Annotated in this window: 45 protein-coding genes, 1 pseudogene and 1 riboswitch (1 of these 47 only partly in view); of the genes and pseudogenes, 28 read left to right on the top strand and 18 right to left on the bottom strand. The window is 70.3% G+C overall.

All coding sequences use genetic code 11. From position 1 onward, the window contains the following. Positions 1-830, top strand: an 830-nt coding sequence (gene efeO / locus ACTIMO_RS03300) for an iron uptake system protein EfeO (RefSeq protein ID WP_448181473.1), incomplete at its 5' end; no start/stop codon positions are given. A gap of 5 nt (positions 831-835) precedes the next feature. Next, positions 836-2110: an iron uptake transporter deferrochelatase/peroxidase subunit gene (gene efeB, locus ACTIMO_RS03295; RefSeq protein ID WP_055766239.1), complete on the top strand. Its 1275-nt coding sequence runs from the start codon at positions 836-838 to the stop codon at positions 2108-2110. A 58-nt stretch (positions 2111-2168) separates the two neighbouring features. On the opposite strand, the gene ACTIMO_RS03290 is transcribed toward efeB, so the two are convergent. Next, positions 2169-2729, bottom strand: coding sequence for a TetR family transcriptional regulator (locus tag ACTIMO_RS03290; RefSeq protein ID WP_422390925.1), 561 nt, complete (start codon positions 2727-2729; stop codon positions 2169-2171). 88 nt (positions 2730-2817) lie between these two features. Here ACTIMO_RS03290 and ACTIMO_RS03285 point away from each other — a divergent pair, with 88 nt between their 5' ends. Next, entirely contained in the window at positions 2818-4302 is a 1485-nt protein-coding gene (locus ACTIMO_RS03285) for an MFS transporter (protein ID WP_448181472.1), read from the top strand. Between the two features lie 15 nt (positions 4303-4317). Here the strand turns inward: ACTIMO_RS03285 and ACTIMO_RS03280 are convergent, their stop codons facing one another. Beyond that, the gene (locus tag ACTIMO_RS03280) at positions 4318-4719 is read right to left on the bottom strand and encodes a DUF7793 family protein (protein WP_448181471.1); all 402 of its coding nucleotides are present in this window, start codon (positions 4717-4719) and stop codon (positions 4318-4320) included. 71 nt (positions 4720-4790) lie between these two features. Then, positions 4791-5576 (bottom strand): class I SAM-dependent methyltransferase, encoded by a 786-nt coding sequence (locus ACTIMO_RS03275; protein WP_448181470.1) that lies wholly within the window; start codon positions 5574-5576, stop codon positions 4791-4793. A 219-nt stretch (positions 5577-5795) separates the two neighbouring features. Between ACTIMO_RS03275 and ACTIMO_RS03270 the strand changes: the two genes are divergently transcribed. Continuing rightward, a complete protein-coding gene (locus tag ACTIMO_RS03270) occupies positions 5796-7976 on the top strand; it encodes a putative bifunctional diguanylate cyclase/phosphodiesterase (protein WP_448181469.1) in 2181 nt (726 codons plus the stop codon). A 100-nt stretch (positions 7977-8076) separates the two neighbouring features. Then, a complete protein-coding gene (locus ACTIMO_RS03265) occupies positions 8077-8892 on the top strand; it encodes a response regulator transcription factor (RefSeq protein WP_448181468.1) in 816 nt (271 codons plus the stop codon). Between the two features lie 86 nt (positions 8893-8978). Here ACTIMO_RS03265 and ACTIMO_RS03260 read toward each other — a convergent pair whose 3' ends face one another. The 5 genes and pseudogenes from ACTIMO_RS03260 to ACTIMO_RS03240 all read right to left on the bottom strand — a co-directional run bounded on the left by ACTIMO_RS03260 (position 8979) and on the right by ACTIMO_RS03240 (position 14924). Next, positions 8979-10067, bottom strand: coding sequence for a signal peptidase I (locus ACTIMO_RS03260; RefSeq protein ID WP_448181467.1), 1089 nt, complete (start codon positions 10065-10067; stop codon positions 8979-8981). Positions 10068-10271: 204 nt separating this feature from the next. Beyond that, a complete protein-coding gene (locus ACTIMO_RS03255) occupies positions 10272-10814 on the bottom strand; it encodes an HPP family protein (RefSeq protein ID WP_448181466.1) in 543 nt (180 codons plus the stop codon). Continuing rightward, on the bottom strand, positions 10811-11272 hold the full coding sequence (locus ACTIMO_RS03250) for a hypothetical protein (RefSeq protein ID WP_422390917.1): 462 nt from the start codon (positions 11270-11272) through the stop codon (positions 10811-10813). The genes ACTIMO_RS03255 and ACTIMO_RS03250 overlap by 4 nt, the downstream gene beginning before the upstream one ends. Beyond that, positions 11269-13797 (bottom strand): annotated as a pseudogene (locus tag ACTIMO_RS03245) (molybdopterin oxidoreductase family protein). The gene ACTIMO_RS03250 and the pseudogene ACTIMO_RS03245 overlap by 4 nt, the downstream one beginning before the upstream one ends. A gap of 95 nt (positions 13798-13892) precedes the next feature. Next, positions 13893-14924: an LLM class flavin-dependent oxidoreductase gene (locus ACTIMO_RS03240; protein WP_055766264.1), complete on the bottom strand. Its 1032-nt coding sequence runs from the start codon at positions 14922-14924 to the stop codon at positions 13893-13895. Between the two features lie 265 nt (positions 14925-15189). Here ACTIMO_RS03240 and ACTIMO_RS03235 point away from each other — a divergent pair, with 265 nt between their 5' ends. From ACTIMO_RS03235 to ACTIMO_RS03220, 4 genes are all read left to right on the top strand, one after another. Continuing rightward, complete coding sequence (locus tag ACTIMO_RS03235; protein WP_448181465.1) at positions 15190-15534, top strand: ArsR/SmtB family transcription factor; 345 nt, start codon at positions 15190-15192, stop codon at positions 15532-15534. Continuing rightward, entirely contained in the window at positions 15534-16313 is a 780-nt protein-coding gene (locus tag ACTIMO_RS03230; protein ID WP_448181464.1) for a cation transporter, read from the top strand. Before ACTIMO_RS03235 ends, ACTIMO_RS03230 begins: the two co-directional genes overlap by 1 nt. Positions 16314-16403: 90 nt before the next feature. After that, positions 16404-17099 (top strand): DsbA family protein, encoded by a 696-nt coding sequence (locus ACTIMO_RS03225; RefSeq protein WP_448181463.1) that lies wholly within the window; start codon positions 16404-16406, stop codon positions 17097-17099. A 9-nt stretch (positions 17100-17108) separates the two neighbouring features. Then, positions 17109-17753, top strand: coding sequence for a vitamin K epoxide reductase family protein (locus ACTIMO_RS03220; RefSeq protein WP_448181462.1), 645 nt, complete (start codon positions 17109-17111; stop codon positions 17751-17753). 12 nt (positions 17754-17765) lie between these two features. On the opposite strand, the gene ACTIMO_RS03215 is transcribed toward ACTIMO_RS03220, so the two are convergent. Together ACTIMO_RS03215 and ACTIMO_RS03210 are read right to left on the bottom strand one after the other, a co-directional pair. Next, positions 17766-18203 (bottom strand): YybH family protein, encoded by a 438-nt coding sequence (locus tag ACTIMO_RS03215; protein WP_448181461.1) that lies wholly within the window; start codon positions 18201-18203, stop codon positions 17766-17768. Further along, positions 18200-19168 (bottom strand): EamA family transporter, encoded by a 969-nt coding sequence (locus ACTIMO_RS03210; protein ID WP_055766275.1) that lies wholly within the window; start codon positions 19166-19168, stop codon positions 18200-18202. The genes ACTIMO_RS03215 and ACTIMO_RS03210 overlap by 4 nt, the downstream gene beginning before the upstream one ends. A gap of 72 nt (positions 19169-19240) precedes the next feature. On the opposite strand from ACTIMO_RS03210, the gene ACTIMO_RS03205 reads away from it, so the two are divergent. Then, positions 19241-20158 (top strand): LysR family transcriptional regulator, encoded by a 918-nt coding sequence (locus ACTIMO_RS03205; RefSeq protein ID WP_448181460.1) that lies wholly within the window; start codon positions 19241-19243, stop codon positions 20156-20158. A gap of 50 nt (positions 20159-20208) precedes the next feature. Here the strand turns inward: ACTIMO_RS03205 and ACTIMO_RS03200 are convergent, their stop codons facing one another. Next, positions 20209-21270: an SGNH/GDSL hydrolase family protein gene (locus ACTIMO_RS03200; RefSeq protein ID WP_448181459.1), complete on the bottom strand. Its 1062-nt coding sequence runs from the start codon at positions 21268-21270 to the stop codon at positions 20209-20211. A 226-nt stretch (positions 21271-21496) separates the two neighbouring features. Then, positions 21497-21597, top strand: a riboswitch (glycine riboswitch). Between the two features lie 152 nt (positions 21598-21749). Here ACTIMO_RS03200 and gcvP point away from each other — a divergent pair. From gcvP to ACTIMO_RS03180, 4 genes are read left to right on the top strand one after another with little or no spacing between them, the layout of a single operon-like run. Then, on the top strand, positions 21750-24626 hold the full coding sequence (gene gcvP, locus ACTIMO_RS03195) for an aminomethyl-transferring glycine dehydrogenase (RefSeq protein WP_448181458.1): 2877 nt from the start codon (positions 21750-21752) through the stop codon (positions 24624-24626). A gap of 14 nt (positions 24627-24640) precedes the next feature. Continuing rightward, complete coding sequence (gcvT, locus tag ACTIMO_RS03190; RefSeq protein WP_448181457.1) at positions 24641-25774, top strand: glycine cleavage system aminomethyltransferase GcvT; 1134 nt, start codon at positions 24641-24643, stop codon at positions 25772-25774. Further along, entirely contained in the window at positions 25771-27144 is a 1374-nt protein-coding gene (locus ACTIMO_RS03185) for an L-serine ammonia-lyase (protein ID WP_422390908.1), read from the top strand. Before gcvT ends, ACTIMO_RS03185 begins: the two co-directional genes overlap by 4 nt. Positions 27145-27160: 16 nt before the next feature. Beyond that, positions 27161-27985, top strand: a complete 825-nt coding sequence (locus ACTIMO_RS03180; protein ID WP_448181456.1) for a methylenetetrahydrofolate reductase — start codon at positions 27161-27163, stop codon at positions 27983-27985. Between the two features lie 193 nt (positions 27986-28178). Here ACTIMO_RS03180 and ACTIMO_RS03175 read toward each other — a convergent pair whose 3' ends face one another. Beyond that, the gene (locus ACTIMO_RS03175; RefSeq protein WP_448181455.1) at positions 28179-29036 is read right to left on the bottom strand and encodes a helix-turn-helix domain-containing protein; all 858 of its coding nucleotides are present in this window, start codon (positions 29034-29036) and stop codon (positions 28179-28181) included. A 106-nt stretch (positions 29037-29142) separates the two neighbouring features. Here ACTIMO_RS03175 and ACTIMO_RS03170 point away from each other — a divergent pair, with 106 nt between their 5' ends. Further along, entirely contained in the window at positions 29143-29823 is a 681-nt protein-coding gene (locus ACTIMO_RS03170) for an SDR family NAD(P)-dependent oxidoreductase (protein WP_448181454.1), read from the top strand. Between the two features lie 73 nt (positions 29824-29896). Here ACTIMO_RS03170 and ACTIMO_RS03165 read toward each other — a convergent pair whose 3' ends face one another. Then, on the bottom strand, positions 29897-30364 hold the full coding sequence (locus ACTIMO_RS03165; RefSeq protein ID WP_448181453.1) for a VOC family protein: 468 nt from the start codon (positions 30362-30364) through the stop codon (positions 29897-29899). 102 nt (positions 30365-30466) lie between these two features. Here ACTIMO_RS03165 and ACTIMO_RS03160 point away from each other — a divergent pair, with 102 nt between their 5' ends. After that, positions 30467-31444, top strand: a complete 978-nt coding sequence (locus ACTIMO_RS03160) for a helix-turn-helix transcriptional regulator (protein WP_448181452.1) — start codon at positions 30467-30469, stop codon at positions 31442-31444. Between the two features lie 188 nt (positions 31445-31632). On the opposite strand, the gene ACTIMO_RS03155 is transcribed toward ACTIMO_RS03160, so the two are convergent. The 3 genes from ACTIMO_RS03155 to ACTIMO_RS03145 all read right to left on the bottom strand — a co-directional run bounded on the left by ACTIMO_RS03155 (position 31633) and on the right by ACTIMO_RS03145 (position 33951). Continuing rightward, a complete protein-coding gene (locus ACTIMO_RS03155; RefSeq protein WP_448181451.1) occupies positions 31633-32370 on the bottom strand; it encodes a GAF and ANTAR domain-containing protein in 738 nt (245 codons plus the stop codon). Between the two features lie 185 nt (positions 32371-32555). Further along, a complete protein-coding gene (locus tag ACTIMO_RS03150; protein ID WP_055766305.1) occupies positions 32556-32999 on the bottom strand; it encodes a MarR family winged helix-turn-helix transcriptional regulator in 444 nt (147 codons plus the stop codon). A gap of 118 nt (positions 33000-33117) precedes the next feature. Next, complete coding sequence (locus ACTIMO_RS03145) at positions 33118-33951, bottom strand: alpha/beta fold hydrolase (protein ID WP_448181450.1); 834 nt, start codon at positions 33949-33951, stop codon at positions 33118-33120. A 110-nt stretch (positions 33952-34061) separates the two neighbouring features. Between ACTIMO_RS03145 and ACTIMO_RS03140 the strand changes: the two genes are divergently transcribed. The 10 genes from ACTIMO_RS03140 (at position 34062) to ACTIMO_RS03095 (ending at position 45111) form a co-directional block, all read left to right on the top strand. After that, positions 34062-34811 carry a response regulator gene (locus tag ACTIMO_RS03140; protein WP_448181449.1) on the top strand — a complete coding sequence of 250 codons (750 nt, stop codon included), beginning with the start codon at positions 34062-34064 and terminating at the stop codon, positions 34809-34811. Positions 34812-34870: 59 nt separating this feature from the next. Beyond that, the gene (locus ACTIMO_RS03135; protein WP_448181448.1) at positions 34871-36553 is read left to right on the top strand and encodes an ABC-F family ATP-binding cassette domain-containing protein; all 1683 of its coding nucleotides are present in this window, start codon (positions 34871-34873) and stop codon (positions 36551-36553) included. A 224-nt stretch (positions 36554-36777) separates the two neighbouring features. Then, positions 36778-37914 carry a hypothetical protein gene (locus tag ACTIMO_RS03130; protein ID WP_448181447.1) on the top strand — a complete coding sequence of 379 codons (1137 nt, stop codon included), beginning with the start codon at positions 36778-36780 and terminating at the stop codon, positions 37912-37914. Positions 37915-38012: 98 nt separating this feature from the next. Further along, positions 38013-39218 (top strand): MFS transporter, encoded by a 1206-nt coding sequence (locus tag ACTIMO_RS03125; protein WP_055768980.1) that lies wholly within the window; start codon positions 38013-38015, stop codon positions 39216-39218. Between the two features lie 32 nt (positions 39219-39250). Then, on the top strand, positions 39251-40246 hold the full coding sequence (locus ACTIMO_RS03120) for an ATP-binding cassette domain-containing protein (RefSeq protein ID WP_448181446.1): 996 nt from the start codon (positions 39251-39253) through the stop codon (positions 40244-40246). Positions 40247-40332: 86 nt separating this feature from the next. Beyond that, positions 40333-41118 carry an ABC transporter permease gene (locus ACTIMO_RS03115; RefSeq protein ID WP_055768982.1) on the top strand — a complete coding sequence of 262 codons (786 nt, stop codon included), beginning with the start codon at positions 40333-40335 and terminating at the stop codon, positions 41116-41118. 147 nt (positions 41119-41265) lie between these two features. Further along, on the top strand, positions 41266-42231 hold the full coding sequence (locus ACTIMO_RS03110; RefSeq protein ID WP_448181445.1) for an ABC transporter ATP-binding protein: 966 nt from the start codon (positions 41266-41268) through the stop codon (positions 42229-42231). Positions 42232-42233: 2 nt separating this feature from the next. Beyond that, the gene (locus ACTIMO_RS03105) at positions 42234-43109 is read left to right on the top strand and encodes an ABC transporter permease (RefSeq protein WP_448181444.1); all 876 of its coding nucleotides are present in this window, start codon (positions 42234-42236) and stop codon (positions 43107-43109) included. Positions 43110-43142: 33 nt separating this feature from the next. Next, a complete protein-coding gene (locus ACTIMO_RS03100; RefSeq protein WP_448181443.1) occupies positions 43143-44465 on the top strand; it encodes a sensor histidine kinase in 1323 nt (440 codons plus the stop codon). Beyond that, a complete protein-coding gene (locus tag ACTIMO_RS03095) occupies positions 44413-45111 on the top strand; it encodes a response regulator (protein WP_448181442.1) in 699 nt (232 codons plus the stop codon). Before ACTIMO_RS03100 ends, ACTIMO_RS03095 begins: the two co-directional genes overlap by 53 nt. Positions 45112-45126: 15 nt before the next feature. On the opposite strand, the gene ACTIMO_RS03090 is transcribed toward ACTIMO_RS03095, so the two are convergent. Together ACTIMO_RS03090 and ACTIMO_RS03085 are read right to left on the bottom strand one after the other, a co-directional pair. Then, positions 45127-45558: a hypothetical protein gene (locus ACTIMO_RS03090; RefSeq protein ID WP_055766333.1), complete on the bottom strand. Its 432-nt coding sequence runs from the start codon at positions 45556-45558 to the stop codon at positions 45127-45129. A gap of 142 nt (positions 45559-45700) precedes the next feature. Beyond that, positions 45701-46345: a TasA family protein gene (locus ACTIMO_RS03085; RefSeq protein ID WP_448181441.1), complete on the bottom strand. Its 645-nt coding sequence runs from the start codon at positions 46343-46345 to the stop codon at positions 45701-45703. A gap of 219 nt (positions 46346-46564) precedes the next feature. Between ACTIMO_RS03085 and ACTIMO_RS03080 the strand changes: the two genes are divergently transcribed. Further along, positions 46565-47848, top strand: a complete 1284-nt coding sequence (locus ACTIMO_RS03080) for a M18 family aminopeptidase (RefSeq protein WP_448181440.1) — start codon at positions 46565-46567, stop codon at positions 47846-47848. A 167-nt stretch (positions 47849-48015) separates the two neighbouring features. After that, on the top strand, positions 48016-48275 hold the 5' portion of the coding sequence (gene rpsF / locus ACTIMO_RS03075) for a 30S ribosomal protein S6 (RefSeq protein ID WP_055766343.1). The gene runs 46 nt beyond the window's last position; the window shows 260 of its 306 coding nt (coding positions 1-260); it begins with the start codon at positions 48016-48018; the stop codon falls past the right edge of the window.

Genomic DNA, 48275 nt, shown 5'->3' with positions numbered 1-48275 from the left:
CCGGATTCACGGTCACGGACTCGGGCACGGCGGTCGAGCCCTCCGGTGACGAGCAGGCGCAGATCGATGCCGCGGTCACCAACTACAGGGCGTACGTGAAGGACCAGGTGGACCAGCTCCTCACCGGTACCGATGACTTCGCCGCCGCGTACACGGCGGGTGACGACGACGAGGCGCGGCGCCTCTACCCGACCACCCGCATGCACTTCGAGCGGGTGGAGCCGGTCGCCGAGAGCTTCGGCGACCTCGATCCCCGGCTGGACAACCGCGAGGCGGATCTCGCCGAGGGCGAGGAGTGGACCGGATGGCACCGCATCGAGAAGGACCTCTGGCCGCCCGCCGATGCCGGGTACACGCCGCTCACGCAGACCGAGCGCGAGGCCGTCGCTGCCCAGCTCGTCGCGGACACGACGACGCTGCACGCCGGTATCCAGGACATCGATCTCTCGCTGGACCAGCTGGCCAACGGGGCGATCGCCCTCATGGACGAGGTGGCCAACGGGAAGGTCACCGGTGAGGAGGAGATCTGGTCGGGCACCGACCTGTGGGACTTCCAGGGCAATGTCGAGGGTGCGCGCGTGCTCGTCGACGGACTGCGCGACCTCCTGGAGGCCAAGGACCCGGATCTCGTGACCACCCTCGATGCCGACTTCGACGCCCTGGCCGCGGAGCTGGCTGAGCACCGCACGAGCGCGCCCGACGCCGCACAGCGCGACATCGCCTACGTCTCCTACGGAGAGCTCTCCCCGGACGACGTGAAGGCGCTGTCCGATCGCGTCAACGCGCTCAGCGAACCGCTCTCGCGCATCACCGCGACCCTGCTGGGATAGCGGCCATGGCACGCACCTTCCGCATCTCCCGCCGTCGTGCGCTGTCGCTCGCCGGCGTGACCGCGGCCGCCGGCGTGGGCGCGGGCGTGGCCGCCGGACGGGCGACCCCCGAGGCGACGGCGAGCCCCCCCGACCCCGATGTCCTGTCCTACCCCTTCCACGGGGAGCACCAGGCCGGGATCACCACGCCTGCGCAGGACCGGCTCCATTTCGCGGCGTTCGACGTCGACGACATCTCCCGCGAGGAGCTGATCGGACTGCTCGAGGACTGGACCTCGGCCGCTGCGCGGATGAGCCAGGGCGGGAGCGCGGGTGACTTCGCGCCGGACGCCGGTCCGTACGAGGCGCCGCCGGAGGACACGGGCGAGGCGATGGACCTCGGCCCCACCGGTCTGACCATCACGTTCGGCTTCGGCCCCACGCTGTTCACGACGGCGGACGGCACCGACCGCTTCGGGATCGCCGACCGCCGTCCACGGGTGCTCACCGAGCTGCCGACCTTCGCCGGGGACATGCTGCAGGAGCGCATCAGCGGCGGCGATCTCTGCATCCAGGCCTGCGCGGACGATCCGCAGGTGGCCGTGCACGCCGTCCGCAACCTCTCCCGCATCGCCTTCGGCCGCGCCTCCCTGCGGTACTCCCAGCTCGGCTTCGGCCGCACGTCCAGCACGAGCACTGCACAGGTGACCCCCCGCAATCTCTTCGGATTCAAGGACGGCACCGCCAATGTGAAGGCGGAGGACCCGGCAGCCGTCGACGAGCACGTCTGGGTGGCGGAGGGGGACGACCAGGCCTGGATGGCCGGTGGCTCCTACCTCGTCTCCCGCAAGGTCCGCATGAACGTGGAGCCGTGGGACCGGACGCGCCTGTCCGAGCAGGAGCGCTCCATCGGGCGGACCAAGGGGTCGGGTGCACCCCTGTCCGGCGGTGACGAGTTCACGGCGCCGGACTTCACCATGCCGGGAAGCGGCGGCCAGCCGATCATCGCCGAGCACTCGCACGTGCGCCTCGCCCACCCGGACAGCAACGGCGGCGCCCGCATGCTCCGGCGGGGCTACAACTACGTGGACGGGAACGACGACCTCGGTCGCCTCGACGCCGGCCTGTTCTTCATCTGCTTCCAGCGCGATCCCGAGCGGTCGTTCATCCCGGTGCAGACGAGCCTCGCGGGATCGGACATCCTCAACGAGTACATCCGCCACATCGGCTCGGGGATCTTCGCGGTTCCGGGTGGAGCCGCCGAGGGCAGCTATGTGGGGGCGCGGCTCTTCGAGGCCTGAGCGCCTCCGTCGGGTATCCCGTCGGCCGACATCGTCGTCGTGCAGCCGGTTGGGCGCGTCACCGGGCGGAGCCGATGATCCTCCGGGCGGCGTCGACCGCAGCGGCCCGGTGGGCTGCCAGGGGTGTCCGGCGCGCGTTCGCGTGCGCCGCCAGCGGAGCCTGCACCCATGCCTGTGCGACGCCGAACAGCAGGGGCAGGAGTTCCTCCACCGCCCAGGACGCGTCGATGTGGCCCAGCTCCTGCGCCTGCCGCAGCGCCTGCAGTTTGACGTCGGGATCGCTGCCGCCCGGGAGGTCGTAGTCCACGCCCTCGAGCCGGGCCCACGTGAGCATCCGGAGGATGTCCGGCTGGTCGTGCGCGTGGTCGAACACTGCGCCGACGAAGGCCGGCACGTCCCGGGGGTCGAGCACGACGGCGTCGTGGAACATCGCCGCGTTGGTGTCGAGGACGGCCTGGAACAGCGCCGCCTTGTCGGTGAAGTGCGCGTAGAGGCGCTCCTTGCTGGCACTCGCCGACTTCGCGATCCGGTCGATCCTCGCTCCCGCCAGACCGTAGGCGGCGAACTCCCCCCGGGCGGCCAGGAGGATGCGGGACCGTACGTCCGTCGTCGAGTGCATCCTTCGAGTATAACCAAACGAACCAGTTCGTTTGACTTGCTCCGGAACTGTCCCTACCCTCGAGACGACACCACTTCTGAGGAGCTCCATGACCACCCCACCCTCGGGCCCCACGGCCCAGGCAGCACCGGACGTCGATCCCGTCCGAGCGCCGGCCAATCGCTGGCTCGTGCTCGCGATCGTCGCCCTGGCCCAGCTCACCGTCGTCCTCGACGGCACGATCGTCAACATCGCCCTGCCCCAGGCCCAGCTCGAACTCGGGATGTCTGACGGTGACCGCAGCTGGGTGGTCACGCTCTACGCCCTCACCTTCGGCGCACTCCTGCTTCTCGGCGGCCGGATCGCCGACTTCTGGGGGAGGAAGCGCTCGTTCCTCGTCGGCATGGGCGGCTTCGCCCTCGCCTCGGCCCTCGGCGGGATCGCCACCTCGGGCGAGACGCTCCTCCTGGCGCGGGGCCTCCAGGGCGCCTTCGCCGCGCTGCTGGCCCCGGCTGCGCTCGCCATCCTCTCCGTGACCTTTCCCGGCGGGCGTGATCGCGTACGGGCCTTCGCGGTGTACGGGACGATCGCCGGCGGCGGTGCCGCGGTCGGGCTCCTGCTCGGCGGGGTCCTGACCGAGTACTTCAGCTGGCACTGGTGCCTGCTCGTGAACGTCCCCATCGCCGTCGTCGCCATCGCGGTCGGCATCCCGGTGCTCCGTGAGAGCCGGGCCGAGGGCAGCACCCGCTACGACGTGCCGGGCGCCGTGCTCGTGAGCCTCGGGCTCGCCTCCGTGGTCTACGGCTTCTCGCGTGCCGAGGCCGGCTGGGTCCGCCTGGACACCCTCGGCTTCCTCGCCCTCGGCGTCGTCCTGCTGGCGCTGTTCCTCCTCGTGGAAGCGCGCTCGGCCCACCCGCTGCTCCCGCTGCGTATCATCACGGACAGCGCACGTGCGGGAGCGTACCTCTCCTCCATCGCCGTGGGTGCGGCCCTGCTGGGCGCCCTGCTCTACCTCACGCTCTACTTCCAGATCGTGCTCGGGATGAGTCCCCTGGTGTCCGGGCTGGCCTCACTGCCGATGACGGCGGCCATCATCGTCTGCGCGGGCGTGGTGTCACGGCTCCTGCCGACGGTGGGCCCCCGGATCCTCATGACCGTCGGCCCGCTGATCGCTGCCGCCGGGCTGCTGCTGCTCAGCCGCATCACCGTCGGCGGCTCCTACGCGCTCGAGGTGTTGCCCGCGCAGCTCCTCCTGGGCATCGGGCTCGCCTTCATCTTCGTGCCGCTGCAGAACGTGGCCCTGCTCGGGATCGCTCCGAGGGACTCCGGCGTGGCCAGTGCAGCCGTCACGGCGACGCAGCAGATCGGTGGCTCGATCGGCACCGCCGTGTTCACCGCCCTGTACACGGTGGGTGCGGGCGCCGGCACGGCCGAAGGCGCCGCGGGCGGACTGCAGTCCCTCGTGGACGGGTACTCTGTGGTCTTCCTGGCCGCGGCCGTGGCGCTCGCGCTGGCCTCGCCCGTCTCGTGGTTCATGATCAGGGTCGCGAGGAACGAGTTCTCCACCTCGAGCGAGCCCGCCCACCTCGGGTAGGGCGGCGGGCCGGGGTCAGGCGCTCGCCGGATGCGCCTGGCCGTCGGCGGCACTCTGGAGCCAGGCCACCGCCAGGTGCCGCGAGGTGAAGAACTTCGTGGGACACGGCGGTGAGTTCACGCCCAGGAAGAAGTTGGCGAGCATGCGGTCCACCGGCGAGGAGCCGAGCAGGGCGATGCGCGACGCCGAGCAGGGGATCGCGAAGACCGCGCGCGCACCGCGCGTCACCGTCCTCGTCGTCTCCATGTCGACGAGCATCGGGTGGCCCGCGGCTCCGACCAGGGCGTTGACCGCGGCCATCGCGAAGCCGGCGTCCTCGGTGGTGATGGTGCAGTCACGGTCCCACTCGAGATGGAGGATGCCGTTTGGGAGCAGCTCGAGGGTCGCCTTGTCCCCGTCGATGCGTTCTGCGGGCATGGCCCACCTCCTGGTGATGCCGCTGACGCTCCCGGGCCGAGCGGCCCCGGGTACCCCCGTGAGACCAAGGATCAGCGGGACCCCAGCATAGCGAGATAACCCGGGATGCTGGTCGTCGTCCTGCCGCTCATCGGGATTGCCTCGATGAGTGCGGGGCCATCCGCGAGCACCGTCCAGATGCTGTCCGGCAGCGCTGCCCGCCGCTCGGCCGGCCCGAAGTGCCCGGGCACGGGGATGCTGCCGATGGCCCGCCGGAGCGGGGCCGGGATACTGCCCGGCCTCGCCCCGAGGCTCTGCATGTAGGACAGGGGAGTGCCCCGGTAGTCGGTCTCGGTCAGCAGGACGCGTCCGCGTGCTCCGACGACGTCGCGGAGGTTCCGGCCCAGCTGTTCGCGCTGCTTCGGCCGCAGGACGTGGAACACGCCGCGGACGAACACGTGGGAGTCGCCGAACTCGGCCTGCAGGAGGCGGCCCGCGCCGGGCACGGTGAGGTCGAGGGTCCGGTAGTCGACGCCCCGCACGCCCTCCGATTCCTCCCCGGCCCGCTGCACGGCACTCGCCGAGACATCGACGCCGAGCACCTGCGGGAAACGCCGGGACAGCCAGCGCGTCCACCGGCCGTTGCCGCAGCCGACGTCGATCACGGGCATCGACCGGTCCATGAACTCGTCCATGACAACGGCGTACTGCTCCGCCTCCGGCCCGATCTCCGCGTCCCAGAGGACCTCGCCCGCGGGGCCCGTGGTGCGGACCCTGCTCCAGTAGCCCTCCCAGGCCACGGCGGCATTCCGGGGCGTCCGCACCGCAAGGCGCGCGACCTCGGGCACCATTCTGAGCTGGTCGACGAGTCTGAGCATAGGAAGAGGGTACTGATGCCGGGGCTTCCCGCCGTCGGAGCCAAGTATTGTCGCAGGAAAGGACTCCCTGCGCCGCCTGGCGGGAGCTCGCGGGCGATCCGACCTATGCTGTGGACTCAGGATCACTGCGAGAACGGGGACTGCATGCGGAGCGACGGTGCCCGCGCGGCCGGGAGGGGCCGCCCTGGGAGTCCTACGCACCCACGGGTGCTGATGTCCGTGACGGTCCTCCTTCTCATCGCCTACACGGTAGGCCTCCTGGTCGGCGACCCCGGTACCTTCGACCCCCTGATGGACGGGTGGCTGTGCATCGCCACCGAGCTGGCGGCCGTGGCTCTCTGCATCAGCGCCTCCGTGCGGTCGAGGTTCGCCGAGCCGCAGGTGCTGCTCGGAACCGGCGCGATCGTCACCTACAGCGCGGGTGACGCGTACTACGCGGCCTCGCTCGACGGCGCAGCGGCCCTGACCTATGCGTCCGTGGCCGACGTGGCCTACCTCGCCTTCTACCCCCTGATGCTCGGTGCCCTCGGCGTGGTGATGGTCCGGAAGATCAAGGGACTGGCGTGGCCGCTGCTGCTGGACAGCATCGTCGGTGCCCTCGGCGCGGCGTCGCTCATGGCCCTGATCCTCGCACCCGTGCTGAGCCCCGGGACCAACGGGGGGACGCCCTTCGAAGTGATCGTCGCCGTCGTGTACCCGCTTCTCGACCTCCTCCTCATCACGGCCGTCGGGGGCGTCCTCGCCTCCCGCGGGCTGGACATCGGACCACGCTGGCCGCTGCTGGTCGCCGGACTGACCATCTTCTCCGCCGCGGACGTCGCGTATGCGCTCGGCATGGAGGACTATGCCGTCGGCTCGATCATCGACGTCGGCTGGGTCGCGGGGATCGTGGCGATCGCCGCCTGGGTGGACGGCGCAGCGGACCCGGCCCGGGTGGCCCAGCGCACCACGCACGGAGTCCCGGAGCTCGCGGCTCCCGTCGTGTCGACGGCGACGGCACTCGCGGTCCTCGTGGTGGGCAGCCAGCTCAGCATCCCCGTGCTGGCCGTGGTGTTCGCGGCCTCCACCCTGGCGCTCGCCGCGGTGCCGCTGGCGTTCCGCAACCGCATGCTCGTCACCCTCGCGCGCACCGACGAGCTGACGGGCCTGCCCAACCGCCGGGCCCTGATCGCCGACGTCCCCGTCCGGCTGCTGGCCGGGCGGACCGGTGCACTCTTCCTCCTGGACCTCGACCGCTTCAAGCACGTCAACGATGCCCTGGGGCACGACGTCGGCGACGCCCTCCTCGTGCAGGTGGGCAAGCGCTTCGCCGCTCAGCTGCAGCCCGGAGACATGCTGGCGAGGCTGGGCGGGGACGAGTTCGCCGTCTTCCTCGAGGGCGTCACGGAGGAGGAGGCCGTCGCGACGGCGCAGCGCCTCGCGGCGGAACTCGCCGATCCGGTGGAGCTCGGCGCGGCATCCCTGCAGGTGAGTGCCAGCGTGGGGATCGCGCTGACCCCCGACCACGGTACCGATATGAGCCTGCTCATGCGCAAGGCGGACATCGCCATGTTCCGCGCGAAGTCGGAGCACAGCGGACACCATGTGTATGACGCCTCGGACGACGACGACGGCGCCCTGCGGCTGCGGACCGTCCAGGAACTGCGGGTGGCCCTCGCCGAGGACCAGTTCGAGCTGCACTACCAGCCGAAGGTGCGTCTCTCCGACGGTGAGGTCACGGGCGTGGAGGCCCTGGTGCGCTGGAACCATCCGACGCGCGGGATGCTCCTCCCCGTCGCCTTCCTGCCGCTCGCGGAGGAGGCGGGCCTGATGCCGGCGCTGTCGACCATCGTGCTGCAGCGGGCCGTCCGCCGGATGGCGCGGTGGCGTGCCGAGGGGCTGGACATCTCGGTGGCGGTGAACATGTCGGGATCCTGCATCCTCGCGTGCCTCCCGCACCAGATCACCCGCCTGCTCGAGGCCCACGGGGTACCGTCGTCGTGCATCATGCTGGAGATCACCGAGGACGTCCTGATGTCCTCGCCCACCGGCACCTCGGCCATCCTGGCCGAACTCCGGTCCGCCGGCGTCCAGATCGCCATCGACGACTTCGGGACCGGATACAGTTCCCTGGCCTACCTCCGTGACCTGCCCGTCGACGAGCTGAAACTGGACCGGTCCTTCGTCACGGCGATGAAGGACGACCCGCGGGCGGTCGGGCTCGTCGGGTCGATCATCGACCTGGCCCACAGCCTGGGACTCCGGGTGGTCGCCGAGGGCGTGGAGGACGAGCGGTCGCGGGACGAACTGCGGGCGCGGGACTGCGACTTCGCGCAGGGTTTCCTGATCGCCGAGCCGTTGCCCGCCGGTACGGTCTCACCGTGGCTGTCGGATCGCCGGGTCGGAGCGGGGAGGGCCTGATGGCCGCTCGGCGACGCGTGGTGGGCGGATCAGCCAGAATTTCACCGGAACGGCCCCGATGCACTCGGTGGTCGTCCGAAGATCTGGCAGTGTGTGAGTCATGACATCCGACCCCGATGCGCGCCTCGCTCTCATCATCGAAGACGACGCCGATGTGCGGCAACTGCTCGTCATGACGCTGGGCATGAACGGCTTCACCACCATCGAGGCGGAGAACGGACGCCAGGGCGTGGCACTGGTCAGGGAACGGCAGCCCGATCTCGTGACGCTCGACCTGAACCTCCCGGACATCGACGGCGTGGAGGTGTGCCGGCAGATCAGGCCGCTGACCGACGCCTACGTCATCATGATCACCGCGCGCCAGGACGAGATCGACCGCCTCATCGGACTCGAGATCGGCGCCGACGACTTCGTCGTCAAGCCCTTCAGCCCGCGGGAGGTGGGCGCCCGGGTGAACGCGATGTTCCGGCGACCGAGGAACACCGTCCGCAGCGTGGTCCAGCCGCTGATGGGCGCTGCGGCGGCGCCGGTGGCCCAGTCGGCGCCCACCGTGCAGGCCACCGAAGCCGTGCCGGTGGCGCCCGTGGCGGACGAGGACATCGAGGGCCTGCTGCGGCACGGTCCCCTCAGCATCGACACCGAGGGGCGGATCGCCATGCTGGACGGTGCCGAGTTGCCCCTGACACGCATCGAGTTCGACCTCCTGGCCACGCTCGTCTCGGGTCCGCGGCGAGTATGGCAACGCGAGACGCTGCTCTCCCGTATCTGGGGGGATGGCTGGGTCAACGACCAGCACCTCGTCGAGGTGCACATCCGGAACCTGCGCAAGAAGCTCGGCGAGGACACGAAGGCACCGCGGTTCATCCGTACGGTGCGCGGGGTCGGGTACCGCATGATGCCGCCGGCCACTGCCTGACGCGCCGGCCGGCTGACCACCGTTTGCCTGACAGGCCGACTGGCCGGCTCATCGACCGGCTGACGCCCGTGCACGCCGCCGAGTGCTCAGTGGGGGTGGACGTCCTGGTGGCGGATGGCGTCCAGTGCGGTCGAGACGTCCGCGCCGTGCTGCCGGAGCCTCGCGACGAGGGCCCGATGTGTGATGGGCCGACCGATCAGCTCCAGTGCGGCCGAGGACTCCTCCTCCAGCCGGCGCGCGCCCACCATGGAGGCACTGACGGTGAGGCTGAGGAGCGCGACGACGGCGGCGTCGGCATCCCTGGCCGTGAGCGCGGCTTCGACGGCCCCGATCCGCTGCGGGAGCATCTCGACGAACGTCCCGGCGAAGAGCAGGGCGCCGGCGTGGCTGGACAGTTCCACGCCGAGGTTGTCGAGGATCCCGCGATCGAGCACCGGATGGTCGGTACGAGGGGAGCTCCCGGGGACATGCCCCGATCCTCCGACCGACCCGGCGGGCGTGGCGGAGCCCGGGGCAGGCTCGGAGGCGTCGTCGTCGTCCTCCTCCCGGCGTGACCAGATCATGAGGAGCAGCGCCCCGACCAGCACGGCCGGGACACCGTAGACGAGGATGTGGCTGACGGCCGGGGTCCGGAGGGCCCGGATCACGTTGCCCACCTCGGGGATGACCGCTGCGGCCTGGTACACGTTCTCACCCTCGAGGGTTGCGAGCCACGGATCCACGGCATCGTTCGCGTCGCCCTGGGTGCGCACGGCCGTGGTCCCATCCGCGCCGCGGACGACCTCGGTGACCCGGTGGGTCTCGACCCGGTGGTCCTCGACGGGGATGTGGTAGCTGATCACGTCTCCCACCTCGATCCCGCCGACGGGCTGGAGGGTGGTGACGACCACGTCGCCCGGCATGATGCCGGGGGCCATGCTGCCCGTGAGCATCGTGGCGGTCTGGTAGCCGAGGAAGCGTGGGCCGATGGCGAAGAAGAGGACCGCGATGACCGCGACGATCATGAGCAGCGTGCCGAGGAGGCTTGCGAGACGCGCTACGACGGAGGGGCGCGGGTCCGCTCGGACGGGTGGTGCACCGGAGTCGCCGGACCGGACGCTTGCGACGGGAGCGGGCGACGTCCGTACTGCGGCACGAGGACCCGATGAGAAGGACGGGAAATCGATGGTGGTCACGCCTGCTCCTTGGTGCTGCCGCTGGTCTCCGGGTCCGCTGATCGGTCCGGGGTGAAGCTACCCGCCGGTTCCGGTGGACGGACCGGAGCCGGCGGGAAGAACGCGGAGCGGTGTGCTCCTGACAACAACTCTCGTGGACCCCGATCAAAGAGGGCGTGGCCGAAGGGCGAAAGAAAACCGAAGAAAGGGCGAAGCGGTTCCCGCTCAGTCGGTTCCGGCCGCAGGGCGCGTGCCGAGCAGCAGATTGGCGCCCCACCCGATCCCGGTGAGGAGTACCACGGCGGCGGCCACGGTGGCGAAGTGGACGGGGGTGTGGAGGATGCCGAGGCTCACGATCAGCGTGGTGGCTCCTGCCGGCGGATGGGGCAGGGCGATCCGCGTCAGGACGAAGGTGGTCACGGCGACCGAGAGGGCGCCCGCGGCCAGGTGGGCTCCGGTGAGTCCGCCGACCGGGGCGGCCTGCAGGCCGTCCACGCCGAACCCGTAGAAGCAGGCGACGCCGGCGGCGAGCCCGACTCCGTGGCCGACGAGCGTGTTGACGGGCCGCGAGGCCGGCTGGTCGGGCGACTCGAAGAAGAGCATGACCGTGGGACCGAGGCTCGGGAAGAGCCAGGGCAGATGGGTCACCAGCCCCACGAGCCCGACCGCGCCGACGGTCAGGAGGCTCAGTCCGCCCGCGTACAGCCCGCCGCCCAACCGGCCGCGCGCCGACCGGAGGCGCTCGACGAGCGGGATCCGTCCGGTCATGACGCGACCAGCAGGACCTGCGGTGCCGCCTGTTTCATGCGCGTCTGCAGCCATCGGCTCTGCAGGTCCGCGTCCGGCGCGCAGCGGACCACGATGTCGAGGAGCTCGCGGTCACGGCTGCCTGCCGCGGCCTGACCCACCATGGTCCACATGACATCGAGGTGATGGACGAGCACGGAGAGGTCCTGCAGGTCGAGGAGCAGGCCGAGGGCGCCGGTCCGGACCTCCTCGACGCCGTCGGCCGTGACCCGGTGCTCCTCCTCGCCCTCCACCTCGGATCCGAAGCGCACGATGACAGGCTCGAGGGCCTCGACGTGCCGGTCGCACTGCCCGGCGAGGGTCCCGAGGATGACGTGGACGTCGGGTTCGTCACCGTGGCCGTCCGCGACGACGCGGAAGGACCGGGCGAGGATGCGCTCGGCCTCGTGGAGGAGTCCGAGGTAGACGGGGAGCTTCATGGCCGCTCCTCGCTCGAAGCGACCCGGGGTGGTGCCGTGTCGGGGAACCTCTCGGTGGCCTCGCCCTCCGGGCCTCCGACCGTCGCCGGCACCGTTCCGGGCCCCCCGCCCGAACCGGTGGTACGGCCCGCGGCACGGTGGCCCGCCCGGGCGGGCCTCGAGGCCGCCGTGGTCGGGGCGGGGGACGGGCCCGCGCCGTCGCGGACCTTCTCGATGCGCACCGCGGCGTTCTTGAACACCGGTTGCTTGGACACCGGGTCCCACTCCGTCATCGTGAGTTCGTTGGCCGCGTGGTGCGCCGACGCGGAGCCCTCTGATCCGCCGTCGTCCTAGTAGCCGTAGTGGAACGGGGCGAACACCGTGCCCACCCGGATGTCACCGACCCGCACCGGTACCTCGAGATGCCCCCGACGTGAGCGGACCGCCACCACGTCGCCCTCCACGATGCCCAGCTGCTCCGCGTCCGCGGGCGACACCTCGACCCAGGCGCCCGGCGCGGCGCGGTTCAGGGCGCGGCTGCGCCCGGTCTTGGTCCGTGTATGGAACTGGTAGACCGTCCGCCCCGTGGTGTAGCGCAGCGGGTACTCCTCGCTCGGTTCCTCGTGCGGTGGCCGGTAGTCCTCGCTCTTCAGCCACGCCTTGCCGGGCTGCACGGTGGCCCGGTAGAGGACCGGGCCCGTCGCGGCGCCGGTGAGGAGGTCGTGGCCGTAGGACTCGCAGTAGTCCGGATCCGTGGGGAAGACGCCGTCCCCGTAGAGGCGCACGGTGCCGTCCGGATTCTCGTCGTTGCAGGGCCACGGGATCCCGCTTCCGCCGCGCAGCCGCTCGTAGCTGATGCCCGTGTAGTCGCAGGGACGCCCGCGGGTGCACTCCTGCCAGGCGCGGAAGCCGTCCTCGGGTCCGGTCCAGTCCAGTAGGGGCGCTCCGCTCCGGGTGCGGAAGTCCATGCGCCGCGAGTAGTCGAGGAAGACATCGAGATCGCTCCTCGCCTCGCCCGGCGGCTCCACCGCCTTGTCGGACAGGTGCACCGTGCGGTTGACGTTGGTGAAGGTCCCGGTCTTCTCACCCCAGGCGGCGCACGGCAGGACGACGTCGGCGTACCGGGCCGTCTCCGTCAGGTACAGGTCCTGCACCACGAGGAACAGGCCGTCCGTGTCGAGGATGCGCCGGATCCGTTCGAGCTGCGGCATCGAGACCGCCGGGTTCGTGGCCGAGATCCACAGGAACTCGATGGACCCGAGTTCCACGTACCGGAAGATCTGCATGACGTGGGTGGGCGGCGCCCAGTGCGGGATGGTGTCCGGATCGACATCCCACAGGTCGGCGAGCTCCTGCACGTGCTGCGGATTCTCCCAGTTCCGGAATCCTGGCAGATCGCCGTCGGCCCCGCACTCGCGGTTGTTCTGCGCCGTCGGCTGACCGTTCATCTGCAGGATGCCGCTGCCCTCCTTGCCGAGCATGCCGCGGAGCAGGTGCAGGTTGTTCACCTGGCAGGACGACGCCGTCGCCTGCGCGGACTGGTAGAACCCCTGCAGCACCGTGGAGAGGATCCGCTCGCTCGTGCCGAAGATCTCCGCCGCCCGGCGGACGTCGTCGGCGCCGACGCCGCACGTCTCGGCGACCGCCTCGGGCGTCCATCGCTCCACGGTGGCCCGGAGCCGGTCGACGTCCAGCGTGTGCGCCGCGATGTAGGCGTCGTCGATCCAGCCGTTCACGAAGAGTTCCCGGATCAGCCCGTTCATGAGGGCGAGGTTGGTGCCGGGCCGGACGGCGAGGTGCACCTCCGCCGCGCGGGCCACCGGCGTCTCGCGCGGGTCCACGCAGACGAGGCGTGGCGGATTGGGTCCGGCGAGGCGGTCGAGGACCCGCATCCACAGCACGGTCTGCGTCTCGGCCATGTTGTGGCCGAAGAGGAACATGGCGTCGCACTCGTCGATGTCCACGTAGCTGCCCGGCTGGCCGTCCGAGCCGAAGCTCTCCTTCATGGCGGTGGCCGCCGTGGCCGTGCACAGGCGGGTGTTCCCGTCCATGTGCGGTGTTCCCACGCCGGCCTTGCCGATGATGCCGAGGGCGTAGTACTCCTCGAGGAACAGCTGGCCGGTCGTGTAGAAGCCGTGGCTCAGCGGGCCCTTGGTGTGGAGCAGGTGACGGCTCCGCTCCACGATCCGGTTCATCGCGGTGTCCCAGTCGGTCTCGGCGAGTTCGCCGTCGACGCGGATGAGGGGGCGGGTCAGGCGATCCCCGGTGTCCACGCCCTGCCAGCTGCCGAACAGGCCCTTCGGGCCGAGCCGTCCGTGGTTGACGATGTCCGCCTGCCGTCCGCGGATCCCGACCATGCGCCCGTCCTTGACGGCGATGTCGCAGCCACAGCCGTTGCTGCACAGGACGCAGGCGGACTGCACCCAGCGGTCGACGTCGCCCTCGGCGACCCCGGGTGCCAGCGTCTGGTCCACGCGGACCGGCCAGCGCTCACCCCGGGCGTACGGCGTCCTCGTCCCCCAGATATAAGCGATGCGATCGACCATGGCGGGACCTCCGGTGGGTGGGTGCTGGCGTACGGCGCCACGCTACCCACTCACCGGATCCCTGGGCGGGAAAAATTTCCGCCGTCAGGCCCTTGCTAGGCGAGCATCTCCCGGACCATCGGGATGACCTTCGTCCCGTAGAGCTCGATGCTGTGCATGAGCTTCTCGTGGGGCAGGGGCCCGGCGCTGTACTTGAGGTCGAAGCGGTCGATGCCGAGAGCCTGCGCCGTCGCGGCGATCTTCCGCGCCACGGTCTCCGGGGAGCCGACGTACAGCGATCCGACGTCCGCTTCCTGGTCGAACTCGGCCCGGGTGGTCGGACCCCAGCCGCGCTCGCGCCCGATGCGGTCGCGCATGATCCGGTTGTCCGGCCACAGCTCCTCGCGGGCCTGCTCGTCCGAGTCCGCGATGTACCCGGGGGAGTGCACGCCGATGGGCAGGGTGGGCTGCCCGAGCTGCGTCAGCGCCCGATGGTACAGGTCGACATAGGGGGCGAACCGGGCGGGTTCCCCGCCGATGATCGCGAGCATGAGCGGCATGCCGTAGCGCGCGGCCCGCACGACGGACTCGGGACTCCCACCGACACCGATCCACGTCTTCAGCCGGCCGCCCTCGGTCTTGGGGTAGACCTCGTGGTCCTCGAGTCCCGGACGGGTGCTCCCGGACCAGGTCACGGGCCCTTCCTTGATGAGCTCGGAGAACAGGTCCAGCTTCTCCTCGAACAGGCGCTCGTAGTCGGAGAGCTCGTAGCCGAAGAGGGGGAACGACTCCGTGAAGGATCCGCGCCCGAGGATGACCTCGGCGCGACCGTTCGAGGCGGCGTCGAGCGTGGCGAAACGCTGATACACACGGACGGGATCGTCGGAGCTGAGGACGGTGACGGCGGAGCCGAGCCGGATGCGCTGCGTCTGCCCGGCGATGGCCGCGAGCACCGTCTCGGGGGCGGAGACCGCGAAGTCGTCGCGGTGGTGTTCCCCGACGCCGAAGAAGTCGATCCCGACCTGGTCCGCGAGGACGGCCTCGGCGATGACGTTCCGGATCACCTGGGGGTAGGGGACGGGGGTGCCGTCCTCGCCGCGCGTGACGTCCCCGAAGGTGTCGAGTCCGAGTTCCAGTTCGCGTGCCATGGTGTCGCTCCTGTGCTTGCCGTCCGGCCCGCCTTGGGCCTGCTGGTAGAACCGGCGCCCTCGGCCCGTTATTCCATGCATACGTATGTACCTGCTCCCAGGCTTCCTGAAAGATCACGGCATCACTCTGTCCGCCGTCGTATCCCCCCGTGCCCGCAGGACGGGCTCGTCGGCCCTCGTCCCGGGGTCCGGTGCCACCGATGCGGAGGTGGAGGGTCGGGAGGGGCCATCACTGTAGTACATGCATCTGTGTACTATGGGGACCATGGAGACGCTGACCCCCCAGTCCGTGCTGGCCCGGTTCGGGTATGCCCTCTCTGATCCCGTGCGCGCCCAGGTGCTGTTGGCGCTGCGGGCAGCACCGTCGTACCCGGGTGATCTGGCCGCGATGGCCGGGGTGAGCAAGCAGCGGTTGTCGAACCATCTCAGCTGCCTGCGGGGGTGCGGGCTCGTCGTCGCCGTCCCCGAGGGGCGCCGCGTCCGGTACGAGCTGGCCGACCAGAAGCTCGGCGACGCACTGACGGCCCTCCTGCACGTGGTCGCGGTCAGCGAGCCCGACTGCCGCTGCACCCCCGAGGGGCAACACGTCGAAGGGAAGGCCTGCTGCTGATGAGCACCCACACGTCACCGGACGCGCACCGGCCGCGGCCGGCTGCTCCGACCGCGGAGCGTCGCGCGGTCCTCTCCCGGCGGATCCGTCTGTTCGTCGCCGCGACCATCACCTACAACGTGATCGAGGCGGTCATCGCGATCAGCGCCGGCACGATCGCGTCCTCGAGTGCGCTGATCGGCTTCGGGCTGGACTCGATCGTCGAGGTCCTCTCCGCGGCCGCTGTGGCCTGGCAGTTCGCCGGCCGCGACCCGGAGGCCCGGGAGAAGACCGCGCTGCGCCTGATCGCGTTCTCCTTCTTCGGCCTCGCCGCGTTCGTGAGCTTCGATGCGATCCGCAGCCTGCTCGGCGGGGCGGAGGCCGAGCACTCCCTCGTAGGGATCGCCCTCGCCGCGGTCAGTCTCGCCGTGATGCCCTTCCTGTCCTGGGCGCAGCGCCGCGCCGGCCGCGAACTCGGGTCCCGCTCGGCCGTCGCGGATTCCAAGCAGACCCTGCTGTGCACCTATCTGTCCGGCGTCCTGCTGGTCGGCCTGCTGCTCAACAGCACCCTCGGGTGGTCCTGGGCCGACCCGATCGCTGCCCTGGTCATCGCCGCCGTCGCCATCAAGGAAGGCCGTGAGGCCTGGAAGGGCGACTCCTGCTGCGCCCCGACCGTCGGAAACCTCGACGCCCACGACAGCGTTGATGCCATGGGGGGCACCTCCCCCGATGCCGCGGGTGTCCCGGAGAACTCCGGCTCGGCGGCGGGCGCGTCCTGCGCCTGCTGCGCGCGCGGATAGAAGACCGGCCGAACACCCGCTCCACCCGCTTCACCCGGTCCCGGCGGGACCGAGCACGACGACGCACCCAGCCGACGAGGAGACTTCCCTGTGCCGACCCAAGCGCCACCGACCAGCACGAAGACCGGCCTGAGCCTGCAGAACCGCATAGTGATCGGACTGCTCGCCGCCGCGGCGCTCGTCGTGGCTCTGGTGGTCATCCTCGGCAACCTCGGCGACGAGCCCTCCCGGACCGCCGACGCCACCGGTGCCGATGCCCAGGTGGTGCGCGCGGACAGTCACCGGCTGTCCCAGGCCACGGACGAGAAGGCCGTGCTGGTCGAGTTCCTCGATTTCGAGTGCGAATCCTGCCTCGCCGCGTACCCGCTCGTCGAAGACCTCTCCGAGGAGTACAGGGAGAACCTGACGGTCGTGTCCCGGTACTTCCCGCTGCCCGGTCACCCGAACTCCGAGACCGCAGCCGTCGCCGTCGAAGCCGCTGCGCAGCAGGGCAGGTTCAAGGAGATGCACGCCCGGATGTACGAGACGCAGACCGAATGGTCACACACCGACCAGGACAGGTCGCCCGACTTCAGGGGCTACGCCGAGGAGCTCGGCCTCGACCTGGCCGCCTACGACGCCGCCGTGGCGGATCCCGCGACCATGGAGCGCATCACCCGGGACAAGAACGACGGACTGGCGCTCGGCGTCCAGGGAACCCCCACCTTCTTCCTGGAGGGCCGGAAGATCCAGCCCGCCAGCGAGGAGGAGTTCCGCCGGCTCATCGACACCGCCATCGGCCGGTAGGGGCCCGCGATGCGACCACACCTCCAGGTGCACTCCACGAAGCGGACGACGTCTGGGGCGGATCCTGAGAAAGGCGTCCCGGCCTTCGCGCGTCCCCGCGCCTTCGGGCTGCTCCTGCTGGCGACGGGCATCACCGGCTGGATCGCGGCCGGCATCCTGATCCTCGAGAAGCTCGAGCTCTACCGGGACCCGGACCACGTCACCAGCTGCGACATCAATCCATGGGTGTCCTGCGGCCAGGTCATGGAGACCTGGCAGTCTGAGCTCTTCGGCTTCCCCAACCCCTTCATCGGCCTCGTCGGCTTCAGCATCGTCATCACCACCGGCATGGCACTGCTCGCCGGCGCCCGGCTGGCGCGCTGGTACTGGATCGGCCTGCAGGTGGGTGTCACCCTGGGGGCCGTCTTCGCGGTGTGGCTGTGGAGCCAGGCCCTGTTCGACATCTACATCCTGTGCCTCTACTGCATGATCGTCTGGGCGGCGATGATCCCCCTGGTCATCCTCACCACCCTCAGGAACCTGGCCCAGGGGGTCATCCCTGCGCCCGCCGGCCTCACCCGGTGGCTCACGGACTGGGTCGGGCCGATCATCGCCCTGACCTACATCGCCGTCGCCGCCTCCGTGTTCTTCCGCTTCCTCCACGTCTTCACCTGACGGGCCTCCCGGCTACCCGGCGGCCCGACGCTCCAGCCTGACCGATCCCGTCCCGGCGTCCACGGGGGCCGAGGTGTGCTCGTGCACGATCCGCCACCGGTCGGCCGAACGCCGGAGTACCCAGGTCAGGCGATTGTCCATCCCGCGCCCCTCCGCGCCGTCCGACTCCGTCTCGCGGTAGGAGATGTTCGCGACGATCGTCGCGAGGTCCTCGACCACGATCGAGCGCACGTCGTCGAACACCACGCCGACGTTCTCCTCGCCGATCGAGCCGAACCACTGCCCGATCGCGACGCGCCATGCGGCCTTCCCCTCGTAGGACCACTCGGACCAGAGATCGAAGACCCGCACGTCGTCGTCGTACAGGGACAGCAGTGCCTCCGCGTCCTTCTGCAGGACGGCCGATGCGTACTGCTCGAACAGGTCTCCGGGGATGTCGCGGTGCGTCATGATGCTCCTTGGGTCTGGCGGTCCGCGTCCCGGACCACAGCCTGTAGACGCGGCGCCGGTCCGGGATTCATCGGCGTGTCCCGATGGTGACGGACGCGGCGCGGACGGGCAAGGGCCGTGGCCACACCGGCGAGCAGGACGACGGCCCCGAGCACCTCGACGGCTGACGGCACCTCGGCGAGCACGAGCCAGGCCGCCCCCATCCCGACCACCGGGACCAGCAGGGTGAAGGGCACCACGGACGCGGGCTCGTAGACGGCGAGGAGATGGTTCCAGATGCCGTATCCGACGAGTGAGGCGAGGGCCGCGGTGTAGAGGGCGCTCGCGATGGTCACGGGCTGCAGATGCACGAGCGCGTCGCCGACGGCGGCCGGCCCGTCGACCACGAGCGAGAGGCCCAGCAGCGGCAGGGGGACCACGGCGCCGGACCAGACGACGAGGCCCAGTCCCGACGCGGCGCGGGCTCTGCGGGCGATCACGTTCCCCACGGCCCACGACAGTGCGGCGGCGAGGACGACGACGAGCGGCAGCAGCGGGGCCACCGCGCTCCGGCCGACGGCGACGACGAGCAGCCCGAGGGCGCCCAGGGCCAGCCCGGCGAGCTGGATCGGTCGCGGACGGTCACCGAGGAAGAGCGCCGCGAGGAGGACGGTCAGCAGGACCTGCGCCTGGAGGACGAGCGAGGCGAGCCCGGCCGGCATGCCGAGGGAGATCGCGAGGTAGAGCAGGCCGAACTGGCCGGCGCTCATGAAGAGCCCGACCCCGATGATCGCCGTCCAGCTGATGTCGGGCTTCCGGATGAAGAAGATCCACGGCAGCACCACCAGGGCGAAGCGCAGGGCGACGAACAGCAGGGGTGGGACCTCCGCTCCGTCGGCCGGGTGCAGCCCCAGATCGATGGCGACGAAGTTGAGGCCCCACAGCACGGCCACGAGCAGGGCGAGAAGACAGTGGCGACGGGTCATGGTGTCAGTCAACCGCGACGGAGCGTGAAGGACCAGCGCACAGAAGTGCGCTTGATCGTGTACGTTTCCTTCATGATTGATCCTGCGGCCCTGCAGGCCCTCGCTGCCGTCCGACAGACGGGCTCCGTCATCGGGGCAGCGACGGCTCTCGACTTCAGCCCGTCGGCGATCTCCCAACAGATCAAGAAGCTCGAGCGGCAGACCGGCGTGCCCCTGCTCGAGCGGCACGGCCGCGGCGTCCTCCTCACCGAGCGGGGCAACGTGCTCGCGGACTACGGCCGGCGCATGCTCGCGGACCTCGAGGCGCTGCAGTCCTCCCTCCTGTCGGAGCCCGGTGAACCCCGGGGGCGCCTGCAGCTCGTGGCCTTCTCGACGGCGTGCCGCGGGCTGGTCGGTCCAGTGCTGGGGCGGATCGCCAGGGAGGGGACGGACCTGGACCTGAGGGTGAGCTCGGACGATCCCCGCGAGGCCGTGGCGCGGGTCGCGGAGGGGAAGGCCGATCTCGGGATCGTCCACAACTGGAACTCGGTGCCCCTGGGCGTGCCGGAGAACCTCGAGCTGGAGTGGCTGTGCGAGGACGTGGCCGATCTCCTGGTCCGCGACGACCACGCGCTCGCGGGCCGCGTCTCGGTGGAACCCGCGGATTTCGTGGACCAGACCTGGGTCAGCACCCCGCACGGAGCCATCTGCAACGAGGCCCTCCTGAAGCTCCATGCGGACCTCGGGCGCCTGCCGGACATCCGCCTGTACGACGACGACTTCGCGACGCACATCGCGCTCGTCGAGCAGGGCGTCGCCGTGGCGCTCGTGCCGCGCCTGGGACGGCCCGTGCTGCCGGAGCGGGTCGTCGTCGTGCCCGTGGTGCGGCCCACGCCGGCGCGCCAGGTCGGCGTGGTGCATCGGCGCACCATGGCGGAGAGCCCCGGTATCCGCCACGTCGTCGCGCTGCTGCGGGAGGCCGCCGCGCAGACGCACGGCGAGCCCGGCTGACCCCGAGCCGAGGGACACCGCACCATTGCACCCAGGGGACCGGCGCGCGGCTACCGTTCCCGGGCCTGAGCGGCCTGAGCGGCCTGAGCGGCCTCCGCGGCGCGATCCGCCCGCGCGATGCTCGCCGGGTCCGCGAGGTCGACGCCGGCCCTCGCCGCAGCGGCCCGCGCCGACCGGCTCTTCAGGTCCGGCAGGACGAACTCATCGGGCCGGATGCGCCGGTCCGTCGCGGAGTACGCTGCCTGCTGCTTTGTGAGGGCAGGGGCGGCGGCCTCGGCGGACTGCAGCGTCTCCTGCGTGACGGCGACGCGGGCGCCCGTGAGCGCAGCACCCATGAGGGGAACGTACCCGGACGCGTGGCCCGTCCGGTTCGGATGGTAGGAGTCGGAGATGGGGCTGGAGAGCCCGTTCAGCCACTCGACGTCGTCGCACACGGCGTGACCGGTGAACGCCGGTGCCGGGTCGCGGAAGGCGAAGCCCGCGGTGGCGGCCGCGGTGGCCGTCGTCCGGTTGAGGAGGTCCGCCGTGGCGTTCAGCCGCGACTCCTCGGCAGGTGAGAACCACGTGGCGGCGTTGCAGTCCTCGCCGTTGAAGATGCGCGGGTACCCGGCGATGGTCACGGCCGCCCGGGGTGCCCGCGCGCGGATCTGCCCGTACAGGGAAGCGAGGCTTCCCGGTAGCTGATCGGTGATGATCGCCTGGGCCCTGTCGACGGCCGCGGTGCAGTTGCTCATCCACGCCGGCTTGGCGCACTCGGTCAGGACGGAGACGAAGGCCGCATCATTGCCGCCGACGCTCAGTGAGACGTAGGCGGTGGTCGGCGTCAGCGCGCCCAGCTGCGTCGCGGCGACGTCGGGGATGGTGGCCCCGGAGCACGCCCGGAGATTCAGCGCGTACCCCCTGGCGCTCGCGATGAGCGACGGATAGGCGTACACGGAGCGCTGGCAGGCCGTCCCGTCCGCCAGGTAGGCGCGCGTGCCGGTGCCCGAGGAGTAGGAGTCCCCGAGCGCCACGTAGGAGGCCCCTGCCGCGGAGGCGGGAGGCGCCGGGAGGACGACGGCGGCCAGCAGGGCGAGCGCGGCGAGGGCCGGGCGGAAGCGGGGGATCGTCATCGATACTCCAGGTCGGGCAGTGGTGAGCAGTCATCCGTACCCACGCTAAGCCTGCATCGCGCCGATCGGACGGTTCTGCAGGAGCATTCATGGCACACCCTTCCGGCATGGGAGGGGACACGGTACTGTTCGGCCCGTCGACGTCGGGCTTTGCCTCCCTTCCGCCCTGCGCGGTAGGCTGTGGGACGGCTCACACGCCGCCCGAACACCCAACTGAATACGCCATCGATCTGCAGCGGGAGAGTCCTCCCGTCCACCACACCGGCAGGCGCCGTAGGAGCAACTCCTCCCCAGGAATCTCTCAGGCCAATGCACCGCTGCGGCTAGGCAACTCTGGAAAGCAGCCCCGACATCCACTCGGCGCTCACCGACGGTGCAAGCAGGCAACGCGTCCTGCGGAAACTCTCAGGTCCCCTACAGAGCGGGGAGGAACCCGACCAGGCCTGCGCCCGCGCACCTCCCCGACGTACGGAGTTCCCATGAACGCCTCGCTGAACCCGACACCCGCCGCCCAGCCCGCAGCGACCTTCGCCGACCGCCACATCGGCCCCCGGTCCTCCGACGCCGGACAGATGCTGGAGGTCCTCGGCTACCCGAGCCTGGAGAAGCTGGTCGACATGGCCGTTCCCGCCAGCATCCGGCTGGACCGGGCGCTGAACCTGCCCGCGGCCCTCAGCGAGACCGAGGTCCTGGCACAGCTCCGCCGCATCGCCGGCCGGAACCGGACCGCCGTCCAGATGATCGGCCAGGGGTACTACGACACCGTCACCCCGCCCGTCATCCGCCGGAACGTCCTGGAATCGCCCGCCTGGTACACCGCCTACACGCCCTACCAGCCGGAGATCTCCCAGGGCCGCCTCGAGGCGCTGCTGAACTTCCAGACCATGGTGCAGGACCTCACGGCCCTCGACATCGCCAACGCCTCCCTGCTGGACGAGGCCTCCGCTGTGGCCGAGGCCGTCCTCCTCATGCGCCGCTCCGGCAAGAACAAGGGCCGCACGGTCGTCGACGCCGACGTCCTCCCGCAGACCGTCGCGGTGGTCCGCGGCCGCGCCGAGGCCCTCGGCTTCGACGTCGAGGTCACCGACCTCTCGGCGGGACTGCCCGACGGCGACATCAACGGCGTCGTCCTCCAGCAACCCGGTGCCTCGGGAGCGCTACGGGACCACGCCGGCGTCATCGCCGCCGCGAAGGAGCGCGGGGCCCTCGTGACGGTCGCCGCGGACCTCCTGTCCCTCACGCTCATCACCGCCCCGGGCGAGCAGGGCGCGGACATCGCCGTCGGCTCCGCCCAGCGCTTCGGTGTCCCGCTCTTCTTCGGCGGGCCGCACGCCGCGTACATGGCCGTCCGCAAGGGCCTCGAGCGCATGCTGCCCGGCCGCCTCGTCGGTGTCTCGAAGGACGCCGACGGCGCCCCCGCCTACCGCCTGGCCCTCCAGACCCGCGAGCAGCACATCCGCCGCGAGAAGGCCACAAGCAACATCTGCACCGCGCAGGCCCTCCTCGCCATCGTCGCGTCCATGTACGCGGTCTACCACGGCCCCGAGGGCCTGACGGCGATCGCACGCACCACCCACCAGCGGACCGTCGAGCTCGCTGCGGCCCTCGAGGGGTCGGCCGCCGCCGTCGTGCACGGCGCCTTCTTCGACACCCTGCTCCTGCGCGTACCCGGGAAGGCAGCCGAGTACGCCGACGCCGCCGAGGCCGCCGGCTACAACCTCCGCCGCATCGATGCCGACCACATCGGCATCTCCTGCGACGAGACGACGACGCCGGAGCACGTCGCGGCCGTCGCCGCAGTCTTCGGCGCCACCGTCGACGCCGCTGCGGACCGGGGGGAACGCATCCCGTCGGAGCTGCACCGGACGTCCTCCTTCATGACGCACCCTGTCTTCTCGCGGCACCGCTCGGAGACCGCGATGCTGCGCTACCTGCGGAAGCTCTCCGACAAGGACCTCGCCCTGGACCGCACCATGATCCCGCTGGGCTCGTGCACCATGAAGCTCAACGCGACGGTGGAGATGGAGTCCATCTCCTGGCCCGAGTTCGCGTCCATCCACCCCTACGCGCCGGAGAGCCAGACCGAGGGCTGGCGTGAGCTCATCACGGACCTCGAGGAGCGCCTCGCCGAGATCACCGGCTACGACCGCGTGTCCCTGCAGCCCAACGCAGGATCGCAGGGCGAGCTCGCCGGCCTCCTCGCGATCCGCGGCTACCACCGCTCGCGCGGCGACGACAACCGCACCATCTGCCTCATCCCGTCCTCCGCGCACGGAACCAACGCGGCATCCGCGGTCCTCGCCGGGATGAAGGTGGTCGTCGTGGGCACGGCGGCCAACGGCAACATCGACCACGACGACCTGCTCGCGAAGATCGAGCAGCACGCCGGGAACCTCTCGGCCATCATGATCACCTACCCCTCCACGCACGGCGTGTTCGAGGAGGACGTGCGCTGGGTGTGCGAGAAGGTGCACGCCGCCGGTGGCCAGGTGTACATCGACGGCGCCAACCTGAACGCCCTGGTCGGCCTCGCGCAGCCCGGCGAGTTCGGCGGCGACGTCTCCCACCTGAACCTGCACAAGACCTTCTGCATCCCCCACGGCGGCGGTGGGCCCGGCGTCGGCCCCGTGGCCGTGGCCGCGCACCTTGCGCCGTTCCTGCCCGGGGACGCGAACCGCGACGTCACGACGGACGACGCCCCCGGCAGCGAGGGCGGCACCCCCGTCTCGGGCTCGATGTACGGCTCGGCCGGCGTCCTGCCCATCTCCTGGGCCTACGTGGCCCTGATGGGCTCCGAGGGCCTGACGAGCGCGACGGCGCATGCGCTCCTCGCCGCCAACTATGTGGCCGCCCGCCTGACCGAGCACTTCCCCGTGCTGTACACGGGCGTGCAGGGCCTCGTGGCGCACGAGTGCATCCTGGACCTCCGCCCGCTGACCGCGACCACCGGCGTGACGGCCGAGGACGTGGCCAAGCGCCTCATCGACTACGGGTTCCACGCCCCCACGCTGTCCTTCCCCGTGGCGGGCACCCTCATGGTGGAGCCGACCGAGTCCGAGGACCTCGCGGAGCTGGACCGCTTCGTGGACGCCATGATCGCGATCAAGGGCGAGATCGACCGCGTGGCCTCCGGCGAGTTCAGCATCGAGGAGAGCCCGCTGCGGCAGGCGCCCCACACCGCGCAGCTGCTCATCGGTGACGACTGGACGCAGGCCTACCCCCGCGAGCTCGCCGCATACCCGCTCCGGGCGCTGCGCCACGACAAGTACTTCCCTCCCGTGCGCAGGATCGACGGCGCCCACGGCGACCGCAACCTGGTCTGCTCCTGCCCGCCCATCGAAGCCTTCGAAGACTAGGAACCCGAACCTCCATGAGCGAGCAGAGCAAGCACACCGCCCTCTACACCCAGCACGAGGCCCACGGGGCGTCCTTCACCGACTTCGGCGGATGGCAGATGCCCCTGAAGTACCGCAGCGAACTCGAGGAGCACCACACCGTCCGGAAGGCCGCCGGTCTCTTCGACCTGTCCCACATGGGGGAGGTCCTCGTCAGCGGGCCGCAGGCCGCGGAGTTCCTCAACTACGCGCTGGTCAGCAACCTGGCGGTGATGGCGGTCGGCAAGGCGAAGTACTCGCTCATCTGCACCGCGGAGGGTGGCGTGATCGACGATCTGATCACCTACCGGCTCGCCGAGGACTCCTTCCTCGTGGTGCCCAACGCCTCCAACGCACCCGTGGTCGCCGAGGCCCTGCGGATCCGTGCGAACAGCTTCGACGTCGCCGTGGAGGACCAGTCGGAGGCGACCTCGCTCATCGCGGTCCAGGGACCGACGGCCGAGGCGGTGCTGCTCGATCTCGCCCGTCCCGAGGACGGTGCCCTGATCCGTGAGCTGAAGTACTACGCGTCGGTCGAGCTGGAACTCGCCGGGCTGCCCGTCCTGCTGGCGCGCACCGGCTACACGGGCGAGGACGGTTTCGAGATCTTCATCGGCAGCAACGTCGCCGTGCGGCTCTGGGACGCCGCACTCCGGGCGGGTGACGCCCACGGGCTCCTGCCCTGCGGACTCGCAGCCCGTGACTCACTGCGGCTCGAGGCGGGCATGCCCCTCTACGGGCACGAGCTCGGCCTGGACACCAACCCCTTCGAAGCGGGGCTCGGCCCCGTGGTGAGCACCAAGAAGGCCGACGACTTCGTGGGCCGGGCGGTGCTGGAGCCGCTGAAGGCCGTGGAGCCGGCGCGCCGCCTGGTGGGCCTCCGCGCGGTCGGCCGCCGGTCCGCGCGGGCGGGGTACGACGTCGTCGTCGACGGTGTGCCGGTCGGTACTGTCACGTCCGGCCTGCCGAGCCCCACTCTCGGCTATCCCGTCGCGCTCGCCTATGTCGACGCGGCCCACGCGGCCATCGGCACCGAGGTGCAGGTCGACCTGCGCGGACGTCCGGAACCGTTCACCGTCATCCCGACCCCGTTCTACAAGCGGGAGAAACCGGCCGGACCAGCGCAGTGACGATCAGCGCCTTCGACCTCTTCAAGATCGGGATCGGACCCTCCAGCTCCCACACGGGCGGACCGATGACCGCCGCCTACCTCTTCACCGATCTGCTCCGCACCAGTGGGCTCCTCGTGGATGTGCACCGGGTGCAGGTGGACCTGTTCGGCTCGCTGGGCGTCACCGGTCACGGCCACGGAACCGTCAAGGCCGTGCTCCTCGGCCTCGAGGGTGACCAGCCGCACCTCGTCGACCCGACATCGGCCGACGCCCGCGTGGCCTACATCGGTGAGTGCAGGTCCCTGCATCTGGCCGGGGAGAGGCGCATCTCCTTCGATCCGGAGACCGACGTGCTACTGCACCGGCGGCAGCGGCTCGATTACCACACCAATGGCATGCGCTTCTCGGCATACAATGCGGCCGGTGATCGTATGCAGACGAGGGAATACTTTTCGGTGGGCGGCGGCTTCGTCCTCGACGAGGACCAGATCGGCTCGGAGACCGCCGTGCTGAAGCCCGTTCCCGTCTCGCATCCGTTCGATACCGCGGACCAGCTCCTCGGCGTCTGCGGTGCCACCGGGTGGTCCTTCTCCGACGTCGTCCTCGCCAACGAGCTCTCCTGGCGCTCGGAGGAGGACGTCCGCTCCGGGCTGCTGGAGATCTGGTCCGTCATGCAGGACACCATCCGTCGGGGGACCACCACGGGCGGCATCCTCCCCGGCGGTCTGAGCGTGCGGCGACGGGCTGAGCGGCAGCGCCAGCTGCTCGAGAAGGCGGACGATCCGAACGACCGCCTCGGGACGATGGAGTGGGTGACGCTGTTCGCCCTCGCCGTGAACGAGGAGAACGCCGCGGGCGGCCGTGTGGTCACCGCCCCGACCAACGGCGCGGCAGGCATCATCCCCGCCGTCCTCAAGTACTACGTGGACTTCGTGCCGGGAGCGGACGACGACGGCGTGGTCCGGTTCCTGCTCGCGGCCACGGCGATCGGCTCCCTCTTCAAGAAGAACGCGTCCATCTCCGGCGCCGAGGTCGGGTGCCAGGGCGAGGTCGGCTCTGCCTGCGCCATGGCGGCGGGTGCCCTCGCCGAAGTGCTGGGCGGCACGCCCGAGCAGGTGGAGAACGCCGCGGAGATCGGGATCGAGCACAACCTCGGGCTCACCTGCGATCCCGTGGGCGGTCTCGTGCAGATCCCGTGCATCGAGCGGAACGCCGTCGGGGCGATGAAGGCCATCACCGCTGCCCGCATGGCGGTGCGCGGCGACGGGCAGCACCACGTCTCGCTGGACGTCGCGATCAAGACCATGCGGGACACCGGCGCGGACATGATGGACAAGTACAAGGAGACCGCGCGCGGCGGCCTGGCCCTGAACGTCGTGGAATGCTGAGGACGGTCGGCACGCTGTGACGGTCCTGCCCGACCTGCCCGTCCGCGTCGAGGTGATCCCCGGGGAGAACCTGGTGGAGAAGCTCCGCGCGCACCTTCCCGCTCCCGCGACCGTCACTGTCACCTGCCTGCCCCAGCACGGTCCGCGGGCAGCAGTGGACCTGGCGGTCGAGCTCGCCGCTGCCGGGTACACGGCCGTCCCGCACCTGGCCGCGCGGTCGGTGGCGGATCGGACGGAGCTCGGCGATCACGTGGGCCGGTGCCTCGACGCCGGGATCACGGACGTGTTCGTCATCGGCGGCGACGCGCCGGTGGCCGCAGGCCCCTACGTCTGGAGCGGCGCCCTCATGGAGGAGGTCGCGGGGCTCTCGGGCGGTGCCCTGCGCATGGGGATCGCCGTCTACCCCGAAGGGCACCCGGCGACGGCGGAGGACGCCCTCCTGACCACGCTGCGGTCCAAGCAGGATCTCGCTTCCTGGTGTGTCACGCAGCTCTGCTTCGACCCGGACACGGTGCGGACCTTCCCCGCCAAGCTCCGCACAGAAGGCATCACGCTGCCCGTGTGGGCCGGCATCCCCGGTCCCGTGCGCATGAGCCGCCTGCTGCGCCTCGCGGGATCGATCGGCGTCGGGCAGTCGCTGGGCTTCCTCAAACGCTCGGCCGGCGGCTCGAACTCCGGCTCGGTGCTGCGGCAGCTGGTCACCTCGGCCTCCTACGATCCGGCGCCGCTGGTGGAGGCCCTCGACGGCGCCGGCTATGCGGGACTGCACCTCTACAGCTTCAACGACCTCGCGGAACTGGCCGACTCGGGTCTCGTGGGACCCGTCGCACCGGGTTCCTGAAGGCGACCACCCCGCCGAACAGCTCGATGCCGTCGGCACGGCGGCGACGCGCAAGAGGTGCCCCTCGGGTCCGCCCTCTGCCCGCTCCGGGTGGCGGGTCCGCCGTCGTCCGGGCTGGAGGGCGCGCGTTCGACACAGCGAGGAGACGAGGCATCAGGGACGGCGACCGTCCTGCCGGCGGATCCGGGCAGCGTCAGCCGGCGGCGGTCGCGCTCCCTGCAAACCCGGACGACAGGTCCTGGAGCCCTGTCACCCGCAGGAGGTCCAGCTTCGCGTCGTCCTCGCTGCCGGGCACCGCGGTGTAGACGACGATCCGCAGGTCCCCGCCCGGTACCGACAGCACATCACAGTCCACGGTGATGGGTCCCACGGACGTGCGGGTCACGGTCTTGCGGCTGGCGCGGTGCTCGGCCACCCGGGCCTCCGCCCACCGCCGCTCGAACTCGGGCGACGTGGCCCGCAGCCGGGACACGAGGCGCTGCAGCCCCCGGTCCTGCGGATATCGGCCCAGGGCGGCGCGCAGGTCGGCCGTGAGGTCGGCGGAGAACTCCTCCTCGTGCTGCTCGTCGAACTCGACGCCGTCGTGGCCCGTGGTGAAGTACCGCCACACCAGGTTGCGCTCCATCCCGACGAGCCGGGAGGGATCGCCGGCGAGCGCCGCCCAGAGCGGATTCCACAGGAGGATGTCGTGCGTCGCCGTGAACACCGCCATGGGCACGTCGCCCAGCCGGTCGATGATGCGGTGGACCCCGGGCGTGATGTGGTGCGGTACGACGGCGGGTGACGGTGGTGCCGCGCCGGCGGAACGGTACAGGTGGTCACGCTCGCCGGAGTCGAGGCGCAACGCGATGGCCAGCGCGTTCAGGAGTTGGGGGGACGGATGGGTGGCGCGCCCCTGCTCCAGCCGCACCACGTAGTCCACGCTCACGTTCGCCAGGGCGGCGAGCTCCTCCCGCCGCAGCCCCGGGCTGCGACGGCCGAACCCCCCGGGCAGTCCGACCTCGGCCGGGGTCAGCCGGTTGCGCAACGCGGAGGACACTGGCGAATACACTCATGCACCCATCCTCCCGTGCCACGGCGCGGAGAGGGTGGTACTGCCGGTCCTACCGTCGAGCGGTACCTTTGCCACCGGCCGGTGCCGGGAGAGCCTTGAGGACATGACAACCACACTGATCACCGGGGCCAACAGAAGCCTCGGACTCGAGACCGCCCGCCGCCTCGTCGAGGCCGGCCACACCGTCTACGCCGGGATGCGAGACACCGCGACCGGTGCGGCGGCCCGCGCCATCGGCGCCCGTCCTGTCCAGCTCGACGTCGACGACCAGCAGAGCGTCGATGCCGCCATCGCGTCCCTGCCCCGCCTCGACGTGCTGGTGAACAATGCCGGGGTGCTCGGGACCTCCTTCGGGGTCGACGACCTCTCCGCGGAAGCCCTTCGCGCGGTGCTGGACACCAACGTGGTGGGACTCGTCCGCGTGACCCAGGCCGCCCTGCCGCTGCTCCGTGCGTCGGACGCCCCCGTCATGGTCGACGTGGCCTCGGGCGTGGGCTGGCCGCGCCTGCTCAGTACCGAGGGCACCGATGAATCCGGTGTCCTCGCCATCCCCTACGCGGCGTCGAAGGCCGCGGTGATCGCCCTGACCGTGCAGTACGCGAAGAACCTGCCCGGCTTCCGCGTCAACGTGAGCGATCCCGGCTACACGGACACCGACTTCAACCACCACAGCGGCCACCAGACCGTGACGGAGGGTACGGACGCCACGGTGATGCTCGCAAGCCTCGAGGCCTCGGGCCCGACGGGGCAGTTCCACGACCGGCGCGGGCGCATCGACTACTGACCGCAGGCAACCACCCTTCGCGGTGGGCGGCCAGCCCGGACGGCCCGGGATGACCGCTCGCCGCGGGCGGCCCTCAGTCGGCGCGCGCCTCCCCGGCGACGTCGAGGATCCAGGTCACGCCGAAGGAATCCGTCACCATCCCGAAGCCGGGGCTCCAGGCCGACGCCGCGAGGTCCTCGACGATCGTCCCCCCGGCCGACAGCCCCTCCCAGTAGTGACGGACCTCCTCCAGTGAGTCCCCTCGCACCGAGACGAAGAAGGGCTGCTCCGTGAGGGTCATGCCGTTCGAGCGGGTGGTCGAGCCGGCCGTCGTCGCCGAGGCCCCCGACGCCCCTGGGACGTCATAGGCCATCAGGCGGAAGCCGCCGGGTGCCTGTACCTGCCCGAACACCACGCGTCCGGCGTCGGGTGCATCGGCGGGCATCCCGAGGTCACCGTAGGTGGTGATGGTGCTCTCGCCACCGAAGACCGAGAGGTAGAACTCCAGGGCCTCGCGGGCCGTGCCATGGAGATTGAGGTGTGTGGTGACGGTGATGCTCATCGAGGAACTCCCTGTGTCGAGGATGCCGGGCCTTTCCCGGTGACACCACCGTCGCAGCAGTGCAGGACGGTTTCGGTCCTGCACTCGGCCTACCATCGGAGCATGGCCACGACCAGTTCCCGCCTCCTCACCCTCCTCTCCCTGCTCCAGACCCGGCGGGACTGGCCCGGAGCGCTCCTCGCCGAACGTACCGGCGTCAGCCACCGCACGGTGCGGCGGGACGTCGACCGGCTGAGGGAGCTCGGCTACAGCATCCGGGCGACCATGGGGCCGGACGGCGGGTACAGGCTCGACGCCGGCAGCACCCTTCCGCCCCTGCTGTTCGACGACGACCAGGCCCTGGCGCTCGCCGTGGCACTCCGGAGTGCGGTGTCATCGCAGCCGGGCGTCGGCGAGGCCGCACTGCGGGCCCTCGCCACCGTCCGGCAGGTCCTGCCTGCACGCCTGCGCCCGCGGCTCGACGCCCTCGAGTTCACCGCGCTGCCGCCCAGCGGCAGGGACGTCCCCGATCCTCCGACTCCGCAGGTGCTCCTCGCACTCTCCTCCGCAGTCCGTGCGCAGCAGGTCCTCCGCTTCGACTATGCAGGTGCCGCCTCGGCGGCTCCGCAGGGGAGCGACGGCCCGCGCCGGGTCGAACCGCACCACCTCGTGACGCACGGCGGACGCTGGTATCTGGTCGCCTGGGACCTCGAGCGCGAGGACTGGCGCATCTTCAGGGCGGACAGGACCACACCGAGGCTGCCGACCGGGCCCCGATTCACACCGAGAGAGCTGCCGGACGGGGGAGTCGCCGGGTTCGTGTCCCGACGCTTCACGGGGGCGGCGGACGGTGGCGGCTGGCCGTGCGTCGGTACGGTGGTCCTCGGTCGGCCGGCCGGGGAGGTGCTGCCCTTCGCGGGAGACGGCGTCGTCGAGGACCTGGGGCCGGCATCCTGCCGCCTGCGCGCTGGTTCGTGGTCCTGGGTGGCGCTCGCAGCGTCCCTCAACCGCTTCGACACGGACGTGCGGGTGGTCGGGCCACCCGAGCTCGTCGCGGCCTTCCGGGTGCTCGCGGACCGGAACCGGGCGACGTCTGCCTGAGCCGTCCGCCGTCCGCCGTCCCGCCACCGTCCAGCATCGCTGGGCGGCCACCGTCCTGTCGGCGTCGTGTCCATCCGCTCGCTGGGCGGCCGCGTCCTGCCGGACCGGCCCTGCCGCTGTTCCGTCGGACCGTAGTGCGCGTCCTGTCCGGCCGGCCCTGTCGCTGTTCCCGTCGGGCTGGAGGGTGCCTAGTCCGAGAAGTGGGTCTCGGCGGGCGAGCTGGAGATACCGCTGACCATCCGCTCCGCGATGTCCCGCACCTTCACGTTCTGTGCGTTCGAGGCCCGCTTGAGCATGTCGTAGGCCTCGCTCTGCGTGCAGCGGTTCTGCCCCATGATGATGCCGATCGCGATGTCGATGGTGGTCCTCGACTCCATGGCGGCCTTCAGGTCCGACGACGTGTTGGCGTGCTTCGAGACCCGGAGCACCATCTGCAGCGCCTTGGCTGCCTGGGCCGCGAAACCCTCGGCGAGCTCCTGCGTCGTGCTGGTGAAGGTGCTGGGGGCCGCCGCGTAGAAGTTCAGCGCCGCTCCGCTGTCGGCACCGAGGACCAGGGGCACGCCCATCATGGAGTAGTACTCGCGGCTCGCCACCGCTTCGAAGTAGTCCGGCCACCGGCCGTCGGTGCGGACGTCGTCGACCACCACGGTGCTGCCGGAGCTGATCGCGTGCAGGCAGGGACCATCTCCGAAGCCGTACTGGATCTCGTCGAGCACCCTCGCCTCGTCGCTGCTGCACGCGACGGTGGTGGCGAGTCTCCGGTGCTGGTACGTGACCCCGCACTGCACCTCCACCGTTCCGCCGAGGATCCGCGAGGAGAGGCCTGCGAGGTCCTCGAGGAACTGGTCGACGCTCTCATTGCCGAGCATGAGGTCCTGCAATTCGGAGGCGGCTGCTGCCGCCGTCCCGTGCTGATCGTCGTTCACCGGGTCAGTTTACGATAGATCGCTAGTCTGTCTAGCTATCTCGGAGGCCTCCGCGGGTCACGTCGATGAGCCCGCGGCCCGCGGTCACGCGGAAGCGGCCCTGCTCCCGCATGAGCGACGGCAGAACGGCCGCCCCGAGGGGCGGCCGTTCTCCGTTCTCTTGAGAAATCTACGGGACCCGCGGGTCAGACGACGGCTGCTGCCGGCTTCTGGCGCTGCGGGGCGAGTTCACCAATGATGCCACGAAGGAGGCTGCGGAGCTCGAAGGATTCCAGGCCCTCCCCGACCATCAGGGTGCGTTCGATGTCCTCCGCCTTCGCCAGGGCATCGATGCCCTCAGGAGTGATGGTGATGCGCTGGCTGCGGCGATCGATGCTGTCGCGGATGCGGGAGATGAAGCCCTGCCGCTCGAGCTTCTCGATGGTCTTGCCGATCGTCTGGGCCTGCACGTGGACGGCGAGGGCGAGCTTGGCCCCCGTCATGGTGCCCTGGCGGGACAGGACGCCGAGGGTCGTGTAGCCCGCATGGGTGATCCCGATGTCGAGCAGCCTCTCGTTCCACGCGTGGTCGACGAGACGTGCTGCCGTGGTGAGCAGGCGGCTGGTTGACCACTCTTCCAGTTCAGACATGCGATGTTCCTCCAGAAGCTTTGGAACACCCGGCCGGTACTGCTGACCAGCGCCGGCCGGGTGTCGTGTCGTTGCAGGCGGTCGGTGAAGCAGGACGGGACCAGCTGCAATACGTCTACTATGCGCTTCGATCTTCAAGTTTTCCCATCGTGCCGCCCGAAGCTTCCGGTAAGATCGGCTCGGCCACTGGCAGTCGATGGCGCGCGAACGCCACGATCTCCGCGGCCACCCGGTCCGCCGCGGAGTGCTGGACCACATGCGGCTCCCCGTCGATCTCGACGCAGAAGCCGTCCTGCGCACGGTCCGCGAGTTCGTGGCACCACCGCCGTCGCGCTACCGGGTCGCGGCTCCCCCTCAGGACCAGCACGGGGCATTCCAGCCGCTCCACGGCGCGCTCCAGCGGGTATCCGAGCATCGGTCCGAGCTGGCGCACGTACCAGCGCAGGCCCGTCCTCAGGTAGTCGGCGAAGACCATCAGGTTGGCGCCCGCGCTCTCCCGGAGGGTGTCACGGCCGAGTGACGCCGCCTGCTGCAGGACGGTACGTCGGCGCCGGTCGACGACCGGCCCCATGAGGACGACGCCCCGCACGGACGCGGGTGCACGCAGGCCGGCGGCTGTGACGAACTGCACGCCCATCGAGTGCCCCACCAGGATGCAGGGCGGGATGCCGAGCAGGTCCAGCGCCTCGACGATCAGGGCCGCATGGTCCTCGATGCCGAGCCGGGTACGGGGTCGCGGGTCCCGGCCGTAGCCGGGCAGGTCTACCGCGTGCACGTCGGCGTCCGCGGCGAGTTCCGCGCGCAGGCGGTCGAGGTAGCGGTGTGTCATGCCGAGCCCGTGCACCAGGACATAGGGGGATCGAGACCGGGCCGGAGCGGCGGGGCCCGGCGTCGTCCGCACGGTGATCGTGTATCCGCGGATCTGCACCGTACGGAGAAGGGTCGAGGGCATCCGAAGATTCTATGGCGGCACGGCCGCCGTCACTGCACCGCGCCTGGCAAATAGTCGGCCGGATCGCCGGTCCCGTCCTCCGCGGAGCCGATCTGTGGAATTCTTGGATCATGTCCGTTCCCCCGTCGCAGCGTAGCGCGCTCATCGTCGAGGACGATCCGGACATCCGGGAGCTGCTGGCCGTCACGTTGCGGATGAACGGTTTCACCGTCATCGAGGCCGCGTCCGGGCACGCGGGCCTGGCGGCGCTGAAGGAACACCGGCCCGATCTCATCACCCTCGACCTCAACCTGCCCGACCTCGACGGCGTCGAGGTGTGCCGCCAGTGCCGCGCCGTGAGCGATGCCTACATCGTGATGGTGACCGCGCGGCAGGACGAGATCGATCGACTGATCGGCCTCGAGACCGGCGCGGACGACTTCATCGGGAAACCCTTCAGCCCCCGGGAACTCTCGGCGCGCGTCTCCGCGATGTTCCGACGTCCCCGGACGGGTCCGTCCGCCGTGACCGGGACGGCGCCACCGGCACAGGGACCGGACGGCAACGAGATGCTCCGCCACAACGACCTGCTGATGGACGTGGAAGGCCGCGTGGTCTCGCTCGACGGCCAGGAGCTCGCCCTGACACGCATCGAGTTCGACCTCCTCGAGACCCTCATGACCGGCGCCCAGCGTGTGTGGACCAGGGAGGCGCTCCTCAACCGGGTGTGGGGGGACGGCTGGAGCCAGGACCACCACCTCGTCGAGGTGCACATCCGCAACCTGAGGAAGAAGCTCGGCGAGGACATGAGCAACCCCCGCTTCATCCGCACGGTGCGGGGCGTCGGCTACCGGATGATGCCGAGCGAACCCCAGCGCTGACGGGTCCGGTCCCGGTCCGGCCGTCCTGCCGCCCCGTCCATGGGTGGAACACTGGAAGGGTGGCTCACCTCGACATCTCCGGTATCGACTACTTCCTCTCCGACGGCAGGCAGCTGCTCAACGGCGTGGCCTTCAAGGTCGGCGACGGACACAAGACCGCCCTGATCGGCCCCAACGGCACCGGAAAGACCACCCTCCTGCGCATCGTCGCCGGCGACCTCATCCCGGACGAGGGCTCCGTGAGCCGCTCCGGGTCCATGGGCATCATGCGGCAGTTCGTCGGGCAGGTGCGCGACGACACCACGGTCCGCGACCTCCTCGTCTCGGCCGCGCCGCCTGTCCTCGCGGCGGCGGCGCAGCGGATCGACGACGCCGAGCTCGCCATGATGGATGCCGAGGACGAACCCACGCAGATGGCGTACGCCCAGGCGATCGCCGACTGGGGGGACGCCGGCGGCTACGAGCTCGAGACGACGTGGGACGAGGTCACGATGGCGGCCCTCGGGGTGCCGTTCGATCGTGCACAGTACCGGGCGGCGTCGTCCCTCTCCGGCGGGGAGCAGAAGCGGCTCGTGCTCGAGGCCCTGTTCTCCGGCCCGGACGACCTGCTGCTCCTCGACGAGCCGGACAACTATCTCGACGTGCCCGGCAAGCGCTGGCTCGAGGCGAAGCTCCGCGACTCGAAGAAGTCGGTGCTGTTCGTCAGCCACGACCGCGAACTGCTCGCCAACGCGGCCACGCGGATCGTCACGCTGGAACCCGGGGCGCTCGGCGCGTCCTCCTGGACACACGGAGGCGGCTTCGAGACCTACCTGAAGGCACGCGAGGACCGGAACGCGCGGTTCGAGGAGCTGCGCAAGCGTTGGGACGAGGAGCACGTCAAGCTCAAGGAACTCGTCAACATGTACAAGAACAAGGCGGCGTTCCGCTCCGACATGGCCAACCGCTACCACGCAGCGCAGACCCGGCTCGCGAAGTTCCTCGAGGCCGGGCCGCCCGAGGCCATCCCGCTCGAGCAGAACGTCTCCATGCGCCTGGCCGGTGGTCGTACGGCGAAGCGCGCCGTCGTCGCGCAGAAGCTCGAACTGACGGGCCTCATGAAGCCGTTCAGCACCGAGGTCTGGTTCGGCGACCGTGTGGGCGTCCTCGGCTCCAACGGTTCCGGGAAGTCGCATTTCCTCCGCCTGCTGGCCGGTGGCGGCTCGGATCCGGACAAGGAGCACCTGCCGGTGTCCGACGTCGACATCAGGGCCGTGCCGCACGAGGGCTCGGTGAAGCTCGGGGCGCGGATCCGACCGGGTTTCTTCGCGCAGACGCACTCGCGCCCCGACCTCCTCGGCCGGACACTGGTGGACATCCTCCATCGCGGCGATGAGCACCGTTCGGGGCTCGGACGGGAGGCGGCCTCGGCCGTCCTCGACCGCTACGGACTGGCTCCGCAGGCCGAGCAGCCCTACGACTCCCTGTCCGGCGGACAGCAGGCCCGCCTGCAGATCCTGCTGCTCGAACTCTCCGGGGCCACCCTGCTGCTGCTCGACGAGCCCACCGACAACCTGGACCTGCACTCGGCCGAGGCACTGGAGCGTGCCATCGATTCCTTCGAGGGCACGGTGATGGCCGTGACGCACGACCGCTGGTTCGCGCGGAGCTTCGACCGCTTCCTCGTCTTCGGTTCCGACGGCAAGGTCTACGAGACCAAGGAGCCGGTGTGGGACGAGAGCCGGGTGGTCCGGGCCCGGTGAGGCCCCGGTTTCCACAGGCACGCCCCCTGCCATGAGCCGGCACCGGGTCCTCCGGTCCCACCCGTCCACACGCTCTCCACAGGGTTATCCACATTCGGTGGATAACCCTGTGCGAATCCGCCGGACGCCGGGCTTTCCGATGGCTTTCCGGGCCCGGCGGCGCTCCCTTGTACAGTGAACGACGGCGCCGTAGGGCGTCGCAGCGGACACGGGGGCGAGCGACGATGGACACGGGGACGACGACGCCTGCCCCCGACGCTTCCACCCCGGGTACCGCGGTGGAGGTACCCACCCGCGCCCGGCGCCTGCGTCCCGCCCTGATCGCGGGGGCGGCCGTCCTGCTCGTGGTCGTTGCCGCGGTGACCGGCGTCGCCCTCGTCAACCACACCGTCCTCGGGCCCGCCCGGGCCGTCGAGGCCTACCTGGATGCGCTCGTCGCGGGTGACGCCGAGAGATCCCGCACCCTGATCGGTGACGGTGACGGTGACGGTGACGGTGACGGTGCCTCGGCGATCCTCCTGTCCGACGCCGTCTACCGCTCGGCCGAGGACCGGCTGACGGGGTACGAGGTACAGGACGTCACGGTGCTCGGGGACACGGCGACGGTGGCGGTGGACCTGATGCAGGACGGCGCCGCGACGCGGTACGCCTTCGAGCTGACGCGCACCGGAAGGACAGCCCTCGTGCTCGACCAGTGGAGGCTCGACGGGCCGGAACCCCTCCGGGACATCCGCGTCCTGGTGGACGAGAGGCTCGGACTGCTCACCGTCAACGGCGTCGACCTGGCGCTTCCCCCCGGCGGCGCTGCTCGATACCCCGGTCTGCGGTCGGTGATGCTGCCGGCCCTGCCCGGCCGCTATGTCGTCTCGCCGCCCGCGCCCTCCGCCCATCTGTCCTACGGCAGCGAGCAGCAGGTCGTGGTTCCGGTGGATCCTCGGTTCGCGCCCGGCGGGGTGCTGCTCGAGCCGGCTCCAACACCCGCCGCGGAGGCGGAGGCGGTGGACCGGGTCGAAGCGCTCCTGAACGCCTGCATCGCGAGTTCGGACGCCGCTCCCGCAGGATGCCCCAACCGGTCCTTCCTGTTCGGCGACCCCGAGGACGTCCGGGTTCCGCGCTGGACCCTCGACCGTGCGCCGACCTACTCCCTCGAGAAGGGCTACGACCCCGGGGTGTACCGGCTGACGGGCCACGACGCGCAGGCCACGTTCTCGTACGAGCGCAACATCGAGTTCGACCGCGGGGAACCGGCACGATGGACCCGCGAGGAGGATCCGCAGCCGCTGCTGATCACCGCCACCGTGACGGTATCCGCCGATGGGCTCGACGTGGACCTCGATCCGGACGCCGGGACCGGCGGCTGACGGATCCTCCGGCCTCCGTCACGCCGCCTGTGTCCCGTTTGTTGCTCGTGATCGTCCCGCCTACGGTTGATCAGGTGAAGCCCGCCGTCCGATCCGCCATGTTCGCCACCTACGCCATCTTCGGGCTGAACGGACTCGTCTTCGCGAGCTGGGCCGCCCGTATCCCCGCAGCCTCCACCACCCTCGGCCTCGCCTCGGGCCAGATGGGTGCCCTGCTGCTCGTGGGCGCCGTCGGCTCCGTCCTGTCCCTGCCGCTCGCGGGGATCATCGCTGCACGCTTCGGTACCGCCAACACCGTCCGCATCGGGGGAACCGCCGCCGCGCTGGCCGCCGGCGCCGTCGCGCTGGGTCTGTTCATCGTGTCCGTCCCGGTGGTCGCCGTCGGCCTGTTCCTGTTCGGGTGCGGGATCGCCCTGTGGGACGTGGGGCAGAACATCGAGGGGGCCGCCGTCGAACGCCTCGTGGGCCGTACCATCATGCCGCGCTTCCACGCGGCGTTCAGCGGTGGCGCCTTCGTCGGAGCGCTCGTCGGCGCGGGCCTCTCCGCGCTCCAGGTGACACTGTCCGCCCATCTCGTGGCGGTCGCGGTCCTCAGCCTTACGGTCTCCCTGTGGACGCCTCGCTCCTTCCTGCCGGAGGAGGCACCGGACGCCTCGGCCACGGCGCCCGACGGCGGACGTCCGCGCGGTTTCGGGGCGTGGGGGGAACCCCGCACCCTGCTCATCGGCCTCGTGGTCCTCGGCGCCGCCCTCACCGAGGGCGCGGCGAACGACTGGGTCGCCAAGGCCAGCGTCGACGGCCTCGGCACGTCGGAGAGCACCGGAGCCATCATGTTCGCGGTCTTCGTCGCGGCCATGACGGCGCTGAGGTTCGTGGGCGGTCCCCTGATCGACCGTTTCGGACGGGTGCGTGTCCTCCAGGCGAGCCTCGGCTCCTCCCTCGCCGGGCTCGCACTGTTCGTCCTCGCACCGAACGTCCCCCTCGCCGCGGCCGGCGCGATCCTGTGGGGTGCGGGCGCCGCGCTGGGGTTCCCGATGGGCATGTCCGCTGCCGCCGACGAGCCGGAGCGTGCCGCTGCGCGCGTGTCCGTCGTCTCGACGATCGGGTACACGGCGTTCCTCGCCGGACCACCGCTCATCGGATTCCTCGGAGACGTCGTCGGGATCCGGAACGCCCTGCTGGCGGTGGGCGTGGCGGTCCTCGCATCCTTCCTCGTCGCCCCTGCGGCGCGGGAGCGCGGCACCGACGTCGGAGATCCCGAGGACGAGGATGCATTGCGGACAGCTTCTGACCAGCACCCCTAGGAACAGGGCGGGCATCGCCCTACCCTTCATGCATGGCAATCATCGAGGCAGAAGGTCTGAAGAAGACCTATTCGTCGAAGAGCGGGCCCGTCCATGCTCTCGACGGTATGAATCTCTCCGTCCCCCAGGGGACGGTCAAGGCCCTGCTGGGCCCCAATGGCGCAGGCAAGACCACCGTCGTCAAGATCCTGACCACCCTCATCCAGCCGACGGCGGGGACAGCGCACATCGACGGCATCGACGTCCTGCGAGAGCCGAAGGCCGCACGGCGCATCATCGGCGTCTCCGGCCAGTACTCCGCGGTCGACGAGAACCTCACCGGTTTCGAGAACCTCGAGATGGTGGGGCGGCTCTACCACTTGGGTGCACGTGAATCGAAGCGCAGGGCACAGGAGCTGATCGAGCAGTTCGAGCTCACCGAGGCCGGCAACCGGCCGGTCAAGGGGTTCTCCGGTGGCATGCGTCGCAGGATCGACCTGGCCGGTGCGCTCGTCATCAACCCGAAGATCCTGTTCCTGGACGAGCCCACCACCGGGCTCGATCCCCGGAGTCGCCTCTCCCTGTGGGGGATCATCAAGGACCTCGTGCGGGACGGCACCACGCTGCTGCTCACCACGCAGTACCTCGAGGAAGCGGACCAGCTCTCGGACGACATCGCCGTGATCGACGGCGGAAAGGCGATCGCGGAGGGCACGGCGGACCAGCTGAAGGCGCAGATCGGCGGCCACCGCGCCGTGGTCTCCCTGGTCCACTCCTCCGACGCCGCCTCCGCCCGTGAGATCCTCGGGCGGCACGGTGACGGCGAGCCGCTCGTCGGGGACGACGGACGGAGCATCGAGGTGGCCGTGAGCGACGGCCCGCGGGCGCTGCAGTACATCCTGTCGGACCTCGGCGAGAGCGGTATCGAACTGCACGACGCCGGCATGCGGCGGCCCAGCCTCGACGACGTCTTCCTGACGCTGACCGGTCGGCGCGCCGAGGCCTCGGACACCAAGGACGCATCGACCCAGAAGGAAACGGCAGCATGAGTGTCCTGGCATCCGAGGGCCGGCAGCCCGAGCACCAGCAGGCTTCACCCTCCGGTTCCGGCGTGGAACCGCCGTCTGAGCTCGCCATGTGGTTCTCCGACGGCTGGACGGTCACGAAGCGCAATCTCACCAAGCTCAAGCGGTCCCCGGACATGCTGGTCTTCGCGATCCTGCAGCCCATCATGTTCGTGCTGCTGTTCAGCCAGATCTACGGCGGGTCCATCGAGGTGGAGGGCAGCGACTACACGCAGTACCTCATGGCCGGCATCTTCGCGCAGACGGTGATCTTCGGCTCCACGTTCTCCGGATCGGCGATGGCGCAGGACCTCAAGGACGGCATCATCGACCGTTTCCGCACGCTGCCGATGAGCTCGTCGGCGGTGCTGATCGGCCGCACGAACAGCGACCTCGTGCTCAACGCGCTCTCGGTGATCATCATGATGGGCACGGGCCTGCTGGTCGGCTGGCGGGTGAACACCTCGCTGAGCAGTGCACTGGCCGGGATCGGGCTCCTCCTCCTGTTCTCCTATGCCTTCAGCTGGGTGATGGCGCTGCTCGGCATGTCGGTGAAATCGCCGGAGGTCATCAACAACGCGTCCTTCATGATCCTGTTCCCGCTGACCTTCATCTCCAACGCGTTCGTCCTGTCCTCCACCCTGCCCGGTCCCCTGGAAGCCTTCGCCAACTGGAATCCCGTCTCCGCGCTCGTCCAGGCGGTGCGCGAGCTGTTCGGGAACACGGGGACGGTGCCGGTGCCGGATGCGTGGCCCATGCAGAACGCCGTGGTCACGGTCATGGTCGGGATCGTCCTGATGCTCGTGATCTTCGTCCCCCTGTGCATCCGGAAGTTCGCCTCGATCAGCTCGCGCTGACACGTCGCCGTCGTCCGAAAGGGGTACGGCGCACTCCTCGGTGATCATCCCTGGGGCCGGTGATTCGTCACCGGCCCCAGGCCTACTGTTGGTTGTACCGGGCCCGCGTCTGCGGCTCCCGTGTCGTCACCAGTCGAAGGAAGAACCATGATCGAGGCACAGGCCCTGTCGAAGCGGTACGGAGCGAAGGCTGCCGTGGATTCCGTCTCCTTCACCGTGCATCCGGGAAAGGTCACGGGCTTCCTCGGCCCCAACGGTGCCGGCAAGTCCACCACCATGCGCATGATCATGGGCCTGGACAACCCCAGCGGTGGCCGGGTGACGGTGAACGGCCGGCCCTATGCCCAGCACAGGGCGCCGCTGCGCGAGGTCGGCGCCCTCCTCGACGCGAAAGCCGTCCACACCAAGCGTTCCGCGTACAACCACCTCCGGGCGATGGCGGCCACCCATGGCATCCCCGACAGCAGGGTCAGGGAGGTCATCGAGCTCACCGGGCTCGGATCCGTCGCCAAGAAGCGTGTGGGCGGGTTCTCCCTGGGCATGGGGCAGCGCCTCGGTATCGCGGCTGCGCTCCTCGGCGATCCGCACACGGTGATCCTCGACGAGCCCGTCAACGGCCTCGACCCCGAGGGCGTGCAGTGGGTCCGCCACCTGGCGAAGGGCCTGGCATCGGAGGGCCGCACGGTCTTCCTCTCCTCGCACCTGATGTCGGAGATGGCGCTGACAGCGGACCACCTGATCGTGATCGGGCGGGGCCGCATCATCGCGGACGCCCCGATCCAGTCGATCATCGACGGGCAGGGCAAGGCCCGGGTCCGTGTCCGGGTCGATCGCCCGCAGGACCTCCTCGGCAGCCTCGCCGGCGAAGGAGTGACCTCGCAGGTCCTCGAACCGGAGCTGGTCGAGATCACCGGCGTCGAGCCCCGCCGCATCGCGGAGGTCGCGCTCCGGGAACGCGTCCTCGTCTACGAACTGACGCCCCTGCAGGTGTCCCTCGAGGACGCGTACATGCAACTGACCCAGACCGAGGTCGAATACCAGTCACACGACCTGCCCCTCACGCCGGCGACGCCGGACATGCAGCAGGTCCCCACGCACATGGAAGGGCGCTGATCATGGCAACATCGACCCCACAGGCTCCCGCCCGGCAGCGGCCGCGCCAGGAACAGCTCCCCGGCGTCACTTTCGGCCGTGTCCTCAAGTCCGAGTGGATCAAGGTCACCACGGTGCCCTCGACGGTGATCCTGATCGTGACGACGATCGTCGTCATGGTGGGCATCGCAGCACTCCTCGCCTGGCAGACGACCTTCCTGTTCGACGCCCAGAGCGACCCCGACATGGCTGCGCAGATGCAGGCGCAGGGGGCGCCGGATGCCGCGGAGATCTCCCGTGACATCCCCGGGTCGGGACTGATCTTCGGTCAGCTGCTCATGGCCTCGTTGGCGGTCGTGCTGATCGCCTCCGAATGGGGAACCGGCATGATCCGGTCCACCATGGTGGCCGTGCCCAACCGCACGTCCGCCCTGCTCGCCAAGCAGCTGATCATGGCCGCGGTCTCGTTCCTGGTGGGTGCAGGTTCCGCCCTGATCGGGTACGTCGTCGCGCAGCCCATCCTGGACACCGCAGAACTCGGCTTCAGCCTCGACGCCGACGGTGCGCTGCTGCACATCATCAACACAGGGTCTGTCCTCGCGCTCGTATCGGTCTTCGCCATGTCCGTCGGCACACTGATCCGCAACACCGCGGGCGGTGTGGTCACGTCGATCGGCGTGCTGCTCGTCCTGCCCATCCTCGTCGCCATCTTCGGTGGCGGGACCGAGTGGGTGGCTGACGCGGCACGGTTCCTCCCCAGCTCGGGTGGCGAGCAGATGGTCGCCACGACCATCCAGGACGGCGATCTGAACCAGTGGCAGGGCTCCCTGGTCCTCGGCGGCTGGGCGCTCGTCCTCCTGGCGGCGTCCCTCCTGGTGACCAAGAAGCGGGACATCTAGGACGATGACCGTCCCACCTCATGACGCCCGGTCATGAGCACTAGCCCCTCGGTGAGGGAGACCGCGGAACGAACGGCCGCGGTCTCCTTCACCGAGCTCAATGCCCGCCGGCTGGGTCCCGTCCGGCGGTTCTTCCGCAGGTATCCGCGGGCCATGGACGCCGTCGTGGTCCTGGTGTTCGTGGCGATCACCCTGCCCAGTGCGCTCTTCCTGATCGTCGACCAGGCGTCATGGCTCGGGATGCCCGGGCTGGTCCTCGCCGCGACGGCGCTCGCCTTCCGGCGGGACCGACCCCTGGTCGTCCTCGCCTTCGTCTCCGTGCTCGACGTCCCCATCGGCATCCTGACCATGGGTGAGGGCAGCAGCGGAATCGCCGCGATGTTCGCGCTCTACGCCGTCGCTGTCGCCCACCCGCTCCGTACCACCCTCGTCGCCGCGGTCTCGGCGACGATCCTCTCGGTCGGCTCGCTCTTCCTCATCCCCGCCGAGGCGTTCGCCGAAGCGCCGGGCGCGGTCTGGGTCATCAGCGGTTTCGTGGTGATCTTCCTCGGGATCGCCGTCGGGGTCGGCGTCACCGTCCGACGTGACCGCGAGCACGAGAGCGAGCTGCGCGAATGGGCTGCCCGCAACGCGGAGCTCGCCTCGGCGGGGGAGCGGAACAGGATCGCGCGGGAGATGCACGACGTCGTCGCCCACTCCCTGACCGTCATGGTGGCGCTCTCCGACGGAGCAGCCGTCGTCATGAAACGGGATCCGGACCGTGCCACGGCCGTGCTCAAGGAGCTGTCCGGCACGGGCCGGACGGCCATCGCCGACATGCGCCGCGTCCTCGGGGTCCTCCGGGCCGAAGCCGCGAGCGAATCCCTGCAGCCGCTGCCGGCGTCGAGTTCGCTCGCCCACCTGCTCGACGGCTTCCGGGCGGCCGGGCTGCCGCTGCGGGTGACCGCGAGCGGTCCGAGACTGCCGGACGACCCTGCCTTCCAGCTCACGGTCTACCGGATCCTGCAGGAATCCCTGACCAACGTCCTGCGGTACGGCAAGGGCGTTACGCTGGTGGACATCTCGATCGCCCGGACGGGCCACCTGGTGTCACTGCGGGTCGCCGACGACGGCCGGGGCGCGATGGACCCCGCAGTGTCGCTCGGCTCCGGCCAGGGCATCGCGGGCATGCGTGAGCGGGCAGCCATCTACGGCGGATCGGTCGACGTCGGGGCGAGACCCTCGGGCGGCTGGGTCGTCGAGGTGCAACTGACGGTTCCCGACGCCGACGGCGGTCCGGGGCATCAACGGGGGAAAGAGAAGGATGACGACGCAGCACAGCACGGAGGGCACGCCCATCAGGGTTCTGCTCGCTGACGACCAGCCACTCCTGCGCATGGGCTTCAGGCTCATCCTCGAGGGGGAGCCGGATCTCGAGATCGTGGGTGAGGCCTCCACGGGTGGTGAGGCCGTCCGGATGACCACGGAACTCACCCCCGATGTCGTGCTGATGGATGTGCGGATGCCCCTCGGGGACGGCATCGAGGCGACCCGGCAGATCACGGGCTCGGGCTCCGGCGCGCGCATCATCATCCTGACGACGTTCGACCTCGACGAGTACGCGTTCGCCGGCCTGCAGGCCGGTGCTTCGGCGTTCCTGCTGAAGGACGTGGCGCCGGAGGAACTCGTGCACGCCGTGCGGGTGGTCGCGAGCGGTGACGCCGTCGTCGCCCCCCGCGTCACGCAGCGCCTCCTCGAGACCTATGTGCGGTCCCTGCCGCCCGCACACCCCACGAGGACGCCGGACCGGCGCCTGACCGAACTGACGCCACGCGAGCGTGAAGTGCTGGAGGCGATCGCGGAAGGGCTCTCCAACGCGGAACTCGCGGGCCGGTTCTTCCTCTCGGAGGCCACCATCAAGACGCACGTGCGGCGGATCCTCACGAAGCTCGACCTGCGGGACCGCGTGCAGGCCGTGGTGTACGCCTACGAGAACGGGATCGTGGTGCCCGGACCGGCCTGACCTCCACCGCTCGGATCAGGGGCAGGTGAGGACGCGCTCGAGGTTCTGACCGGTCCAGGTGCCGACGTTCGCGCGGACGCGCAACGTGTAGGTGCCCACGGTCGTGGACGTGCGGGTGATGGTCGTGGACCGCGGGCTCGCCGGCACCGCATTGGTGGTGACCTGGCCGGTCGGGGCGGTCAGGGTGACGGTGTAGCCCGTGGCGCGGTCCACGGCACCGAAGTCGGTGAGGGTGACCGTCATGGAGAGCTTCGTCGAGGTGCAGCTGAAGGTTCCGGTGACGCCGGCGGGGGCCGGGATCGCGTAGGTGCCCACACTCAGGTCGGCGCGTGCCGCGTCCGAGAAGGCAGCCTGCGCGATCGTGGGTACCCAGGTGAGGATGACGACGGCGACGACCAGCTGCACGAGCAGGCGGATCCGGCGCACGGCGGTCCGGGTGGTGCTCATGGTGGTCCTTCCTCTGCGTCATGGGTGATGTGCCGCGTCGGCGTCCGTCGGTGCGTGATCCGCCGAGCGGCCGCGGGCCGCTCGGCGGGAGTACGGGGATCCCGGCGTCCTGGCGTGGGGACCAGGGCGCCGGGACGAAGGGTCAGCGGCTGGTTGCCGCGCGCTGGGTGGCGGTGAAGGCGAAGTTGACGGTGCTCGTGAGGCCCTGGAACGTGTTGTCCGCAGCGGTGGGCAGGGTGGCCGTGACGCGCAGGTTGTCGGCCTTGGTGCTGGCGATCGACTGCAGGTTCGAGAGGACGACGTCGGTGCCGATGATCTGGCGGGTCGCCAGGACGGAGGTGACGGTACCGGCGCAGGTGTACGTGTAGGCGGGGGCGGTACCGGCCTCGGTCCAGGGGACGCTGCAGGCGTCGACGGCCACCTGGAGGCCGTTGACGGCGTCGGTGGTGAGCTTGGTCGCGGTGCCCACAGCCGTGGTGCTGAGCGTGACTCCGCCGAAGTTCTGGTTGCCGGCGTTGGTGAGGGTCGCGGCGCGCTGGATGGTGTCCCCGGGGACGACGCCGGTGGCGGCGACGGTCAGGCGGTTCGCGGCGGTGCCCGCTGCTCCGAGCTGGACGTCGACGGTGCCGGCGGTGACGGTCTCGCTCGCGGAGGTCGTTGAGGTGAAGGAACCATAGGTACCGAGGCCGGCCACCGACGCTGCCACGCCGAGCAGTGCGACGGAGGCGAGGACCTTGCCGGACGTGGACTTCATGCTGATGCGGGCGGAGCGAGCGGTGCGTGCCATGGTGAGACCTTTTTCCTTGAGTGTGTCGGGTGTGGGTGTCTCCGGTCCCCCCAGTGGGTCCCGGTTCCTCTGGTGGAAACTCTGGTCGAGCAGGCTGAAGTGTGCCGTGTGGTCAGGGCGAACCTCGGGCGAAGGAAAACCGAAGCCGGTCGCAAAACCGAACACCAGGTCAAGGCAGGCTGAAGCGCGCGCCTCCACGGCATCTGGTTGAATCGGGGGATGAGCCCTGCACCCGCACACATCTCCGATCTCGGCGCCTACGTGTCCGCGTCGCCGTCGAGCTTCCACGCGGTCTTCGAGGCCGGCAGGCGGCTCGCGGCGGCGGGATTCCGGCGCCTCGAGGAGCAGGACGCCTGGGAGGGCGGGGCGGGCAGCTACTTCGTCCTCCGTGACGGAGCGCTCATCGCCTGGACGGTCCCGACGACGGCGGGACCCACGACGGGCTTCCACATCCTCGGAGCGCACACCGATTCGCCGTCGTTCAAGCTGAAGTCGAAGCCCACCACGGGGAAGTACGGGTGGCTGCAGGCCGGCGTCGAGGTGTACGGCGGTCCGCTCCTGAACTCCTGGCTCGACCGGGAGCTGGCGCTCGCAGGCCGGCTGACCCTGCATGACGGCACCGAGCACCTGGTGGCGACGGGGCCGCTGCTGCGCTTCCCGCAACTCGCGATCCACCTGGACCGCGCCGTCAACGATGGGCTGGCGCTCGACAAGCAGCGCCACATGAACCCGGTCTGGGGGCTCGGCGACCCCGCGGACGCCGATCTGCTGGGCCTGCTCGCCGCCCGGGCCGAGGTCGACCCGCGGGACGTCGGCGGGTTCGACGTCGTCGTCGCGGATACGCAGGAGCCCCGTGTGTTCGGCGCACAGGACGAGTTCTTCGCATCCGGACGGCTCGACAACCTGTCCTCCGTGCACGCCGGACTCACCGCCATCATCGATGCGGCCGGGCGCCCCCTGGCGGACGGTCCCATCGCGGTGCTCGCCGCGTTCGACCACGAGGAGGTGGGCAGCGGTTCCCGCTCAGGCGCCAGTGGTCCCTTCCTCGAGGACATGCTCCTGCGCATCTCGCTGGGCCTGGGTGCCGGTGCGGAGGAACGGCTGCGCGCGCTGGCGTCGTCGTTCTGCGTGTCCGCGGATGCCGGTCACGCCGTGCACCCGAACTACGCCGAACGGCATGATCCCGCCAACCTTCCCGTCCTGAACGGCGGCCCGCTGCTCAAGATCAACGCGAACCAGCGCTACACCACCGACGCTCCCGGAGCCGCGTTCTGGGCCGCCCTGTGCCGGGACAGCGGCGTGCCGTACCAGGAGTTCGTCTCGAACAACGTCATGCCGTGCGGCTCGACGATCGGTCCCCTGACGGCGACGAGGCTCGGCATCAGGACGGTCGACGTCGGGACCCCGCTGCTGTCCATGCATTCGGCGCGCGAACTGTGCGGCGTGGCTGACCCCGGCCACCTCGCGACGGCGACCACAGCCTTCTTCCGTGGCGGACGCTAGCGGTTGTCCACGGGAGTTCGTCGCTCTGCATTCGTCCGGTATTATTGATCCGTCTGTGCCACAGCCAGGCGGCGGTACATATCGTCGACGGCGGCCGGACCAACGCTAAAGAACCTCCTGTTGCGGAAAGACCGCGACCGTTCAGCCCAGAGGAGGTGGGTTCACACATGCGTGCATATGAATTGATGGTCATCATCGACCCCGACGTCGAGGAACGCTCCATCGACCCGACACTCGAGAAGTTCCTCAATGTCGTCCGCAACGGCGGCGGCACTGTGGACAAGGTGGACATCTGGGGACGTCGGCGCCTCGCCTACGAGATCCAGAAGAAGACCGAGGGCATCTACGCCGTCGTCAACTTCACCGCGACTCCGGCCGTGGCTGCCGAACTCGACCGCCAGCTGAGCCTCAACGAGACGATCATGCG

The sequence above is a fragment of the Arthrobacter sp. CP30 genome, assembly GCF_053470025.1.
This window is presented reverse-complemented; position numbering and strand designations above follow the sequence as displayed.

Bases quoted from the DNA above. Each gene is read 5' to 3' on its own strand.
- efeB (WP_055766239.1), top strand. From the start codon at position 836: ATGGCACGCACCTTCCGCATCTCCCGCCGTCGTGCGCTGTCGCTCGCC.
- ACTIMO_RS03290 (WP_422390925.1), bottom strand. From the start codon at position 2,729: ATGCACTCGACGACGGACGTACGGTCCCGCATCCTCCTGGCCGCCCGG.
- ACTIMO_RS03285 (WP_448181472.1), top strand. From the start codon at position 2,818: ATGACCACCCCACCCTCGGGCCCCACGGCCCAGGCAGCACCGGACGTC.
- ACTIMO_RS03280 (WP_448181471.1), bottom strand. From the start codon at position 4,719: ATGCCCGCAGAACGCATCGACGGGGACAAGGCGACCCTCGAGCTGCTC.
- ACTIMO_RS03275 (WP_448181470.1), bottom strand. From the start codon at position 5,576: ATGCTCAGACTCGTCGACCAGCTCAGAATGGTGCCCGAGGTCGCGCGC.
- ACTIMO_RS03265 (WP_448181468.1), top strand. From the start codon at position 8,077: ATGACATCCGACCCCGATGCGCGCCTCGCTCTCATCATCGAAGACGAC.
- ACTIMO_RS03255 (WP_448181466.1), bottom strand. From the start codon at position 10,814: ATGACCGGACGGATCCCGCTCGTCGAGCGCCTCCGGTCGGCGCGCGGC.
- ACTIMO_RS03250 (WP_422390917.1), bottom strand. From the start codon at position 11,272: ATGAAGCTCCCCGTCTACCTCGGACTCCTCCACGAGGCCGAGCGCATC.
- ACTIMO_RS03240 (WP_055766264.1), bottom strand. From the start codon at position 14,924: ATGGCACGCGAACTGGAACTCGGACTCGACACCTTCGGGGACGTCACG.
- ACTIMO_RS03235 (WP_448181465.1), top strand. From the start codon at position 15,190: ATGGAGACGCTGACCCCCCAGTCCGTGCTGGCCCGGTTCGGGTATGCC.
- ACTIMO_RS03230 (WP_448181464.1), top strand. From the start codon at position 15,534: ATGAGCACCCACACGTCACCGGACGCGCACCGGCCGCGGCCGGCTGCT.
- ACTIMO_RS03220 (WP_448181462.1), top strand. From the start codon at position 17,109: ATGCGACCACACCTCCAGGTGCACTCCACGAAGCGGACGACGTCTGGG.
- ACTIMO_RS03215 (WP_448181461.1), bottom strand. From the start codon at position 18,203: ATGACGCACCGCGACATCCCCGGAGACCTGTTCGAGCAGTACGCATCG.
- ACTIMO_RS03210 (WP_055766275.1), bottom strand. From the start codon at position 19,168: ATGACCCGTCGCCACTGTCTTCTCGCCCTGCTCGTGGCCGTGCTGTGG.
- ACTIMO_RS03205 (WP_448181460.1), top strand. From the start codon at position 19,241: ATGATTGATCCTGCGGCCCTGCAGGCCCTCGCTGCCGTCCGACAGACG.
- ACTIMO_RS03200 (WP_448181459.1), bottom strand. From the start codon at position 21,270: ATGACGATCCCCCGCTTCCGCCCGGCCCTCGCCGCGCTCGCCCTGCTG.
- gcvP (WP_448181458.1), top strand. From the start codon at position 21,750: ATGAACGCCTCGCTGAACCCGACACCCGCCGCCCAGCCCGCAGCGACC.
- gcvT (WP_448181457.1), top strand. From the start codon at position 24,641: ATGAGCGAGCAGAGCAAGCACACCGCCCTCTACACCCAGCACGAGGCC.
- ACTIMO_RS03170 (WP_448181454.1), top strand. From the start codon at position 29,143: ATGACAACCACACTGATCACCGGGGCCAACAGAAGCCTCGGACTCGAG.
- ACTIMO_RS03165 (WP_448181453.1), bottom strand. From the start codon at position 30,364: ATGAGCATCACCGTCACCACACACCTCAATCTCCATGGCACGGCCCGC.
- ACTIMO_RS03160 (WP_448181452.1), top strand. From the start codon at position 30,467: ATGGCCACGACCAGTTCCCGCCTCCTCACCCTCCTCTCCCTGCTCCAG.
- ACTIMO_RS03150 (WP_055766305.1), bottom strand. From the start codon at position 32,999: ATGTCTGAACTGGAAGAGTGGTCAACCAGCCGCCTGCTCACCACGGCA.
- ACTIMO_RS03145 (WP_448181450.1), bottom strand. From the start codon at position 33,951: ATGCCCTCGACCCTTCTCCGTACGGTGCAGATCCGCGGATACACGATC.
- ACTIMO_RS03140 (WP_448181449.1), top strand. From the start codon at position 34,062: ATGTCCGTTCCCCCGTCGCAGCGTAGCGCGCTCATCGTCGAGGACGAT.
- ACTIMO_RS03130 (WP_448181447.1), top strand. From the start codon at position 36,778: ATGGACACGGGGACGACGACGCCTGCCCCCGACGCTTCCACCCCGGGT.
- ACTIMO_RS03125 (WP_055768980.1), top strand. From the start codon at position 38,013: ATGTTCGCCACCTACGCCATCTTCGGGCTGAACGGACTCGTCTTCGCG.
- ACTIMO_RS03120 (WP_448181446.1), top strand. From the start codon at position 39,251: ATGGCAATCATCGAGGCAGAAGGTCTGAAGAAGACCTATTCGTCGAAG.
- ACTIMO_RS03115 (WP_055768982.1), top strand. From the start codon at position 40,333: ATGTGGTTCTCCGACGGCTGGACGGTCACGAAGCGCAATCTCACCAAG.
- ACTIMO_RS03110 (WP_448181445.1), top strand. From the start codon at position 41,266: ATGATCGAGGCACAGGCCCTGTCGAAGCGGTACGGAGCGAAGGCTGCC.
- ACTIMO_RS03105 (WP_448181444.1), top strand. From the start codon at position 42,234: ATGGCAACATCGACCCCACAGGCTCCCGCCCGGCAGCGGCCGCGCCAG.
- ACTIMO_RS03100 (WP_448181443.1), top strand. From the start codon at position 43,143: ATGAGCACTAGCCCCTCGGTGAGGGAGACCGCGGAACGAACGGCCGCG.
- ACTIMO_RS03095 (WP_448181442.1), top strand. From the start codon at position 44,413: ATGACGACGCAGCACAGCACGGAGGGCACGCCCATCAGGGTTCTGCTC.
- ACTIMO_RS03090 (WP_055766333.1), bottom strand. From the start codon at position 45,558: ATGAGCACCACCCGGACCGCCGTGCGCCGGATCCGCCTGCTCGTGCAG.
- ACTIMO_RS03085 (WP_448181441.1), bottom strand. From the start codon at position 46,345: ATGGCACGCACCGCTCGCTCCGCCCGCATCAGCATGAAGTCCACGTCC.
- ACTIMO_RS03080 (WP_448181440.1), top strand. From the start codon at position 46,565: ATGAGCCCTGCACCCGCACACATCTCCGATCTCGGCGCCTACGTGTCC.